This window comes from Mesorhizobium sp. WSM3860, from assembly GCF_002294995.1.
In the GTDB taxonomy this organism is placed as follows: Bacteria; Pseudomonadota; Alphaproteobacteria; order Rhizobiales; family Rhizobiaceae; genus Mesorhizobium.
In genome coordinates this window covers 1-55,139 of record NZ_NSGF01000026.1, presented here as the reverse complement: position 1 = coordinate 55,139, position 55,139 = coordinate 1, and the positions used below count along the sequence as shown (strand labels likewise).

At 65.6% G+C, this 55,139-nt stretch carries 56 protein-coding genes and 1 pseudogene (1 of these 57 running past the window's edge); 31 read left to right on the top strand and 26 right to left on the bottom strand.

What is annotated here, in order from left to right:
• A protein-coding gene (locus CK220_RS27940) for an MFS transporter (RefSeq protein WP_095814609.1) crosses the window boundary here: on the top strand, positions 1-693 show its end. Its footprint begins 738 nt before the window's first position; the window shows 693 of its 1,431 coding nt (coding positions 739-1,431); the start codon falls outside the window, past its left edge; it ends in the stop codon at positions 691-693.
• Between the two features lie 54 nt (positions 694-747).
• Here CK220_RS27940 and CK220_RS27935 read toward each other — a convergent pair whose 3' ends face one another.
• Entirely contained in the window at positions 748-2,160 is a 1,413-nt protein-coding gene (locus tag CK220_RS27935) for an FAD-binding oxidoreductase (protein WP_095814608.1), read from the bottom strand.
• Positions 2,161-2,271: 111 nt separating this feature from the next.
• Between CK220_RS27935 and CK220_RS27930 the strand changes: the two genes are divergently transcribed.
• Both CK220_RS27930 and CK220_RS32660 read left to right on the top strand, forming a co-directional pair.
• Entirely contained in the window at positions 2,272-2,970 is a 699-nt protein-coding gene (locus CK220_RS27930; protein WP_095814607.1) for a helix-turn-helix domain-containing protein, read from the top strand.
• 206 nt (positions 2,971-3,176) lie between these two features.
• Positions 3,177-4,754 carry an alpha/beta hydrolase gene (locus CK220_RS32660; protein ID WP_245429424.1) on the top strand — a complete coding sequence of 526 codons (1,578 nt, stop codon included), beginning with the start codon at positions 3,177-3,179 and terminating at the stop codon, positions 4,752-4,754.
• Between the two features lie 95 nt (positions 4,755-4,849).
• On the opposite strand, the gene CK220_RS27920 is transcribed toward CK220_RS32660, so the two are convergent.
• Positions 4,850-5,251: a low affinity iron permease family protein gene (locus tag CK220_RS27920; RefSeq protein WP_095814606.1), complete on the bottom strand. Its 402-nt coding sequence runs from the start codon at positions 5,249-5,251 to the stop codon at positions 4,850-4,852.
• A 295-nt stretch (positions 5,252-5,546) separates the two neighbouring features.
• Here CK220_RS27920 and CK220_RS27915 point away from each other — a divergent pair, with 295 nt between their 5' ends.
• Together CK220_RS27915 and CK220_RS27910 are read left to right on the top strand one after the other, a co-directional pair.
• Positions 5,547-5,738, top strand: coding sequence for a hypothetical protein (locus CK220_RS27915; RefSeq protein WP_095814605.1), 192 nt, complete (start codon positions 5,547-5,549; stop codon positions 5,736-5,738).
• Between the two features lie 102 nt (positions 5,739-5,840).
• Positions 5,841-6,152 (top strand): hypothetical protein, encoded by a 312-nt coding sequence (locus CK220_RS27910; protein WP_095814604.1) that lies wholly within the window; start codon positions 5,841-5,843, stop codon positions 6,150-6,152.
• 53 nt (positions 6,153-6,205) lie between these two features.
• Here the strand turns inward: CK220_RS27910 and CK220_RS32865 are convergent, their stop codons facing one another.
• The gene (locus CK220_RS32865) at positions 6,206-6,340 is read right to left on the bottom strand and encodes a hypothetical protein (RefSeq protein ID WP_280952763.1); all 135 of its coding nucleotides are present in this window, start codon (positions 6,338-6,340) and stop codon (positions 6,206-6,208) included.
• A 42-nt stretch (positions 6,341-6,382) separates the two neighbouring features.
• Between CK220_RS32865 and CK220_RS32150 the strand changes: the two genes are divergently transcribed.
• The gene (locus tag CK220_RS32150) at positions 6,383-6,556 is read left to right on the top strand and encodes a hypothetical protein (RefSeq protein ID WP_176479237.1); all 174 of its coding nucleotides are present in this window, start codon (positions 6,383-6,385) and stop codon (positions 6,554-6,556) included.
• Between the two features lie 91 nt (positions 6,557-6,647).
• On the opposite strand, the gene CK220_RS27900 is transcribed toward CK220_RS32150, so the two are convergent.
• A complete protein-coding gene (locus CK220_RS27900) occupies positions 6,648-7,616 on the bottom strand; it encodes an Lpg1974 family pore-forming outer membrane protein (RefSeq protein WP_141245245.1) in 969 nt (322 codons plus the stop codon).
• Positions 7,617-7,784: 168 nt separating this feature from the next.
• On the opposite strand from CK220_RS27900, the gene CK220_RS27895 reads away from it, so the two are divergent.
• Complete coding sequence (locus CK220_RS27895) at positions 7,785-8,636, top strand: sulfotransferase domain-containing protein (RefSeq protein WP_176479236.1); 852 nt, start codon at positions 7,785-7,787, stop codon at positions 8,634-8,636.
• Between the two features lie 11 nt (positions 8,637-8,647).
• On the opposite strand, the gene CK220_RS27890 is transcribed toward CK220_RS27895, so the two are convergent.
• From CK220_RS27890 to CK220_RS32145, 5 genes are all read right to left on the bottom strand, one after another.
• Entirely contained in the window at positions 8,648-9,103 is a 456-nt protein-coding gene (locus CK220_RS27890; protein WP_095814600.1) for a MaoC family dehydratase, read from the bottom strand.
• Positions 9,100-10,395: an NAD(P)/FAD-dependent oxidoreductase gene (locus CK220_RS27885; RefSeq protein ID WP_095814599.1), complete on the bottom strand. Its 1,296-nt coding sequence runs from the start codon at positions 10,393-10,395 to the stop codon at positions 9,100-9,102. Before CK220_RS27885 ends, CK220_RS27890 begins: the two co-directional genes overlap by 4 nt.
• Before the next feature lie 23 nt (positions 10,396-10,418).
• On the bottom strand, positions 10,419-11,645 hold the full coding sequence (locus CK220_RS27880) for an NAD(P)/FAD-dependent oxidoreductase (protein WP_095814598.1): 1,227 nt from the start codon (positions 11,643-11,645) through the stop codon (positions 10,419-10,421).
• Between the two features lie 65 nt (positions 11,646-11,710).
• Positions 11,711-12,289: an OsmC family protein gene (locus tag CK220_RS27875; RefSeq protein ID WP_095814597.1), complete on the bottom strand. Its 579-nt coding sequence runs from the start codon at positions 12,287-12,289 to the stop codon at positions 11,711-11,713.
• 263 nt (positions 12,290-12,552) lie between these two features.
• Positions 12,553-12,819, bottom strand: coding sequence for a DUF1127 domain-containing protein (locus CK220_RS32145; RefSeq protein WP_176479235.1), 267 nt, complete (start codon positions 12,817-12,819; stop codon positions 12,553-12,555).
• Between the two features lie 247 nt (positions 12,820-13,066).
• Here CK220_RS32145 and CK220_RS27865 point away from each other — a divergent pair, with 247 nt between their 5' ends.
• Both CK220_RS27865 and CK220_RS27860 read left to right on the top strand, forming a co-directional pair.
• Positions 13,067-14,449: a nodulation protein NfeD gene (locus CK220_RS27865; RefSeq protein ID WP_095814595.1), complete on the top strand. Its 1,383-nt coding sequence runs from the start codon at positions 13,067-13,069 to the stop codon at positions 14,447-14,449.
• Complete coding sequence (locus CK220_RS27860; RefSeq protein WP_095814594.1) at positions 14,446-15,210, top strand: slipin family protein; 765 nt, start codon at positions 14,446-14,448, stop codon at positions 15,208-15,210. The genes CK220_RS27865 and CK220_RS27860 overlap by 4 nt, the downstream gene beginning before the upstream one ends.
• Positions 15,211-15,381: 171 nt before the next feature.
• Here CK220_RS27860 and CK220_RS27855 read toward each other — a convergent pair whose 3' ends face one another.
• The 3 genes from CK220_RS27855 to CK220_RS27845 are packed head-to-tail and all read right to left on the bottom strand — an operon-like array spanning position 15,382 to position 19,108.
• Positions 15,382-17,670, bottom strand: a complete 2,289-nt coding sequence (locus CK220_RS27855; RefSeq protein WP_095814593.1) for a xanthine dehydrogenase family protein molybdopterin-binding subunit — start codon at positions 17,668-17,670, stop codon at positions 15,382-15,384.
• Entirely contained in the window at positions 17,667-18,650 is a 984-nt protein-coding gene (locus CK220_RS27850) for a xanthine dehydrogenase family protein subunit M (protein WP_095814592.1), read from the bottom strand. Before CK220_RS27850 ends, CK220_RS27855 begins: the two co-directional genes overlap by 4 nt.
• Positions 18,647-19,108 (bottom strand): (2Fe-2S)-binding protein, encoded by a 462-nt coding sequence (locus CK220_RS27845; RefSeq protein ID WP_348629681.1) that lies wholly within the window; start codon positions 19,106-19,108, stop codon positions 18,647-18,649. The genes CK220_RS27850 and CK220_RS27845 overlap by 4 nt, the downstream gene beginning before the upstream one ends.
• Positions 19,109-19,757: 649 nt before the next feature.
• Between CK220_RS27845 and CK220_RS27840 the strand changes: the two genes are divergently transcribed.
• Entirely contained in the window at positions 19,758-20,369 is a 612-nt protein-coding gene (locus tag CK220_RS27840) for a TetR/AcrR family transcriptional regulator (RefSeq protein WP_095814621.1), read from the top strand.
• Between the two features lie 78 nt (positions 20,370-20,447).
• Here the strand turns inward: CK220_RS27840 and CK220_RS27835 are convergent.
• Positions 20,448-20,811 (bottom strand): annotated as a pseudogene (locus CK220_RS27835) (endonuclease domain-containing protein).
• A 196-nt stretch (positions 20,812-21,007) separates the two neighbouring features.
• Between CK220_RS27835 and CK220_RS27830 the strand changes: the two are divergent.
• The 6 genes from CK220_RS27830 to CK220_RS27805 all read left to right on the top strand — a co-directional run bounded on the left by CK220_RS27830 (position 21,008) and on the right by CK220_RS27805 (position 26,602).
• Positions 21,008-21,838: an aldo/keto reductase gene (locus CK220_RS27830; RefSeq protein ID WP_095814590.1), complete on the top strand. Its 831-nt coding sequence runs from the start codon at positions 21,008-21,010 to the stop codon at positions 21,836-21,838.
• A gap of 288 nt (positions 21,839-22,126) precedes the next feature.
• Positions 22,127-23,131 (top strand): LacI family DNA-binding transcriptional regulator, encoded by a 1,005-nt coding sequence (locus CK220_RS27825; protein WP_176479238.1) that lies wholly within the window; start codon positions 22,127-22,129, stop codon positions 23,129-23,131.
• Positions 23,132-23,337: 206 nt separating this feature from the next.
• Positions 23,338-24,129, top strand: a complete 792-nt coding sequence (locus CK220_RS27820) for a 3-methyl-2-oxobutanoate hydroxymethyltransferase (protein ID WP_095814588.1) — start codon at positions 23,338-23,340, stop codon at positions 24,127-24,129.
• 8 nt (positions 24,130-24,137) lie between these two features.
• On the top strand, positions 24,138-25,145 hold the full coding sequence (locus CK220_RS27815; RefSeq protein WP_095814587.1) for a sterol desaturase family protein: 1,008 nt from the start codon (positions 24,138-24,140) through the stop codon (positions 25,143-25,145).
• A 114-nt stretch (positions 25,146-25,259) separates the two neighbouring features.
• A complete protein-coding gene (locus CK220_RS27810; protein ID WP_095814586.1) occupies positions 25,260-26,222 on the top strand; it encodes a substrate-binding domain-containing protein in 963 nt (320 codons plus the stop codon).
• A gap of 65 nt (positions 26,223-26,287) precedes the next feature.
• Entirely contained in the window at positions 26,288-26,602 is a 315-nt protein-coding gene (locus tag CK220_RS27805) for a MocE family 2Fe-2S type ferredoxin (protein WP_067322435.1), read from the top strand.
• A 207-nt stretch (positions 26,603-26,809) separates the two neighbouring features.
• Here the strand turns inward: CK220_RS27805 and CK220_RS27800 are convergent, their stop codons facing one another.
• Positions 26,810-27,109 carry a hypothetical protein gene (locus CK220_RS27800; protein WP_095783445.1) on the bottom strand — a complete coding sequence of 100 codons (300 nt, stop codon included), beginning with the start codon at positions 27,107-27,109 and terminating at the stop codon, positions 26,810-26,812.
• A gap of 130 nt (positions 27,110-27,239) precedes the next feature.
• On the opposite strand from CK220_RS27800, the gene CK220_RS27795 reads away from it, so the two are divergent.
• The 3 genes from CK220_RS27795 to CK220_RS27785 all read left to right on the top strand — a co-directional run bounded on the left by CK220_RS27795 (position 27,240) and on the right by CK220_RS27785 (position 30,368).
• On the top strand, positions 27,240-28,136 hold the full coding sequence (locus CK220_RS27795) for a VOC family protein (RefSeq protein ID WP_095814585.1): 897 nt from the start codon (positions 27,240-27,242) through the stop codon (positions 28,134-28,136).
• A gap of 47 nt (positions 28,137-28,183) precedes the next feature.
• The gene (locus CK220_RS27790) at positions 28,184-28,786 is read left to right on the top strand and encodes a sulfotransferase family protein (protein ID WP_095814584.1); all 603 of its coding nucleotides are present in this window, start codon (positions 28,184-28,186) and stop codon (positions 28,784-28,786) included.
• A 205-nt stretch (positions 28,787-28,991) separates the two neighbouring features.
• Positions 28,992-30,368 (top strand): amidase family protein, encoded by a 1,377-nt coding sequence (locus tag CK220_RS27785; RefSeq protein WP_095814583.1) that lies wholly within the window; start codon positions 28,992-28,994, stop codon positions 30,366-30,368.
• 50 nt (positions 30,369-30,418) lie between these two features.
• Here CK220_RS27785 and CK220_RS27780 read toward each other — a convergent pair whose 3' ends face one another.
• Together CK220_RS27780 and CK220_RS27775 are read right to left on the bottom strand one after the other, a co-directional pair.
• Complete coding sequence (locus CK220_RS27780) at positions 30,419-31,150, bottom strand: DUF2270 domain-containing protein (RefSeq protein WP_095814582.1); 732 nt, start codon at positions 31,148-31,150, stop codon at positions 30,419-30,421.
• Positions 31,151-31,257: 107 nt separating this feature from the next.
• Positions 31,258-31,464, bottom strand: coding sequence for a hypothetical protein (locus CK220_RS27775; protein WP_095814620.1), 207 nt, complete (start codon positions 31,462-31,464; stop codon positions 31,258-31,260).
• A 434-nt stretch (positions 31,465-31,898) separates the two neighbouring features.
• Here CK220_RS27775 and CK220_RS27770 point away from each other — a divergent pair, with 434 nt between their 5' ends.
• Positions 31,899-34,190 carry a cation:proton antiporter gene (locus CK220_RS27770; RefSeq protein WP_095814581.1) on the top strand — a complete coding sequence of 764 codons (2,292 nt, stop codon included), beginning with the start codon at positions 31,899-31,901 and terminating at the stop codon, positions 34,188-34,190.
• Between the two features lie 290 nt (positions 34,191-34,480).
• The gene (locus CK220_RS27765) at positions 34,481-35,095 is read left to right on the top strand and encodes a LysE family translocator (RefSeq protein WP_095814580.1); all 615 of its coding nucleotides are present in this window, start codon (positions 34,481-34,483) and stop codon (positions 35,093-35,095) included.
• A gap of 111 nt (positions 35,096-35,206) precedes the next feature.
• Here the strand turns inward: CK220_RS27765 and CK220_RS27760 are convergent, their stop codons facing one another.
• Entirely contained in the window at positions 35,207-35,842 is a 636-nt protein-coding gene (locus CK220_RS27760) for an ankyrin repeat domain-containing protein (RefSeq protein ID WP_095814619.1), read from the bottom strand.
• A 225-nt stretch (positions 35,843-36,067) separates the two neighbouring features.
• On the opposite strand from CK220_RS27760, the gene CK220_RS27755 reads away from it, so the two are divergent.
• Positions 36,068-37,129, top strand: a complete 1,062-nt coding sequence (locus CK220_RS27755) for an ISAs1 family transposase (protein ID WP_095814579.1) — start codon at positions 36,068-36,070, stop codon at positions 37,127-37,129.
• A gap of 29 nt (positions 37,130-37,158) precedes the next feature.
• Here the strand turns inward: CK220_RS27755 and CK220_RS27750 are convergent, their stop codons facing one another.
• A complete protein-coding gene (locus CK220_RS27750; protein ID WP_095814578.1) occupies positions 37,159-38,370 on the bottom strand; it encodes an MFS transporter in 1,212 nt (403 codons plus the stop codon).
• Between the two features lie 501 nt (positions 38,371-38,871).
• On the opposite strand from CK220_RS27750, the gene CK220_RS27745 reads away from it, so the two are divergent.
• Together CK220_RS27745 and CK220_RS27740 are read left to right on the top strand one after the other, a co-directional pair.
• Positions 38,872-39,291 (top strand): VOC family protein, encoded by a 420-nt coding sequence (locus tag CK220_RS27745; RefSeq protein WP_095814577.1) that lies wholly within the window; start codon positions 38,872-38,874, stop codon positions 39,289-39,291.
• A gap of 108 nt (positions 39,292-39,399) precedes the next feature.
• Positions 39,400-39,783, top strand: coding sequence for an endonuclease domain-containing protein (locus tag CK220_RS27740; RefSeq protein WP_095814576.1), 384 nt, complete (start codon positions 39,400-39,402; stop codon positions 39,781-39,783).
• Positions 39,784-39,885: 102 nt separating this feature from the next.
• Here CK220_RS27740 and CK220_RS27735 read toward each other — a convergent pair whose 3' ends face one another.
• A complete protein-coding gene (locus tag CK220_RS27735; RefSeq protein WP_141245243.1) occupies positions 39,886-40,167 on the bottom strand; it encodes a hypothetical protein in 282 nt (93 codons plus the stop codon).
• Between the two features lie 191 nt (positions 40,168-40,358).
• On the opposite strand from CK220_RS27735, the gene CK220_RS27730 reads away from it, so the two are divergent.
• Positions 40,359-41,777 (top strand): LuxR C-terminal-related transcriptional regulator, encoded by a 1,419-nt coding sequence (locus tag CK220_RS27730; protein WP_095814574.1) that lies wholly within the window; start codon positions 40,359-40,361, stop codon positions 41,775-41,777.
• 53 nt (positions 41,778-41,830) lie between these two features.
• Here CK220_RS27730 and CK220_RS27725 read toward each other — a convergent pair whose 3' ends face one another.
• The 5 genes from CK220_RS27725 to CK220_RS27705 all read right to left on the bottom strand — a co-directional run bounded on the left by CK220_RS27725 (position 41,831) and on the right by CK220_RS27705 (position 47,280).
• A complete protein-coding gene (locus CK220_RS27725; RefSeq protein ID WP_067001185.1) occupies positions 41,831-42,724 on the bottom strand; it encodes a carbohydrate ABC transporter permease in 894 nt (297 codons plus the stop codon).
• A 1-nt stretch (position 42,725) separates the two neighbouring features.
• Entirely contained in the window at positions 42,726-43,664 is a 939-nt protein-coding gene (locus CK220_RS27720; RefSeq protein WP_095814573.1) for a sugar ABC transporter permease, read from the bottom strand.
• Between the two features lie 102 nt (positions 43,665-43,766).
• Positions 43,767-45,092, bottom strand: coding sequence for an ABC transporter substrate-binding protein (locus CK220_RS27715; RefSeq protein WP_095814572.1), 1,326 nt, complete (start codon positions 45,090-45,092; stop codon positions 43,767-43,769).
• 36 nt (positions 45,093-45,128) lie between these two features.
• The gene (ugpC, locus tag CK220_RS27710; RefSeq protein ID WP_095814571.1) at positions 45,129-46,208 is read right to left on the bottom strand and encodes a sn-glycerol-3-phosphate ABC transporter ATP-binding protein UgpC; all 1,080 of its coding nucleotides are present in this window, start codon (positions 46,206-46,208) and stop codon (positions 45,129-45,131) included.
• Between the two features lie 472 nt (positions 46,209-46,680).
• A complete protein-coding gene (locus CK220_RS27705; protein ID WP_095814570.1) occupies positions 46,681-47,280 on the bottom strand; it encodes a DUF922 domain-containing protein in 600 nt (199 codons plus the stop codon).
• Positions 47,281-47,450: 170 nt separating this feature from the next.
• Here CK220_RS27705 and CK220_RS27700 point away from each other — a divergent pair, with 170 nt between their 5' ends.
• The 4 genes from CK220_RS27700 to CK220_RS27685 all read left to right on the top strand — a co-directional run bounded on the left by CK220_RS27700 (position 47,451) and on the right by CK220_RS27685 (position 50,160).
• On the top strand, positions 47,451-47,684 hold the full coding sequence (locus CK220_RS27700) for a hypothetical protein (RefSeq protein WP_095814569.1): 234 nt from the start codon (positions 47,451-47,453) through the stop codon (positions 47,682-47,684).
• A 297-nt stretch (positions 47,685-47,981) separates the two neighbouring features.
• Positions 47,982-49,076: an NAD(P)/FAD-dependent oxidoreductase gene (locus CK220_RS27695; protein ID WP_095814568.1), complete on the top strand. Its 1,095-nt coding sequence runs from the start codon at positions 47,982-47,984 to the stop codon at positions 49,074-49,076.
• 109 nt (positions 49,077-49,185) lie between these two features.
• On the top strand, positions 49,186-49,815 hold the full coding sequence (locus tag CK220_RS27690) for a glutathione S-transferase family protein (protein ID WP_095814567.1): 630 nt from the start codon (positions 49,186-49,188) through the stop codon (positions 49,813-49,815).
• Positions 49,816-49,932: 117 nt separating this feature from the next.
• A complete protein-coding gene (locus CK220_RS27685; protein WP_095814566.1) occupies positions 49,933-50,160 on the top strand; it encodes a hypothetical protein in 228 nt (75 codons plus the stop codon).
• Positions 50,161-50,283: 123 nt separating this feature from the next.
• On the opposite strand, the gene CK220_RS27680 is transcribed toward CK220_RS27685, so the two are convergent.
• Both CK220_RS27680 and CK220_RS27675 read right to left on the bottom strand, forming a co-directional pair.
• Positions 50,284-51,291, bottom strand: a complete 1,008-nt coding sequence (locus CK220_RS27680; RefSeq protein WP_095814565.1) for an aldo/keto reductase — start codon at positions 51,289-51,291, stop codon at positions 50,284-50,286.
• A gap of 37 nt (positions 51,292-51,328) precedes the next feature.
• Positions 51,329-51,859: a GNAT family N-acetyltransferase gene (locus tag CK220_RS27675; protein WP_245429423.1), complete on the bottom strand. Its 531-nt coding sequence runs from the start codon at positions 51,857-51,859 to the stop codon at positions 51,329-51,331.
• 165 nt (positions 51,860-52,024) lie between these two features.
• Here CK220_RS27675 and CK220_RS27670 point away from each other — a divergent pair, with 165 nt between their 5' ends.
• Positions 52,025-52,249, top strand: coding sequence for a hypothetical protein (locus CK220_RS27670; RefSeq protein WP_095814564.1), 225 nt, complete (start codon positions 52,025-52,027; stop codon positions 52,247-52,249).
• A 247-nt stretch (positions 52,250-52,496) separates the two neighbouring features.
• The gene (gene ligD / locus CK220_RS27660) at positions 52,497-54,983 is read left to right on the top strand and encodes a DNA ligase D (protein ID WP_095814563.1); all 2,487 of its coding nucleotides are present in this window, start codon (positions 52,497-52,499) and stop codon (positions 54,981-54,983) included.
• Positions 54,984-55,139 lie beyond the last annotated feature (156 nt).

Sequence of the window (55,139 nt, the reverse complement as noted above, 5' to 3'; positions counted from 1 at the left end):
CTTGGCATGGCCGTTCTCGGCGCCGGCCTGTTCCTCTATGCGCAGCGGAGAGCGGCGTCGCCTCTGGTCAAACCAGCGCTGTTCAGCGATCCGGTGCTGGCGCCGAGCCTTGCCATGAATGTGCTGGTCTCCACCGTGATGATGGCGACGCTTGGCGTCGGGCCCTTCTTCCTGTCGCGCGCGCTGGGCCTCGGCGAAGCGCGGGTCGGCGCCGTGCTGTCGATCGGCCCGGTCGTCTCGGCGCTGTGCGGCGTAATTGCCGGCCGCATCGTCGATCGCCTCGGCGCGTCGGCCATGGTCGTCGCCGGGCTGGCGCTAATGATCGTCGGCTGCGTCGGGCTCGCTCTGCTGCCGGCACTGTTCGGTGTTGCCGGCTACGCTGCGGCGATCATGCTGCTGACGCCCGGCTACCAGCTCTTCCAGGCGGCGAACAACACCGCCGTCATGGCAGACGTCGATAAGAATGAGCGCGGCGTGATCTCGGGCATGCTGAGCCTCTCGCGCAATCTCGGCCTGATCACCGGCACGGCGGTTATGGGCGCGGTGTTTGCCTTCGCGGTCGGCACTGGCGAGGTCGGCGCCGCGGCGCCTGAAGCGGTCGCCGACGGGATGCGGGTTGCGTTCGCGGTGGCGGCTGGGCTGGTGCTGGTGGCGGTTGCGATTGCGGTCGCCGGAGTTTGCCGAAGCCGTTGAAGCGCGCAATCTCCCCCTTGCGGGGGGAGATGCCTGTGCAGCTCCGAAGGTCACTCAATTCGGGCGGATGTTCTGGTTGTGGTGAAAGACGTTGTCGGGGTCGTACGTAGTCTTCACGTCCACCAGCCGGTCGTAGACGGAGTTGCCATACGCCTCGCGGACCCGGTTCGCGTCTTCGTCGCCGCCGAGGAAGTTGACGTAAACGCCTTCGCGGAAGCGTCCGAGGGCGGCGAAGAACTCCCTCGTCCAGGCACTGTCTCGGTCGCGATAGTCCTCGCCGGGTCGCCACACAGCGTCCAGGGTGATCGCGTGCGACGCGTGGCGGTTCCCGAACGCCGTGTCGCCCTCGGCCACCCGGCTTACCGCCCCCTTCAGATGGAACAGCGCCACATATGACCGCGGCGAGGAAGCGGAGAACGCGTGCCCGGCGATCACGTCGATGAGATCGTCGCGGAGCTCGGGAAGGTGGGTGGACTTCCAGTAATAGTTCCATCCGTGGGGGACGGTCGAATCCAGCGCGCTCTGGAATCCGGCATACGGCGCAGGCCCGACCAGGTCGAGGAGCGGAGGCCGGAATGCGCGGAGTGGGCGCAGTGCCTTCTCACCATCCGCGATCGGCCCGGCATAGCAGCTACCCATGATCATCACCGGGCGCCAATGGAGCTCCTCGGGGATGACGGGCAGCGGCGGCGCGGTACCGAACCTCACGACCGTGCCGAGTTCGTCGGGAGCATGGCGGACGAAGTCGCGGTAGAAGCGGAGGACGTCCCCGGCGTCGTTCGCGTCCCAGAGGATGGGCCCGGCCAGAAGGACGGGCCCGACGGGGTGGAGACGGAACTCGAACGAGGTGACCACGCCGAAGTTCCCGCCGCCGCCTCGCAATGCCCAGAACAGGTCGGAATGCTCGTCCTCGGACGCCCGCAGCACAGCACCGTCGGCTGTTACCACCTCGACGGCGAGCAGGTTGTCGACTGTGAGCCCGTGCTTGCGCATCAGCCAGCCGACGCCACCGCCCAGGGTGAGTCCGGCGACTCCAGTGTGGCTCACGATTCCGCCTGTGGTGGCCAGGCCGTGCGCCTGGGTCTCGCGGTCGACGTCGCCCCAAAGCGCGCCGCCCTGCACCCAGGCGCTGCGTTCGGCGGGATCGACTCGCACGCCACGCATCGCTGAGAGGTCGATGACGATCCCATCGCCGCAGACGGCCGTGCCCGCCACGTTATGGCCTCCGCCCCGTATGGCGATCTCCAGATCGTTGTCGCGGGCGAAACGCACGGCCGCGACCACGTCGGCGGTCCCCATGCATCGGGCGATCAGGCGCGGGCGCCGGTCGATAGCGCCGTTCCAGACTGCCCGGGCTATGTCGTAGTCGGCATGGTCGGCACTGATCAGCGGGCCTTGGAATCCGTCGATCTCGACGGCGGTCGGCATCTCACTCCCGTGGCCGACTTTCGCGATCACAGTTGTCATTGTCGAGTGCTCCTCTCTCGAAGGGAGGCTAGATCGGACCACCGCGGACCGCCGTCGTATAGTCAAGAATCTGGACTTCACAGCCTACGGCGGGCGTGGAACACTGCCGGTGTGAGAACGTACGGCCAGTACTGCCCCATTGCCCGCGGCGCGGAGATTTTCGCCGAGCGCTGGACACCGCTGATCATCCGCAACTTGTATCTTGGCTGCGGAACCTTCGGTGAGATCCTGGAGGGCGCGCCCGGACTCTCCCGTACGCTGCTCTCGGAGCGGCTAAGGCAGCTCGAATGGGTTGGCGTCATCGAATCGGTACCCAAGCCCGACGGGCGCGGGCACCACTACGAGCTCACGTCCGCGGGGCGCGACCTGTTCACGGTCTGCCAATCGCTCGGCGAGTGGGGTGCGCGCTGGCTTGAGATCGCCCCCCATCACCTCGACCCCTTTGTGGCCCTGTGGTCGATGTGCAATGCGCTCCGCCGGGACCGGCTCCCGGATCGACGCGTCGTCATCCGTTTCGACTTCACCGGCCGCCCGCGCCGCGAGCGCTACTGGCTGCTTATCGAGCTTGGAGACACCGAGATCTGCAAGACGAATCCCGGCCTTGACGAGGACCTTTACGTCACGGCGGAAGCCGAAGCCTTCGTCAAATGGCACGCCGGACAGCTCAGTTGGGCCCAGGCCACCCGCGAGGACCGCATCCAACTCGACGGCGACCTGTCGCTCGCGAGAGCCTTCCCAAGCTGGAACGCCCGCAGCATGTTCGCCCACATCAGGCCGGTCTCCCGCACCGCCACGAGTTCCGCAGGCTGAAATCCTGGGTCCGGCCCTCCGTTGCACCGTGCCAGCGGATAGCAGACTCCCGTTTCACCGCCGCGGCCAATGTAACCCATTGCACATTCCCAACGTCCTTCTTGCCGTATCGGCTTCCGTAAATTAGCCGATTTTGATATTCCGGTGCGGTCTTCTTGCGCCGCATCGACGAGGAGCCAGATGGCAGTGGAAGGGTGCCCGGCCGCATGACCGACGCTCCGCATAAGGGGCTGCTCGACCTGTGCGTGCTCGGCGACTTCCAGGTGGTTCGCGACGGCGCGCTGCTCGACCTGCCGCCGTCGCGCAAGACCAGAGCCTTGCTTGCCTATCTCGCCGTCACCGGCAAGGCCCACCAGCGCGAGCGGCTCTGCGAAATCTTCTGGGACATTCCCGACGATCCGCGCGGCGCCTTGCGCTGGAGCCTGTCCAAGATCCGCCAGGTGCTGGGCGACAAAGAATCCGCTCTTGTCGCCGACCGCAACACTGTCTCGCTGAAACTCGGCACGGACTATGCCCGGCTGCTGCCGCTGGTGAAAGGCGATCTTTCCTTGCCATCGACGGAAGAGCTGGAGGCCGTGGCCGGTTCGATCCGCGGCGATTTCCTCGCCGATCTTTCGCTCGAGCGCTGCTTCGAATACGAGGCATGGCGCGCGGGCGTCGCCAGCGAGGTCGAGATCGCCGAACTCGGCATATTGCGCGAGCTGATCGAGCGCCTGGCCGGCGAGCCGAGGCGGGCGCTGCCGCTTGCGCGGCGCCTGCGCCGGCTGCTGCCGGAGGATATCGGCCTGGCGGAAGAGATCGCCGCGCTGGAGGAGAAGGTGAGGGCGGCTGCCGCCCAGCCGACGGGACGCTCCGTGCAACCCGGCGCCAGGGACGTGGCCCAGATGCAATCACTGTCGCCTTCGCTCGCCAAGAGCGCGACGCCCGCGCAGGATCCCGGCCGCGCCGTCCATTTCTGCCGGGCTCGCGACGGCACAAGGCTTGCTTTTGCCAAGACCGGCAGCGGCCCGCCCATCCTGCGCGCCGCGCATTGGATGTCGCATCTGACCTTCGACTGGGACAGTCCGATCTGGCGGCACTGGATGCGGGAACTGTCGCGCCGGAACCAGCTGGTGCGCTACGACGAGCGCTGCAACGGCCTGTCGCAACGTCATGTGGCCGACGTCTCGTTCGACACCATGGTGTCGGACCTCGAATGCGTGGTCGAGGCGGCGGGGCTCGACCGCTTCACGCTTCTTGGCCTCTCGCAAAGCTGCGCCGTTTCGATCGCCTATGCCATACGCCACCCCGAGAAAGTGTCGGGCATGATCCTTTACGGCGGCTACGTCAAAGGCTGGCGGGCGCGCGGCGACGCCGGCGAGATCGCCACGCGCGAAGCCGTGGCGACGCTGATGCGCGAGAGCTGGGGCAAGTCGAACCCGATGTTCCGCCAGGCCTTCTGCTCCATGTTCATCCCCGGCGCCACGCACGAACATTTCGCCTGGATGGACGATCTGATGCTGCGCACCGTTTTGCCGGACGACGCCTGGCGCCTGCAGGCCGCCTTCTCCGTGATCGATGTCAGCGACCTGCTTGAAAAAGTGCGGGTGCCGACCCTGGTGCTGCACGCGCGGGAAGACAACGTTGCCCCGGTCGAGTCCGGCCGCACCATGGCGGCGGGCATTCCCGGCGCCAGCTTCTTCGAGCTGGAAAGCCAAAACCACATCCTGCTCGAGGGCGAGCCGGCCTTCGACGAGTTCGTCGCCCACGTCCGGGCCTTCGTCGCCGAGACAGCAGGATCGTAGGAAATCTCCTACCGCGATCGCGTAATTTCGTCTTGGCGTAGGAAGCCTATCTTTGGGTGGCGGCGGTTGCCCATTCCGCCCCTTCGGCCGGTGCTTCAGCTACCCCAACGCCCCCCGCCCGCTGCGGCACCGGCCTCATTCGTCTCGTTCTGCGATGCCGTGTTGGCCGCGCCGGCTTCCGCTTCGCGCTCCAGCTCGACCAGTTTCGACTTGATCTCCTGCGTGTCCGCATGCTCGAGCCCAACCACGTCGTTCCGCGTCTGCCGCAGGGCGATCACGATCTCGTCGAGTTTCGCGTGGATGGCCGCCGTGTCCCGGTAACCCTGGATAAGCACGATTCCCGTGATGATGATGGCCGCTGCCGACAGTGCATAGGTCACCGTGTTGGTAAGTCCGAAAGGTACGAGCAAGGTGCACGCAACCATCGCGACAACCATCGCATAGAAGCCGGGCGGCCGGGACAGAAAATCGGCGACAATGAAGAGGAGCCGATTCATGGGCGACCTATGAAAGCAGGATGCCGGCTATCAGCACGGTAAGGACCATCGAGGCCGGCACGGCAAGCAGCCAGCGAGCCTCCAGGACACTGTTGCGAGGGTCTTCCATACCTAACCTCCCATCGGCGAATTGCATGCCGGCAAACGGCGACCAAGAGCGTTCGTTCCACCCATCGGCCCACCGTCCGAAGCGGCGTCGGACTGAAGTCCGGAAAGCAAAGAAGAGGGATCGGCCGCCGCAACCGAAGGTCGTGCTTCCGCATTGCTACCGCGCCAATGCATCGGGAGGCGATATATGACCGACAGACTCGCGGACGATCTGGAAGACGAGCCCTATGATACAGCGTCGTTCGCCAGCAAATACGGGCTCTCCGACCAACTCGCCAAGGCCATGTTGATCGCGAACGGCCCGTCGCGACGCGCCTGCGACGCCGCGGCGAGCACTTACCTCAGATATGTTGCGCTGCGGCGCGAGCGCCCAAAATGACCTTCGCTGCGTTGCTGCCGGGCAGCCCAATCCAGGCCGGAACCAAACAGCCCGGCAGGGTTTCTCCGGCGAAGGGACGCTCCAGCAGCCAGGAATATCGCAATGAAAACAGTGCTTCTCGCAGCGTTGGCGCTCTGTGCCGCGGCACCCGTCGTCGCATCCGCCACCGAGGCCGATGTAGTCATCGGCACGCATCACAGGCACCACTACCACCACCGTCCGGCCCTCGTCATCAATGAGGAAGGCCACCGCCTTCATCACCGCCATCACGGCACCGTCGCCTTCTATGACAACGGACGCCGAGCCTGGCATCGCCATCACCGCGCGGACACCGTCGTCGTCACGAGCTCCATCGAGCGTCATCACCGCTACCACCGTCGTCCGGTCACCATCGAAAGCGACACCGATTATTGACGGCTGTCGGCCCGGCTCGGGAACCGACAGCCGGGCCGAACCGATTGCCGCGATCATTTGTCCGCCTCGCCTCCGCCGAGCGGCACGGTGAACACCGTCGCGGTGCCGGTGAGGCAAAGCTCGCCGCCTAGATGGACGGTGATGCTGCGCACCGTTTGCCGGGCGATGCCTGGGCGCCTGCGGAGCACATTTTCAATGATGATGTCCGCGACTTGCGGAGAAAGGTGCGCGTGCCGACGCTGGTGCTGCATGCGCGGACGACAAGGTCGCACCCGTCGAATCCGGTCGCCATGGCCGCCGGCATTCCCGGCGCGCGGTTCATCGAGCTCGAGAGCCAGAACCAAATCCTCCTCGAAGGCGAATTCCACGTCCGCGCCTTCATCGCCGAGACCGCGGGCCGGTAACAGCGGCTTGCCGAGACGGCGCCACATCTCACCCGATACAAAAAAGCCCGCCGAAGGCGCGGCGGGCTTTTCCTCATATTGTCTGAGATGATCAGAAGGCGGTCGTCAGCCTCAGGAACGCCCCGTGATAGACGCGAGTCGTATCTGCCCCTCCGCCCACTTTCGTGAAGTCGATCCCGGGCAGGGCGTCGAAATAGGCGTCGGCCCGGTAGCCCACCGCCACCTTCGTCGCCGGCGTGAAATTATAGGTCAGCGCGAGCGACGCATCGAGGTTGAACACACCCTTCTTGTCCGACTGCGTAATCATATCCCCGCCCTCGACTGCGAATGTCCGGTCTCGTTTAAGAGCGAACAGATAGGCGGCGCCCGCGCCATAATCGACGCCCCACTGGCCGGATATGGGCATGCTGCCTTCGACAGCCACGCGGGGGCCAAGGCCCTGGAACCGACTCTTCAGATAGGCGTCGCTGGTGGAAGTCAGCGATGTCAGGTCGGAGCCGATGTAAGCCGCACCGGGGCCGCTGATCTTCTCACTCAGATCCGCATAGCGAAGCCCGAGCTTGACCTGCGCCTCCCCGGATCCGATGCCCATGTCGCGGCCCACCGCGAAATCTGCAACCAGGTGCGACGAGCGCACATGAACGGTACCTGCCTGGGCACCGGTGGTATCGAATGAACGGTTAGGCCCAGACGTTCCATCGCCCGGCGGCCGCGCGAAAGTTACAGTTTCGCTCGAGTCGTGATGTTTGTTGCGCTTGCTCCACCCATAGCGGAAGCTTGCACTGGCATGCCACGTGTCGTTGAAGCGGTAATCGAGACCAGCCGCAACTTCGCCGCCGGCTCCCGCGAAGGGGGAGAAGAAGTCAGGCAGCGGCGTGTTCGGATAGAGGCGATCGCCGCTCGCCCAGTTCACGCCCCCTTCGATGAACGCAGTGAGCGCCGGCAACGAAGCCGCAACCGGCACTGAGGTATCTGCGAGGTCAGCCGCGCGCGCGGCCGGTGCCAGGGCCGCCAACGCAATGGATGAAACGCCCAAAAGCAGTAGTCTTTTCAGATGCATGATATTTCCCAAGCCCAAATCATTCCGCCACGTCACATGCCCGCCCGATGGTGGAGATTTCAATTCACACCCATGTGATGGAATTGGATTGCACGCATATGTTGCAAAAATGTCGAATGCGGTATCAGCGGCGGCGAGGCCGGCAACAGGGCCGGCCGAGGAGGTACATTGTCCCATCAATCCGGAATAGTTTGGCTGGCGTCGTACCCGAAGTCGGGCAACACCTGGACGCGGCACTTCCTTCACAGCCTGCTCAAGGTTCTGCATGGAGAAGCCGGCGCGCAGTCTATCAACAACATGGGACGGTTCTCCAGCGGCGAGGCTGGCAGGTGGCGGTATTCCGCCATGGTCGGCAGGGAGATCACAAAGGACGATAACGAGCTTATCCCCACACTGCGTCCCAAGGTCCAGGTCAAGCTGGCTGATGAGGCGGGCGGCGTCGCCTTCATCAAGACGCACAATGCCTTGCTGATGGACGAGGGCCAGCCGGTCATCAATCCCGCCGCAACGGCGGGCGCCGTCTACATTGTGAGAAATCCGCTCGACGTCGTCATTTCATTGTCGCACCATCGCGGCAAGCCCATCGACGACACGATCGATTTCATGGCCTGCGAGGGCATGCGTACGGTGATCGGCGAAAAGCAGGTGTATGAAATCTGGGGTTCATGGAGCGAGCATGTGCACAGCTGGACGCGTTCGCCGCATCCGGCAATCTACGTCATGCGCTACGAAGACATGCTGGCCGAGCCGAGCAAGACCTTCGGCGGTCTTGCCCGGCACCTCAAGATGAACCCGTCGGCGGCCGAACTCGACAGCGCGCTTGAGATGTCGTCATTCGACAGCCTCCAGGCCCAGGAGAAGGAGGGTGGATTCCGCGAACGGCCCGAGGCCGCCACGGCGAATTTCTTCCGATCTGGTAAGGCCGACCAATGGCGCGACGTGCTGACAGCGAGCCAGATCGACCAGATCGCCTCCAGTCACGAGGCACAAATGCAGCGGTTCGGCTATTTGCCTAACTGATGCGGTTTGCGTCAGTCCCCGCCGAGCGGCACGGTGAACACCGTTGCGGTGCCGGTGAGGCAAAGCTCGCCGGCCTCGTTGCGCACCGATGTCTCAAGTTTCGTGATCGGCTTGTCGGCGCGCACGTCCTTGACCTCGACGCGGCCGGTGATCAGTTCGCCGACGCCGACCGCCTTGACGAATTTCCATGACACTTCGAGGAACACCGAGCCTGGACCGGGAAGGTCCTCCGCGACCACCGCGTTCAGGATGCCGGAGGTGACACCGCCCTGCACGATGAGCTTGCCGAACACCGAAGCCTCCGCCAATGCCTTGTCGTAGTGCAGCGGGTTGCGGTCGCCGGTCATCTCCGCGAAGGCGTCGATATCCTGCGGTTGCGTGCGCCGCGAACGCTCGGCGACGGCGCCTACCTGCGGCCGCCCCTTGACGACGCCGATCCAGCCGTCCTTCATCAAATGTACAGTCATGGTCTTGCTCCCGTTCGGTTGCGATAGAGGCTCGAGCCTGCCATTGCCGGCGGTTCGTCCTCTTTTGCCGGCGCTCGATAAGCCGTCAGCCCGCTCATGGCGGACAAGGCGCGGCGAACCGGCATTGGGTGTGCGGCGAGCGCCTGGACCTCGGCCTTCATCACGGCGCTGAAGCGGCGATGCCGCTCGCCGATATCGGCCAGCGACCAGTCGAAGTCGGCAATCGCGTCAGTGGTGTCGAGGACCTGGTGGGCGAAGAGGTCACGCTCCTGCTGCCAGGTCGCGAAGGCTGCTTCCGATCCGGCCAGAATGGCCCGCGCCAGGCTCTCGGCATCGCGCAGCGCGTCGGCAATGCCGTGCGAGGTGATCGGGTCGCGGAAGAAGCCGGCATCGCCGACCAGCGCCCAGCCCGGGCCGTGGGCGTGGCGGATATAGCCCGGCACGCCGCGGAAAGCCTGCAGGCGGGCATCCTTCGGCGCCCGGCTCGCCTTCTCGGCCAGTGCCGGCGAAAGCGCCTCCAGCACCTCCATGCGGGCGCGGCCATGGCCGAGGCGGAAGCGCTCGTCGAACAGCTTGGTCGGCACCGAAGCGACGATGCAGGCCAGCCCTTCATTGGTGGGGATGAGGGAGCCGGCGATGCCGTCGCGGAAATACCAGTGGTAGCCGGCGCCGGGTTCGACCGGCGCGTAGCCATAGACATGGGCTGCCGAGACCGTGCCGCTTCTGAGCACCTGCGCGTCGCAGCATTTGGCCACCAGCGAGCCGATGCCGTCGGCGCCGATCACGACATCGGCGCTTACCCGCAGGGGCGCGCGGCCGGCACCGCGGGTCTCGACACCGCGCACGCGTCCGCGCGTGTCGGCAAAGAGGTCGCCGACGGCCACGTCGTGCAGGAACTCGGCGCCGGCCTTGCGCGCGGCATCGACGAGCATGCGGTCGAGCACTGTCCGCCTGGGCGCGATCAGCCCGGGAAGGCCAGGCCCGCCATTGAGCGGAATGGTGATCTCCTCGTCGCCATAGTGGAACGTCGTTGTCTCGATCAGCGGCGTGCCGGTCTTGAGCAGCGGTTTGAGCAGGCCCCAGCGCGACAGCTGCAGCACGGCGGGCCGCATCAGCGCGTGCGTCGACAGCGTGTCGGAGCCATAGGGCCGGCGCTCGATCGCCAGCACCCTTAGGCCGGCGCGGGCAAGCAGCAGCGCCGTCGAGGCGCCGGCGCAGCGCGCACCGACGATGATGGCGTCGTAATGGGCGCGCTTGGGCGTGGGCGGAAGGGAGATCGCGGTCGTCGGCATCTTCGGTCTCCTCGGGCGGCCCCTCAGGCGGCTTGGCGGTCCTTGCGGTCGAGATAGCTGGAAACCTCGGCGGCGATCGCTTGCGCGTCGACGCCGGCGCCGCCGATGAAGTTGGAGTCGCGCTTGCGCAGGAAGCGGAAGCCGAGCGCGTAGAGGCCGGGAACGCTGGTGACACCGTCGCGGTGCGCCAGTTCGCCATCCGGCCCAACGGCCGACGGCTCTAGCCAGTCGAACGAGCGGGCATAGCCCGTCGCCCAGATCACCGTGCCGGTCGACCCGTCCGTCAGCGAAAGCCGCTGGCGGCGCGGCGAAGGCACCCGCACCGGCTCGCGCCGGCCGGCTCGTGCGTTGCCGGCGAAGCGGTCGATCTCGGCAAGCAGGCGCGCCTGCTTCGTGTCCGCCGCCGCGATCTGCGCGGCAAGATCGTCGGCGAAGGCGATCTCGCGATTGGCTATGCCGCGCACGCGGCCGGTGAGCTCGACGCCGATCGCCTGCAGCGTGGCAAGGTCGACATCGGCCTTGTCCGGTCGCCCGGAGAGTTGCAGCGAGGGCTGGCGCCTGGCGCTCTCGGGGTTGGCGAGCCCGTCGAGCGGCTGGGCCATCACGCCCATCTGGCAGAGCCAGAAGAAGATGTCCTTGCCGCGCCACAGTCTCGGCAGGCGCGTATGCTTGCCGACCGACAGCGTCACGCGCCGGCCGGCGCGCGCAAGCTCGTCGGCGATCTGCACCCCGGAAGATGACGCGCCGACGATCAGCACCCCGCCGGGCGCCAGTTCGCCAGGGGAACGATATTGTGAAGCGTGGAGGGAGAGCGGGCCGCCCCGGGTCTCCCACGCGAAAGGAATCATTGGTCGGTCGCAATGCCCGGTGGCCACCACCACGGCCTTGGCCGACCAGTCGCCGGCGCCGGTGGCGAGCGCGAAGCCGCCGCCGGTCCGCCTGCAGGAGGTGACCTCGAGGCCGCATTCGACCGGCACCTGCCAGCGGCTTGCATAGGTTTCGAGATCATGGACGAAGACGTCCTTCGTCCTGAAGCCGTCGGGGTCCGGGCCGTCATAAGGCGAGCCGGGCAGGCCGTTCAGCCAGTTCGGCGTCAAGAGGCGAAGCGATCGCCAGCTCTGCGTGCGCCAGCGTTCGCCGATGCGGCCGCGCTCCAGCACGACGTGGTCGATGCCGGCGCGACCAAGGCAATGGCTGAGCGCAAGCCCGGCCTGCCCGCCACCGATGATGACGACCTCAGCGTGTTTCATGGCTTTGTTCCGAACCCTGGGGTGAGACGGTCCGGATTTCTCCGGACCGTCGTTTCAGCCCTGCGTCACTGGATGGTCTTGATCCCGACCGTGACCGGCACGCCGTTGGTCAGCACGTCGAACACGGCCGAGCGTGCGCGGGCTTGCTCGACCAGCTGCTCGAGCTTCTCGGCCGGCGCGTCGCCCTCGACCTCGAACGACACCTGGATGTTCTGGAAGCCGTTGCGTACCTCGTCTGAGATGCCGAGGATGCCGCGCAGGTCGATGTCGCCGTCGACCGAGCACTTCACAGTGGTGAGCTTGATGCCGCGCGCGGCGGCGATGTTGGCGAGCCCCGCCATCAGGCAGCTCGCCAGCCCATGCAGCAGCCATTCGACAGGGGTCGGGGCGTTGTCGGCGCCGCACAGGATCGCTGGATGGTCGCTGTCGGCATAGAAGGGCTTTTCATGCTTCTGCTCCTGGCCGGCGCCGTGGAAGCCATGCATGACGCTCTTGCTGTGGGTGCCTTCGATCCATTCGTTGTGGGCACGGAACTGGAACTTCGCGAGCTCCGGCTGACCGGCGACGAAATTGATGGTCGCCAAGAGGTTCGGCGTGTCGACGCCGTTGAGCGGAACGCGGGCAGGTTTGGTGTTGGGTTGCATGTGACTACTCCGAAGGTTGCTTTGCGGCTGGGTTGCCGTGACGGCTTCCTTTTTGACGCCGCTGCGTTTGAACGAGAGTGGATGGGAGCGTGGAATTTCTGATACGCCCACCGTGGAAATTGCATCGCCCGTTTCATTTGGACGGGCAGCCCGCGGGGCTGGCTCCAATGCCGGCAGCGCTTCGCGCCGGAACGCGAAAACCCCGGCGAGCCGGGGTTTTCACCAGCCTTGCGGCCGGCCGCCGATGCAGTCGTTCATCCGCTTCAGGCATCCGTCCTGCCGGCTGCGACGAGCGCGGCGCGCGTGGACGTGTAGTGCTCGATCTGCGAGCGGCTGATGCCCATGTCTTTGAGCAAATAGTCGGGCATGGCGCGCAGCGCGGCGCGATCGCTGCGCATCCGCATGGCGTGATAGGCCAGCCGCAGCCCGCGGCGGGCAGAGCCGAACAGGCTGAAGCCTTTGCGGCCGGTTTCGTGCTGCAAACGATCCATCGTCGTCATTGTCGTCTCCATTGTTGCGAGCGCGTTCATTCGCGCCGTCGATGGGGACAATGACGCACGGGCGAGGGAGCCAGCGTTGGAGGCGACGTCGAAATTGCCGTGGAATCGTGAGGAGGGTCCGACTCGGCTCGGCTGCTGCGGCAGATGAGGTTGGCGCTCCATGCGCGGCGATCCCTCTGTCGCCAGTGGCGACATCTCCCCCTGAAGGGCCCTCAAGGGGACCCTCATTGGACTTGCCCCGGCACAACCCCATATTGAACCCAAGGAGCTTTGAGGCGTGAAACTCGCGCGGGTGGCCCTTCTGGCAGCGGCCTTCATGGCCGCCGCGGCGCTTTTTCCCTTCTCCTCGGCCGAAACGGCGGGGGAGAGGATTGCCTTGAGCATCGCGATAGACGGCGCCATCGGTCCGGCAAGTTCGCGCCAGCTCAAGGAAGCGCTCAAGGCCGCGGACGAGCGCAACGCCGGGGCTCTCATCCTTCAGCTCGACACGCCGGGCGGCCTGGTCACCTCGATGCGCGAGATGATCGCCGATATCCTGGCTTCCCCCGTTCCCGTCATCGGCTATGTCGCGCCGGCCGGCGGCCATGCGGCGAGCGCCGGAACCTATATCCTTTACTCGACCCATGTCGCGGCGATGGCGCCCGGCACCAATCTGGGCGCCGCGACGCCGGTCGAGATCGGCGGGCTGCCTTCGCTTCCCGGCGGCGAGAAGGACGAGAAGGGTACCGGGAAGCCAGCCGGCGACCCAATGACGGCCAAGGCGACCAACGACGCGGTGGCGCTGATCCGCTCGCTCGCTGAACTGCGCGGGCGCAATGGCGACTGGGGCGAGAAGGCGGTGCGCGAGGCGGCGAGCCTCTCGGCAAGCGCGGCGCTGCAGCAACATGTCATCGACTTCGTCGCCCGCGACACGACGGAGCTGCTGCAACTCGCCGACGGCCGCACCGTCGACCTGGCCGGCAAGAAAGAGGTGCTGGCGACGAAGGGCCTGGCCGTCGAGATCCTGGATCCCGGCTGGTTCATCCGGCTTCTCGCGGTCATCACCGATCCGAACGTTGCCGTCCTCCTGATGCTGATCGGCTTCTACGGCATCGTCTTCGAGGTCACGAGCCCAGGCGCGGTGGCGCCCGGCGTCATCGGCGCCATCTGCCTCGTGCTTGCCCTCTACGCGCTCGATCTCTTGCCGATCAACTATACCGGGCTCGCCCTGATGCTGCTCGGCATCGCCTTCCTCATCGTCGAGGCCTTCAATCCGACAGTGGTGCTGGGTGCCGGCGGCGCGGCCGCCTTCCTGCTCGGCGCGACCATGCTGCTCAAGGTCGAGGGGCCGGGCTTCGCCATATCCTGGGCGGTCATCGGCCCAGCCGCGGCGCTGACGTTGGGCCTCGCGCTGCTTGCCGGCAGCTATCTCTGGGCAGCGCGCCGCAATCCGCCGCGCGTCGGCGGCGGGGCCATGCGCGGTCTCTCGGTGGACGTTCTCGACTGGGAAGGCGGAGAAGGTCATGTGCTGGCGCTCGGCGAGCGCTGGCGCGCCAAGGCCGACGAGCCGATCGCGCCCGGAGATCGCGCGGAGGTGACCGCCGTCAGCGATCTCGTGCTGACGGTGCGGCGGCGTGGTGCAGGTTACAACGCGGCGGGAAACGACGGAGCGAAACAATGACGGTCGGTTATGTCGCCTATCTGATCCTCGCACTGCTGGTGATCATGTTCCTGTCGGCGGCCATCCGCATCCTGAGGGAATATGAGCGCGGCGTGGTGTTCACGCTCGGCCGTTTCACCGGGGTAAAGGGGCCTGGGCTCATCCTGCTCGTTCCCTTCATCCAGCAGATGGTGCGCGTGGACCTGCGCGTTGTGGTGCAGGATGTGCCGCCGCAGGACGTCATCTCGCGCGACAACGTCTCGGTGAAGGTCAACGCCGTGCTCTATTTCCGGATCGTCGACGCCGAGCGGGCAATCATCCAGGTCGAGGATTTCATGACCGCCACCAATCAGCTGGCGCAGACCACGCTGCGCTCGGTGCTCGGCAAGCACGAGCTGGACGAGATGCTGGCCGAGCGCGATAAGCTCAACAGCGACATCCAGGAGATCCTCGACCAGCGCACCGACGCCTGGGGCATCAAAGTCTCGAATGTCGAGATCAAGCATGTCGACCTGAATGAGAGCATGGTCCGCGCCATCGCCAAGCAGGCCGAGGCCGAGCGGCTGCGGCGCGCCAAGGTCATCAACGCCGACGGCGAGCAGCAGGCGGCGGCCAAGCTGGTCGAGGCCGGCCGCATGCTGGCGGCCGAGCCGCAGGCCATGCAGCTTCGCTATTTCGAGGCCCTGCATGACATCGCCGGCGAGCGTTCCTCCACGGTGGTGTTCCCGCTGCCGGTGGATTTGCTCCGGCAGTTTTTGAAGGGCCAGGGCGAGGGCAGGTGATCTCCCCCCTCGAGGGGGAGATGCCCGGCAGGGCAGAGGGGGGCGGTCCGACTGGACTCGGCCTATTGCGGCACATGGAAGCTGGCGCTCCACGCGCGGCGACCCCCTCTGTCGCGTTTCGGCGACATCTCCCCCTCAAGGGGACCTCAAGGGGGGAGACAAGACCGGCGCCTAGATCAACTTCTCCAGCGTGATCGGCAGATCCCGCACCCGCTTCCCAGTCGCGTGAAATACCGCATTCGCAATCGCCGGCGCCACGCCGACGATACCGAGCTCGCCGACGCCCTTGCCGCCGAGGGCGGAGGAATGCGGGTCAGGGATGCCGACCGAGATCGTCTGGATATCCGGGATGTCGGCATTGGTCGGCAGCATGTAGTCGGCGAGGTTGCCGTTGACGATGCGGCCATGGCGGCGGTCGACGATGCCTTCTTCCAGAAGCGCCTGGCCGATGCCCATGACGATGCCGCCCTTCCACTGGCTCTCCGCGAGCTTGGGGTTGTAGAGCCGGCCGGAATCCAGCGCCGAAACGACGCGCGACACGCGCACCGTGCCAAAATCCTCGTCGACACGCACCTCGACGAAATGCGCGCACCAGGAGTGGCGCGAATGCTCGCCCTCGGTGTGCGGCAGCGCCATGGCGATGGTGGTGTAGTTGTTATAGCGCTGCTCCGGCGTGAAGCTGGCCGGAACAGTGTCGCCCTTGGCCTCGATCTTTTCGCGACCGAGGGTGCTCATCAGCTCGGCGATAGAGAACTCCGGGCCGTCACCACGCGGCGCGGCGATGCGGCCGCCCTTCACTTGAAGCGTGTTCGCCTGCAGCCCATGGAAGGGCGAGCGCGGATCGGAGAGCGCCAGTCCGATCAGCTCGTCCAGCGCCTGGCCCGCCGCCTTGTACACCGCGCCGGTCATGACACCGGCGAGCCGCGAGCCGCCGGTGACGCCGGCGCGGGCGAAGTGGGAATCCCCCAGCCTCACCGACACCTTCTCCACCGGCACGCCAAGCGTCTCGGCCGCGGTCTGCGCCAGGATCGTGTAGGTGCCCTGGCCCATGTCGATGGAGGAGCTTTCGACCTCGACCGAGCCGTCGGCCAGCAGCTTCACCACCGCCTCGCCATAAGCGCGCCGCACCGGATAGGTGCCGGCCGCCACGCCCCAGCCGATGAGCTGATGCCCGTCGCGCATCGAGCGCGGCTCGCGCGAACGCCTAGCCCAGCCGAAGGCTTCCGCGCCGGCGGCAAAGGCCTCGCGCAGCTGCCTTGTCGACCACGCCTTCTTCGCGTGGGGATCCTGCTCGGCATAATTGATCAGCCGCATCTCCAGCGGGTCGATACCGAGCTCATAAGCGAGCTCGTCGATGGCGCATTCGATGCCGAAGGCGCTCGGGTTCTCGCCCGGCGCGCGCTTTGCCCCCGGCACCACCGTGTTCACCCGCACCACATTCTGCTTCGAGGAGAAATTGGGCGTGGCATACATGATCGAGGTGACGGAGCCGAGCGGCTCGACCCACATGCCGTCGACGGCCGTTTCGTTGACCCCGCGATGCACGATCGACTGGATGCGGCCCGCCTTGTCGGCGCCGATCGCTACCGTCTGGCGCGTCGCGGCACGGCCGCCATAGGAGGTGAAATTCTGCGGGCGGTTGAGCACCAGCTTCACCGGGCGTCCCAGCATCTTTGCCGCTGCCGCCGCCACCGCGCTGTGCGCGAGCGCCAACGCCTTGGAGCCGAAGCCGCCGCCGATATAGGGCGAGACCAGCCGCACATTCTCGAACGGCACGCCGAACCATTCGGCATAGGTGCGCGCCATGCCGTCGAGCCACTGGCTCGGCTCCCAGATGGTGAGCTCGTCGCCCTCCCAGCGCGCGATCAGCCCGTGCGGCTCCATAGCCGCCTGGAATTCCCGCGGCGTGTTGTAGGAGGCGCAGACGCGCACCGGCGCCTCGGCGAAGGCGGCTTCGGCGTCGCCCCATTCCTTGGTCATGGCGTCGACCGGAATGCCGTCGCTGCCGTCGCTCAGGTCGACGATTGCCGGCGTCTCGTCATAGCCGACCTTGACCAGCGCCGCAGCGGCGACGGCCTGCTCCAAGGTCTCGGCCACGACGGCAGCAATGTGCTGGCCGGAAAAGGTGACCTCGCGGACGAGCGGGCAATAGGTTTCTTCGGACGGCTGTCTGCCGAACCAGTCCGATGCCGAATTCAGTTCCATGATGGTGTCGGGCGTCAGCACGGCGAGCACGCCCGGCGCGGTTTCAGCCGCGCGTGTGTCGATGCCGGTGACCTTGCCGGCGGCAATCGTCGTGCCGACCAGCACCGCATGGGTCAGCCCTTCGAGCTGCTGTTCGAACGCGTAGCGCGCCGCGCCGGTGATCTTGGCCGGGCCATCGACGCGCGACAGGCGCCCGCCCACCGCCTCGAGGCGCGCGCTGTCGGAGCCTGCGTGTTTCATGTCATGAGCGGTCATGCCGTCTCTCCCAATTGGAGGATGGCGCGCGCGATCACGCGCGGCGCCAATGCGATCTTGTAGTGGTTGGCGCCATGGTCGACGGCGCTCTCCATGGCGAGCTCGCTCGCCTTGCGAACGGTCGCTTCGTCGAGCGGCTTGCCCTTCAGCGCGTCTTCGACTTCACGCGCCCGCCACGGCTTGGTGGCGACGCCGCCGACCGCGACGCGGATGTCGCGTATGGTGCGGCCGTCGCCTTCGAGCTCCAGTCCGACGGCAGCGCTCGCCGCCGCGAATTCATAGGACTGGCGGTCGCGGACCTTCAGATAGGTCGAGCGTCTGGCTGCGGCCGAACCCGGGATCTCGATGGCCGTGATCACTTCGCCCGGACGGATGTCGTGCTCGCGCTCGGCCGTGGCGCCAGGGGCGAGGAAGAAGTCCTCGACCTTCAGCTTCCGCTCGCCGAGATCGACCTCGGCGTCGAAGGCGACCAGCGCGATGGCGAGGTCGCCCGGATAGGTGGCGATGCAGGCTTCGCTGGTGCCGAGCACCGCATGGCCGCGCGTGACGCCGCCGATCGCCGAGCAGCCGCTGCCCGGCTCGCGCTTGTTGCAGGCCGGGAAGTTCTGCGGATCGCGGAAATAGGGACAGCGCGTGCGCTGCATCAGGTTGCCGCCGATGGTCGCCATGTTGCGCAGCTGCGCCGAGGCCGCCTGCCACAACGCTTCCGAAACCGCCGGGAAGTGGCTTTTCACCTCGGCGTTGTCGGCGACATGGCTCATCTTGGCCAGCGCGCCGATGACGGCGCGGTCGGCGGTTACATCGATGGCGTTCAGTCCCTCGATATAGCTGATGTCGATGACGGTGGCCGGTTCGGCGACGCCGCATTTGGCGAGATCGATGAGCGTCGTGCCGCCGGCAAGCAGCATGGCGCCGGGAAGCGCGGCCGCGTTGCGCGCGGCCTCGACGCTGTCGACGCGAAGATAGGAAAAGTCTCTCATGAGCGGAGTCCCTCGGCTGCCTGGCGGACGGCGGCGACGATGTGCGGATAGGCGCCGCAGCGGCACAGATTGCCGGCCATGTATTCGCGGATCTCCTCGTCGGAGCCGGCATGGCCCTCGCGGATGCAGGCCACCGCCGACATGATCTGGCCCGGCGTGCAATAGCCGCACTGGAAGGCGTCCTGTTCGAGGAAGGCGGCCTGCACGGCATGCAGCGTGCCGTCTTCGTCGGCGAGCCCTTCTATTGTTGTGATCGAGCGGCCTTCGACCTGGGCGGCTAAAGTCAGGCAGGCGAGCACCCGCTCACCGTCGACATGGACGGTGCAGGCGCCGCACTGGCCGTGGTCGCAGCCTTTCTTGGTGCCGGTGAGGTGGAGCCGCTCGCGCAGCGCGTCGAGCAGGGTAACCCGCGGCTCGATGTCGAGCGCGTGGTCACGGCCGTTGATGGTGAGGTGGATGGATAAGGTGGTGGGGCTGGGGGCCGAGCCGTTGCTGGCCTGGCCGTTCCTGAAATGGCCGTCTTCGGGAGGATCGATGATTGTCTGGCTGGTCATGAGGCGTCGGGCTCCGATTGCTGGACGCTAGGGGGAGGGAGATGGGGCTTGGGAGGAGAGGGGCAAGGGTGGCGTCTGAGGAAGGTCGCCGGCGGCGGAGAGCCTGATCTCCCCCTTTGCGGGGGAGATGCTCGGCAGGGCAGAGGGGGGTGCTGTCCCGCCGGCCTCTCTATTCGTCATCCTCGGGCTTGACCGGCTTGACTCGAGGATCCATGCCGTGACGCTCGCCGAGGAACGCGGCGGGCCAGAATCCTGCACCGTAGTTGCGCTCGCAGGTACCGGCATGGATCCTAGGGTCTGCGCCGCGTCGCTTCGCTCCTTGCTCCGCCCTAGGATGACGAAGTCACAAGCGAACTCGTCAACCGCAGACGTCGCAGAAAGCGCCGCCGTTCTCCGCCGGCCAGAAACAGCTTTCCGTCCTTCGACACGTGACATACCGCTTCCCCTGATTATATGATGAGAGCACTCCACTAAAACGGAGGCGCCTCCGTTTATTTACGTGGGGGCTGACCCGCATGGGTTCAAGCCCCATATTGCGAGAGTGGAGAAAAAACTGACTGAACAGCCCCCGCAGCCTGCGGAAAAGCCTGAAATACCGGCGCCAAAGCCGCTGCGCGCCGATGCCCAGCGCAACCGCGACAAGCTTGTCGTGGCGGCGGCGCAGGCGTTTGCGGCCGAGGGTGTCGATGCCTCGCTGGAGGAGATCGCCAAGCGGGCAGGAGTCGGCATTGGCACGCTCTACCGGCATTTCCCGACGCGCGAGCATCTGGTCGAGGTTGTCTACCGCCGCGAGGTGGAAGGGCTCTGCCATGCGGCCGAGGAACTTGCCGGGCAGCATCGGGCCGATGTCGCGCTGGAGCTGTGGATGCAGCGCTTCGTCGACTACATCGCCACCAAGCGGGGCCTGGCGACCAGCCTGCGGCTATTGCTCACCGCCAACTCGACGCTGTTCTCAGATACTTCAGGCCGCGTATCCGGCGCGCTGAAGCGGCTGGTCGATCAGGCCGCAGCTGCGGGGAAGATCCGCGCCGACGTCGATGCGTCGGACGTGCTGCATGCGCTGGGCGGCATCTACTCCGCCCCCAACACGCCCGACTGGCGGGACCGCTCGGGGCGGCTGGTGAAGCTCTTGATGGACGGGCTGCGGTTCGGGGCGAGGGGTTGAAACTGCTGATCTCCCCCCTCGTGGGGGAGATGTCCGGCAGGACAGAGGGGGCGCTGTCCCGCCAGCATCTCAAGTCCGTTAGGCCAGTCCCGCCGCAATAACAACGTGCTGACAGACATTGTCGATGTCGCGGATGACGTCGTCATTCCAGAAACGCAAAATGATCCAGCCGTCAGATTCCAAACGCCTGGTTCGGGCCTCATCACTGCGCGCGCCATCGCCGTCGCCATGCTGTGACCCGTCCACTTCCACGATCAGCTTTTTCTGCGGGCAGGCAAAAATCAACGATGTAACCTGCGATCGGAAACTGCCGGCGGAAGCCGAGCCCCATCAGCCGGTGACCACGAAGTTCGTTGCACAGCTTCAACTCCGCGCCGGTCATGGCCTTGCGCATCGATTTTGCGTTCGCGCGATGTCGGGGCGGCAGGGGTGTATGCGGCATGGTCAGAACTTGGAATGAGGTTTGTCTCGCCGACGTTTCTACTCTACGGCGCCCCCCTCTGTCCTGCCGGACATCTCCCCCACGAGGGGGGAGATTGGCAGCTTTGGCGCCGGCACTATCTTAATCCTCGACTGGCATTCCCCGAACCGCGGCCTAGATAGACCGGGCCAACCCTCCCCGCCAAAAGGATCCCCCCATGCCAGCACAGCTCGTCTTGAACGACGGCTCGACCATCCCACAGATCGGCCTCGGCGTGTGGCAGGTCGATCCGGATATCACCGCCAAGGTCGTCCGTTGGGGGATCGAGGCCGGCTACCGGCTGATCGACACTGCCGAGGGCTACCGCAACGAGGAAGGCGTCGGCGAGGCGATGCGTTCGGCCGGCGTGCCGAGGAACGAGCTGTTCATCACCTCGAAGCTGCGCAATGGCGGCCACCAGCGCGACGCGGCGTTGCGCTCCTTCGACGACACCATGCAAAAGCTTGGCATCGACCAGATCGATCTCTTCCTGATCCACTGGCCGGTGCCCAGCCAGAACAAATATGTCGAGGCCTGGAAGGCTCTGGTCGAGCTGAAGCAGGCTGGCCGCATCAAGTCGGTCGGCGTGTCGAACTTCAACCAGGACCATCTGGAGCGCATCATCGGCGAGACCGGTGTAACGCCCGCCGTCAACCAGATCGAGCTGCATCCGCGCTTCCAGCAGCGCGACAAACGCGAGTTCCACAAGAGACACAACATCCGCATCGAAAGCTGGAGCCCGCTCGGCAGCGGCCGGCTGCTTGCCGACCCGACGCTTCAGGGCGTCGCCAAGAAGCACGGCAAGTCGGTGGCGCAGGTCATCATCCGCTGGCACCTGCAGGAAGGGTTAATCGTCATTCCGAAGTCGAACCACCAGGACCGCATCGCCGGTAATTTCGCCGTCTTCGATTTCGAGCTGGATGACGAGGAGATGCAGACTGTCCGCCGCATGGACTCCGCCGACGGCCGCACCGGCCCCGATCCGGCGACGGCGGCGTTTATGTTTTGAGGCACCTGATCTCCCCCTTGATGCGCCGAAGGCGACAGAGGGGGTCGTCTCACATGGATCGCCAACCTCGTCTGGCGTCGTAGGGACGCCGGCGCTTCACGCACGGCGACCCCCATCTGACCGCTTCGCGGCCATCTCCTCCTCGTGGGGGGAGATTGGCAGCTTCGCCGAAGGCGCCATCTCCTGATGACCGGCAGGGCAGAGCGGGCGCTACCCTTTCCTTGGAAATCGATTGGCGCCTGGATATTTTGTTTCCTTACCAAATCAGCGTCCCCAGGAGCCCCGCCCATTCCGAAGCCCACCTTCCTCGAAATCGCCCGCCGCGCCGGCGTTGGCACGGCGACGGTGGAGCGCGTCTTGAACGGCAGGGGCGGGGTGCGCCCCGAGACGGTCGAGAAGGTGGTCGCCGCGGCGCGCTCGCTCGATTATCCGCGCCGGCTCCCCGAAGCGCATCGCGGCGTCATCCGCATCGAGGTGATCCTTGTCAGGCCCGACGCCACCTTCTTCGCGCGCCTCTCCCGCGCCTTCGAACGCATCGCGGCGACGCTCGACCGCTCGATCGCCGTCCACCGCACCTTTCTCGACGAGGCCAACCCGGCGGCGATCGCCAAACGCATCCTCGAACCGGAGATGCGGCGCGCCGCGCTTGTCCTCGCCGTGCCCGACCATCCGCTGGTGAGCGCCGCGCTCAGCAAACTCGAGGCGGAAAACATCCCGACGGTGCAGATCGTCACCCAGATCTCCGGCACCAAGAGCACCTATGTCGGAATCGACAACTACGCCGCGGGCCGCATGGCGGGGCTGCTGATGGCGAAGATGCAGCGGCGGCCGGGCAAGGTGGTCGCGATCTGTCACAGCCAGATCTATCGCGTCCACCGCGACCGCGTGCGCGGCTTCTCCGACTATCTGATCGATGAGGGGCGGGATTTCGAGCCCGTCGCCACCCTGTTCGGTTTCGACAATGGCGACCGCAATGCCGAGCAGCTGCATGAGGCGTTTGTGCGCTGGCCCGATCTTGCCGGCCTGTACAATGCCGGCGGCGCCAACACGGCGCTGAACGAAGTGCTGCGCCGGCACCCACGCGGTCGCGACGTCTTCTTCGTCGGCCATGAACTGACCGAGCGCAGCACCCGCGGCCTGCGTGACGGCACGATGGATGTCGTGCTCGACCAGGCGCCGGAGGCGCAGGCGCGCCGCGCCATCGACCTGGTGCTGGCGGCGCTCAACCTGCACGACCTTCCCGTCGACAACCCGCCGATCCGCTTCATCACCTTCACCGCCGAGAACCTTTGATCTGATTTGATCAAGGTAGCACGAGCCTTGGCTGGCCTCGCGGTGCTAACTCCCCCTGAACGGGAGACGACAGGCCTCTCCCCCTCATCCGGCCGCGGCGCAGCACCGGCGCAGGCGGGTCCCTCTGCCCAAGGGGAGAGGTTGCAACCCGGGTGAGGGGGATTTTTCCAGACCTGATCGAACGCCCGCGAACGGGAGGATCACCGGTGGCGAGACGGCTGACGGCCTACGACCTGCAAAGCGCCAAGGGCAGCAGGAAATGGCTGCAGCTGCATATCGACACGCCGGCCGAGGCGGCGGCCGCGGTCGCCTGCGACATCGTCATCCTTTCCTGCGAGCCCGACCACAATCTCGAATCGATCCGCCAGGCGGCGCCTCACGCGTTCCTCTCCGTCGGCATGCCGCATGGCGCGGTCGCGTCGCCCTCGGAGGCGGTGCGGCTGGGCTTCGCCATGATGAAGCGCGGCGCCGACGCGGTCTATTCATCGCACTCGCCGCGCTTCATCGAGGCGATGGCGGCGGAAGGCATTCCCGTCACCGGCCATGTCGGCTTGGTGCCGAACCGCGCCACATGGACGAATTTCCGCGCCGTCGGCCGCACGGCGGAAGAAGCCTTCAAGGTGCTGCGCGCGGCGAAGGACCTGGAGAATGCGGGTGCGGCCTGCATCGAGGTCGAGGTGGTGCCGGTCAGGCTCGCCGATCACATCACCCGCTCGACGCCGCTGATCACGATGGGCATGGGCTGCGGCACTGCTTGCGACACGCAGTATCTCTTCTCCTGCGATGTGCTCGGCACCCACACCGGCCACTATCCGCGCCATGCCAAGCGCTATGCCGACTTCGTCACGCTGGAGGCCGAGCTGCAGGAAAAGCGCATCAGTGCTTTCCGCGCCTTCGGCCGCGATGTCGCCGAAGGCGGCTACCCGGAAGCGAAGCACCAGGTGGACATGGACGATGCCGCCTACGACCGCTTCCTCACCCTTGCTCAATCGCTGTGAGACCAGCCATGGACGACCTGCAATACGGCACGCGCAACAAGAGGGGCGATTGGGCCCCGAACGAACCGGCCGGCACCGCGCCGCTCTTCGCCTTTCCGCCGCGCCCGCTGGCGCTGCTGAAGTGGCTGCCGCATTATTTCCTGCCCTACAACCTGCTCTTCGCCCTCTCGGCAGTGGTGTGGTGGCGCTACGTGCTGCCTGACGTCGAGACGATGAAGACCCTCGCCGTCGGCTGGATCCTGCGCCTGTTCATCGTCAACTGCGCAGCACTGCTTATCTTCTTCGGCGCCTTCGAGCTTCGACTCTACGCTTTGAGAGCCCAGGGCAACCGCTTCAAATACAACGGCAAATGGCCCTCGGAGCAGAAGAGCAAAGCCTTCTTCTTCGAGAACCAGAACATCGACAACATGCTGCGCACCTTCGGCACCGGCATGCCGATCTGGACCGCGATCGAGGTGGCGATCCTCTATGCCTACGCCAACGGCTATGCGCCGTGGCTGAGCTTCGCCGAGCACCCCGTCTACCTGTTCTGCCTGGCGCTGGTGGTGCCGATCATCCACGAGACGCATTTCTTCCTGCTGCACCGGACGATCCACTGGGGGCCGCTCTACAAATGGGTGCATTCGGTGCACCACAATTCGGTCAACCCGTCGCCCTGGTCGTCGCTGTCGATGCATCCGGTGGAGCAGCTCGGCTATCTCGGCGTCGCCTTCTGGCACCTGATCATTCCGTCCAACCCGCTGCTGGCGCTCTACCAGCTCCACTATGCCGGCTTCGGCGCGATCCCGGGCCATGTCGGCTTCGACAAGGTGGAACTGAGCGAGGACAGATCGGTCGATAGCCACGCCTATATCCACTACCTGCACCACAAATATTTCGAGGTGAACTACGGCGACGGCCTGATCCCGTTCGACCGCTGGTTCGGCACTTTCCACGACGGCAGCAAGGACGGCGAGGCCCGCATGCAGGCCCGCTACGAGAAGAAGAAGGCGCGCGCCAACGCCGCTGCGAAATGACGGCCGCAGAGAAAGCCATGTGGCCGGCCTGAGCCGCCGACTTCAACGATCCCGAAAGGGCCGGCGAACAAGACAGGAGTGAGCCGGCACTCCAGATCCAGAGGGAGGAAACCCGTGAAGAAACTTCTCATCTCGACGGCGCTCGCCGCTTTGATGACGACCGCGTTCGCGACTGTCTCGACCGGCGCCTTTGCCGCCAAGCTAGGCGTCTCGATCGTCAACTTCGACAACAATTTCCAGACGCTGCTGATGCATGGCATGCAGGCCCGCGCCAAGGAGAAGGGCGCCGACATCCAGGTCGAGGACGCGCAGAACGACGTCGCCAAGCAGCTCGACCAGGTCAAGAATTTCATCGCCAGCGGCGTCGACGCCATCATCGTCACGCTGGTCGACACCAATGCCTCGAAGACCATCAGCGAGGAAGCCGCCAAGGCCGGCATTCCGCTGGTCTTCGTCAACCTCGAGCCGTCGGACATGAAGAACCTGCCGGAGAAACAGGTCTATGTCGGCTCGAACGAGGTCGAGTCCGGCACGCTGGAAGCTTTCGAGGTCTGCAAGATGCTGCGCGCCAAGGGCAAGTCGGCCGGCGCCACGGCCTACATCATCATGGGAAGCCTCGTGCATCAGGCGGCGCTCCAGCGCACCAAGGATGTCGAGCAGATCTTTTCGACCGACATGTGCAATTTCATCAAGGTCACCGACAAGCAGTCGTCCGAATGGTCGCGCGACAATGCGCAGAACCTGATGACCAACTGGCTGACCGCCGGCCCGGCACCCGACGCCGTCATCGCCAACAACGACGAATCCGCCATCGGCGCCATCCTGGCGCTCAAGGCCAACGGGGTCGACCTGAAGAATGTCGTGGTCGGCGGCATCGATGCCACCCAGGACGGCCTGCAGGCGATGAAGGCCGGCGAGCTCTCGGTCACGGTGTTCCAGAACGCCAAGGGCCAGGGCGGAGGCGGTGTCGATGCGGCGCTCGCGCTCGCCAAAGGCGAGAAGGTCGACCGCGTGGTCTATGTGCCTTTCGAGCTGGTGACGCCGGAAAATGCGGCGGAATACCTCGACAAGAACTAGACCCGGATCATCGGGCGGCCGGCTTCGCCGCCCGATGGGTTCGCCGCGATGTGAAGGGAAGAAAAATGACCGGTTGGATCAGGGCCTGCGGGCTCGACGACATCGAACAGGAAGGCGCCCGCCGCTTCGACCATGGCGGCAAGACCTATGCCGTCTTCCGCTCGCCCGACGACGAGGTGTTCTGCACCGACGGGCTCTGCACGCATGAGGCGGTGCACATCGCCGACGGCCTGGTCATGGACTACGAGGTCGAATGCCCAAAGCACGCCGGCGCCTTCGACTACCGCACCGGAGCGGCAAAACGCCTGCCGCCCTGCATCAACCTGCGGACCTATCCGGCGAAGGTGGAGGCGGGAGCGGTGATGGTGGCGGTGGGGTAGGGCGCGTTGCTAATCTCCCCCCTTGAGGGGGAGATGTCGCCGAAGGCGGCAGAGGGGGTCGTCTAACGTCGAGCGCCAGCGTCCTTCCCACGTCGGCGATCTACGTGGGACGACCCCCCTCTGTCCTGCCGGACATCTCCCCCGCAAGGGGCCCGCAAGGGGGGAGATCGGCTGTCACGGCCGCTTCGCCAATCGCCGAAGAGAGACCTAAATCCCCTCGCCATCCACCAGCGGCACGTCGTCGCCTTCCCAGGGGCTGGGCAACGAACCTCGCCCCGCCGTGGGCAGCGGCATCCAGCATCTCAGCTCCGGCTCGGCATATTCGACAATGCGGCCCGGCGAGGAGTCGGACGCCCGCCAGCCTTCCTCGCCGAACTGGTCGGCGCGCGACCAGTAGGCCATGTCGACCTCGGCCGGTCCCTGTTCGGACGAGCGCACCGTCACCAGGATGCGACTGCCGTCCCGCGGCGCGCTCGCCATGTTGCGCCAGTGGTCGGTCTCGTCCATGTGATCTCCTCCCAAGAAGCTTCGGGGCAATAGTCGCCGCCCGCCGGGGAGGGGTCAACCCGAACTTGGCGCGAGACAGAAATATCGTTCACGGCTAATATGTTCGCCGACCGCAATCGGACGGACGACGATGGACGAAGGGTTGCCTCAAGCCACCCGTCTCGGGCCGGTCCATCTCAGGGTGACCGACATCCCGGCTGCCTTGATCGTCTGGCGCGATACGCTCGGATTGGCGGTCCTCGGCGAGGATCCCGCCACGGCGGAGCTCGGCGCCGGCGGGCGGAAGCTGATCGTGCTCCACGCCGGAGCGCACGTCGCCCTGCCGCAGAAATCGCGCGATCTCTTCCATGTCGCCATCCATGTGACGAGCCGCCGCGACCTCGCCCACACCGCCGCCCGGCTTAAGGCGTCCGGGTTGCGCTACAGCGCCCAGGATCACCTGGTTTCGGAATCGCTCTATGTTTCCGACCCGTCCGGCAACGGCATCGAGATCTGCTTCGACACGCCGGAACGCCTTCTGCGCCGAGAGGTATCGGCCGATGGCCGCGTGGCGCTGATCGGCACCGACAGCAGCACGCATTCCGGGCTCAAGCCGCTGGATGTCCCAGGCCTGCTGCGCGACCTCGGCAATTCCGGCCATGTCGAGCAGAGGATGGCCGCGAACGCAGTCATCGGCCACATCCATATGCGCGCCCGCGCGCCGGAGGAACTGATGGAATTCTATGTCGGCGTGCTCGGCTTCCGCCCGCACATCCAGTCGAGGAGCTTCGGCATGTTCGACTGCGGCACCGGGCGCCGGCCGCATATGGTCGCCTTCAACATCTGGGCGCGCGACGAGCTGCGCGAGCCGCCACCGGGTTCCGCCGGCCTCGGTCATTTCACGGTTGAGCTTGCATCGATCGAGGAGCTGGCTGCGCTGGAACGAAGGCTCGATGCCGCCAACCTGCCGCCGAAAAAGATCGGCGGTGCCGTGGAAACGGCGGATCCGGAAGGCAATCGGCTGCGGTTCGTGCTTCAGGAAGGTTGATCGCTCCGCAGCGGACCATCGGGGAAGACAAGTGGGAGGAGGGGAGAATGACCATCAGGGTGATAGGAACCGGCTTCGGCCGTACCGGCACGGATTCAATGCGCGAGGCGCTGACCATGCTCGGCTTCGGCCCGTGCCATCACATGTCGGAGGTCATGGCGCATGCGGAGCAGAAGCGGCTCTGGCGAGCGCTCGCCAGGGGCGCCGCGCCGGATTGGGATCGGCTCTTTGCCGGTTATAAATCCTGCGTCGACTGGCCTTCCGTGCATTACTGGCGCGAGCTGATCGAGGCCTACCCCGAGGCGCGCGTCATCCTCACCTGGCGCTCGCCCGAAAGCTGGTGGGAGAGTTTCGCAAAAACCATCCTGCCGGCCGTCATCGACAGCCAGGATCAGGAGTCGTTGGGCGTCGCCCTTATCACGAAGCAGGTCTTCGGCGGCCGTCCGCAGGACCGCGCGCATGCGATTGCCGTCTATGAGGCCAATGTCGAAGCGGTGCTGAAGACGGTGCCGGCCGAGCGCCTGCTGATCCACAAGCTCGGTGACGGCTGGGAGCCGCTCTGCGCCCATCTCGGCGTTCCGGTGCCGCACGAGCCCTATCCGAACCGCAACACCACGAAGGAGTTCCGGACGGCGCTTTCGTTGAATTGAAGGGAAGGAAGTAGTGAATAGTGAATAGTAAATAGTGAATGGTAAATGGTTAATAGTGAATGGTGAGTAGCGGTATCGAAGATCAGAATGGCTTAAGATCCGCCTTTTTACTCCTACTCACTACTCACTACTCACTACTCACCACTCACCACTCACCACTCACCATTCACCATTCACTCACTCCCCCTCAGGGAGAAACCTGCACATGATCCACTCCGACACAGCCTTCCTGACCGCCTCGCAACTGGCGGCGGCGATCCGCGAGAAGAAGGTCAGCGCTGTCGAGGCGATGGAGGCGCAGCTTGCCCGGATCGCTGTCGTCAATCCGCTTCTCAACGCCATCGTCACCCTCGACGAGGAGGCGGCCCGCGCCGGAGCGAAGGCCGCGGATATGGCGGTCGCGCGCGGCGAGGCCGTCGGTCCGCTCAACGGTGTGCCGGTCACGCTGAAGGACGGCCATGCCACAGCCGGCATGCGCACCACCGTCGGTTTGGAAGCCTTTGCCGATCATGTCCCCGCGACGGACAGCACGATTGCCGCGCGGCTGCGCAAGGCCGGCGCCGTCATCATCGGCAAGACCAACGTGCCGCCCAGGCTGCGCGACCTGCAGACCGACAACGCGATATTCGGCCGCACCGTCAATCCGTGGGACGTCACCCGCACGCCCGGCGGCTCCAGCGGCGGCGCGGCGGCCGCGGTCGCCGCCGGGCTGGTGCCGCTCGAGATCGGCAGCGATGCCGGCGGCTCGATCCGCGTGCCGGCACATCTGTGCGGTGTCTATGGCTTCAAGCCGACGCAGGCGACGGTGCCGATCACCGGCAGCTACGCCGATCCGCCCGACATGCCGCGCAGCTTCCGCCTGCTGTTCGACATCGGGCCTTTGGCCCGCGACGTCGACGACCTCATCCTGGCGCACCGCATCATCGCCGGCGCCGACGGCCTCGATACCGAAGTGCCGCCGGTAGCGACGGACGAGGCGCCGGAGCCGCCGCTGAGGAAGCTCAGGGTTGCCTTCGCGCCTGAATTCCCCGGAGTGCCGACCGCGCTCGACATCGCCGGCGCGATCGCAGGCTTGGCAGGCGCCATCGAGGTCGGCGGCGCGCGGGTGGCGCAGGCGCTGCCGCAGCACGATTTTTCGGCCGAGCGGGCGCTGTTTTCCGATCTCATCACCTGGTATTCGCAGGTCTTCCGGCAGCCGCGCGAAACCTCGCCCTCGCTGGCTGCCTATCTCGAGGCGCTCAACCGGCGCGACGAATTCATCGCTGCCTGGGAGCGCTTCTTCGACGATTGGGACGTGCTGGTCTGCCCGGCGATGATGTGCACGGCCTTCCGCCACCGCGAAATGGGTGCGCCGATCCCCGTCGATGGCATCGAGACGCCCTACTGGAGCGCGCTCAGCCACGCCTGCCGCTTCAATCTGACCGGGCATCCGGCCGCCGTCATTCCGATCGGTGTCGACCGGGAGGGCCTGCCGATCGGCGCCCAGCTCGTCGGCCGCCGCCATTCGGACATGAAGCTGCTGGCGGCGGCCAAGGCGCTGGCGCGTCTCACCGACGGTTTCGTCAGGCCGCCGGGATTGTGAGCGCGTGGAAATGGAGGGCTGCCTGAAGACCAAGGGCCGCCGGCCCAGGCTCAAACATGCACGTCGCCGAATGACAGTTCGCCGTCGTCGGCGCGCATCAGGAAGGCGGCGGCAACCATCGCGAGATAGAACACGACGACGCCGCAGACCACCACGACGCCAGGGATCGGACCGAGTGTCGCCACGCGGAAGGTGTCAAGCAGCGAGGCGCTGAAGCCGATCGGCGAGCCTTCGCGCGAGAGGCTGGGCGTGGTGATCTTCAAGACCCAGGCAAGCATCAGGATCGTGTACATGAAGACGTAGTTTCGGCGCAGCCGCCGGACCAGCGCCGCGCGCTGCGAGATGAGGAAGCGCGGCGAGCGCAGGCCTTCGCCGAGGATCGCCAGCCAGTTCGAGGCGAAGTCCGGCTGCGGCGAAAAAATCTGTGCGAAGTAATAGCGCTCGAACTGACGCACCCGCGCCCGATAGACGTCGAAGAACCGGTAGCGCCGCGCCTCGATCCACAAAAGCAGCGTGATGAGCAGCATGGCGAAGAGCAGCACGCCGTGATGCGCCGAAGGCGTCGACAGCGATACGGACAGCATCGCCGCCACCACAGTGATCGCCCAATTGCTGGTGCGGTCGAGCCGGTCGCGCCATCCCGCCATGCGGGCGATCTCGGCGCGGTGGAAATGCGACATGGTGGTTGCGAATTCCGAGGACGTGAGCTTCAGCGCGAATGCATCGGAGCCCCTTGGCGGCGCCGCTGCTTCGGCTGGCTTTACGGTCTGGACCTGCGACATCCCCTTGCCACGTGCCTCCCGCCGTGGCCGGCCGAAATGAGCCGGCCACACCCCATATAGCACAATGTGGGGCGGGCAGAAATGTTCCTGCCTTTCAGGCGGATAAGTCAGGATGCGATGGGCGGCAGCGCCCGCTTTGAAGCCGCCGGAAACGGCACCACTTCGGCCTCGGGCCGGGCATAGAGGGCGGTCGCGACCGCCTCGATCACAAGGTCGAGCGCCGCAAGCGCCGTGCGGCTGGTCTCATCGTCGCCGCGCAGGTAGTGGCAGGCCCTGTCGAGGTGCAGGTGGGCGGCGGCAAAGTCGCTTTTCATTAGCTTCTCCTTATTGCCCCGCCGTGCCGCGACCATGCGTGAGTCGCTTTACCGACAAGCAAAAATCGGCAGTGGCATTTGAATCGAATTGTATGGGGACGCCGAAGTTGCTTGAGAGAGAGGGAGGGCAGCGCCGGAGTTGCCAATCTCCCCGATTGTGGCCCGGTTGTGGGGAGATGTCCGGCAGGGCGGGCGGCAGGGCGGAGGGGGCGCTGTCCCGCTCGCATCCCAGCCCTTGCAGGCACGTCCATGACGGTTAAAACTGGCCTGCTTGCAGATAGGTTGAATCGAAGTTGGCCCTCTACGGCGCCCCCTCCGTCCTACCGGACATCACCCCCACAACGGGAGAGAGTGGCAGTTCCACCGCCGTGCAACCGATGCATGTGCGAAACCGTTATGGCGAGGCTAATCGAGGGGTGCGGAAATTGTCCTTCATGCCCAACCGGCGCCGGCCGGTTTCTCTCGTGCTTGCGGCGGCGGCGCTTGCATCGATGCCGGCCGCCGCCTTCGCCGCCGAAAAAACCGGCATGTCCAGCGAAGGCATCTTCGTTCTCGAAGTCATTTTGCTGCTCGTCGTCGGCCGAGGCATCGGCGAATTGCTGGAGCGCATCGGCCAGCCGGCGGTCATGGGACAGCTGATCGGCGGCATCCTGCTCGGACCCTCGCTGCTCGGCTGGCTGTGGCCTGAGGCCGAGCGGCTGGTCTTTGCCGGCGATGCCGCGCAGAAGTCGATGATCAACGCCATCGCCCAGCTCGGCGTGCTGATGCTTCTGCTGCTGACCGGCATGGAGACCGACCTGAGGCTGGTGCGCCGCGTCGGCCGCGCCTGCTTTTCCATCTCCGCCACCGGCGTTGCCGTGCCCTTCGCGCTCGGCTTCGTGGCCGCGCAGTTCATGCCGGCCTCGCTGCTCGCCACCGGCAGCGAGCGCATCGTCTCCGGCCTGTTCCTGGGCACGGCGCTTTCGATCTCCTCGGTCAAGATCGTCGCCATGGTGGTGCGCGAGATGAACTTCATGCGCCGCGACCTCGGCCAGATCATCGTCTCCTCGGCCATCATCGAGGACACGATCGGCTGGGTGATCATCGCCATCACCATCGGCATCGCCACGCATGGCCGCATCGAGCTCGCCGGCCTTGCCTTCACGCTCGCCGGCGTTGCCGCCTTCATGGTCTTTTCCTTCACGCTCGGCCGCCGCATCGTCTTCGACGCCATCCGTTGGACCAACGACACCTTCCGCTCGGAATACGCGGTGGTCACCGTCATTCTCGCCATCATGGGCGGCATGGCGCTGATCACCGACCTGATCGGCGTGCATACGGTGCTTGGCGCCTTCGTCGCCGGCATATTGGTCGGCGAGTCGCCGATCCTGTCGCGTCACATCGAGGGGCAATTGCGCGGCGTGATCACGGCACTCTTCATGCCGGTGTTCTTCGGCGTCGCCGGTCTCTCGGCCGACCTCACGGTGCTCGTCGATCCCGAGCTTGCACTGCTCACCGTGGCGCTGGTGGCGATCGCCAGTCTCGGCAAGTTCGGCGGCGCCTTCATCGGCGCCGAGGCCGCGGGCATGAGCCGCAGCGAGGGCATCGCCGTCGGCTGCGGCATGAATGCGCGGGGCTCGACCGAGGTCATCGTCGCCTCGATCGGTCTGTCGATCGGCGTGCTCTCGCACACGCTTTTCACCATGATCGTCACCATGGCCGTCATCACCACCTTGGCCATGCCGCCGACATTGCGCTGGGCGCTGGGGCGGCTGCCGATGGGGGAGGCGGAAAAGAAAAGGCTGGAGCGCGAGGAGGTCGACCAGCGCGGCTTCATCACCAATCTGGAGCGGCTGCTGGTGGTGGTCGATGAGGGCGTCGTCGGCCGCTTCGCCGCCTACCTCGCCGGTGTCATCGGCGCCGGCAAGCCGACGACCGTGCTTCGTACAAGCGGCGAAAGCGAAGCCGACCCCGGCGAAGCGGCGCATCTGGACGAGATCGAGAAGGGCGCTGAGCAGGGTCGCGAGGCGGCGAAGGAAGCCGACGAGGAGCCCGCGCATGAGGAGCCCCTCACGCGCCGTCCCCATGATGCTCCGCTCTCCGCCCAGGCGGTCGCCAAGGAGGCGCGCAAGGGCTACGGCATGCTGCTCATCGGTCTCGGCCGGGCAGTGACCGCGAAGGGCGGCTTCTCGCGCCGGCTGAACGAGGTCGCGGGCGCCTTCGAAGGCCCGCTCTGCCTGGTGCTGAAGCCGGCCGGCGCCGGCCGGCAGATGCCGCGCCTTGGGCCGGGATCCGGCAGGATCCTGGTGCCGGTCAACGGCACGGCGAATGCGCGCCGCGGCGCGGAACTCGCGCTTGCCGTCGCCTCCGTCACCGGCGCACCGGTCAAGGTCCTCTATGTCGCGCGCCCCGGTCGCGACGAACCGCGCGACACCGTCTCGCATCGCCGCAGAGAGGCTGTGCTGAAGGACATTGTCGCCCTTGCCGACCGCTATGGCGTCGAGACCGAGACGGCCATCCGCTCGAGGGCCGCCGCCGCCGATGCCATCACCCGTCAGGCGGGCAGGAGCGTGGCGCTGATCGTCATGGGCGTGGCCCGGCGGCCGGGCGAGGAGCTCATCTTCGGCGAGACGACGAGCGGCGTGCTGCAGCGCTGCCCGTGCCCGGTGATGCTGGTCTCCGACGCGCGGCTGCGCCGCGACGACGAGGGCAGGGAGGCGCTGAGGTCAGGTACGGGCACGGGGTGAGGCGATTGGCCAATCTGGCCCCTTGTAGGGGAGATTGGCAGCTTCGGCGACCGACCGCGAAAAAGCCCGGCTATCTGGTGATAGTACTGCGCATAGGTGAGGTCCGCCTCCGGCGGCATGCGTACCGAACTCGCTTCGCTGCGCAAGATTCTCGCGTTCCGGAATATCAGCTTGGTGGCGGCGCCTGCGAGGAAGTCCGAGAGCGCCTCGGAAACATCGGGACCGCTGTTGACACCATCGCCACGCGCTCCGATTGTCCTCGGCACCTCGCATCGAAGGACACATCACCAATGACATTGTCGGGCTTTGCCGCCTATTCCGGCGCGCTGGCGATCGCCGCTATCATTCCGGGACCGCAGATCGTCGCCATCGTGGCGCAGGCACTGAAGAGCGGCTACCGGCAGGCGGCCTGGATGACGGCCGGGATGGTGCTGGGCGACGTGCTCTACCTCGCCGCGGTGCTGGCCGGCCTCGCCTTCATCGCCGAGACCTTCAGCTTTCTGTTGATCGCCATCAAATGGGCGGGCGTCGCCTATCTCTGCTGGCTCGCCGTCCAGTTCTGGAGGGCGGGCGAGACCGTCGAGGCGTCAGACGCCGGCGCGGCCAGGAGCGGCGGCAACGCCTTCGTCTCCGGCGTTCTGGTGACGCTCGGCAATCCGAAATCGGTGCTGTTCTACATTTCCATCCTGCCGACAGTGGTCGACATAGGCGCCCTGTCGGCGCTCGATGTGCCGATCCTTCTGGTCATCACCGCGGTCATCCTGGCGGCCGTGCAGTTCCCCTTTGCCATCGCTGGCGCCGGCACGCGCCGCACCCTTCAGTCGCCGCGCGCCGCGCGCCTGTTCAACCGTGGCGCCGCGGTCTGCGTGGGCGGCGCCGCGGCGACTATTGCGCTGAGGAACTGAGCGACCGCATCGCGCCCCGTTTTGCCGGTCCGCTTCCGCTGCGCCCGCACCCGCATACAGCTCTCGAAGGGGTGCCGCCGGCCTGACGGTTCAAGAGCCGACCGCTGCCCTTCAACTGCCTTCGAAAAAGCTATGGATCGCGGCGTCCAGCTTGCCGATGAGCTCGGCGTTGCGCGTGCTGCCGGCCCAGATCAGCGCATTGAGCCGCATGTCCTTGTTGAGGAAGTTCACCTTGCGGGATTCCAGCAGATATTGCGCGACTTCGAAGTGGCGTCCCTTGATCGCTTCGATGAGCGCGCTGTTGCGTCCCGTCTTGTCGGCGAGATTGACGTCGGCGCCATGCTCGACCAGCAGCTTGACGATATCGAGATGCCCGTTCCTTGCGGCTTCGATGAGCGGCGTCCTGCCGTAATAGTCGGCGCGGGCGTCGATATCGATCTGCGGATGCTTCATCAGCGCCTGGATACAGGCGAAGTGACCCCTCGCCGCAGCCAGGCTCAATGGCGTGCTCTTCCATTTGTTCCTGGAGTTCACGTCGATCGCCGGGTGGCCGATCAAGGTTTCGAGCACGGCGGTGCGGCCGTTATGCGCCGCGAGGTGCAAGCTTGACCAGCCGTCTTCATCGGTCTGGTTGATATCCGCGCCCGCCGCGAGCTCCGCGCGCGAGGCTTCGGCATCGCCGCTCTCGGCCGCGACCAGCAGGCGGGACCAATTCCTTGCTTCGGCGGCTTCCAGGCCTGTGTCCACTGCAATATCCCCGACCACGAATGGCGCCGGCCTGGCCGGCATTCAGATGCAGCGTCTTCTCGCGCGGAGAGTTCCACACTCGCCGTCGTCGGGCAACGGATTTCGCGTCGGTGGTGCGGGCAATCTCCCCCTCGAGGGCAGGTGAATCGCATATGGCTTTTTGGGACTTGAAGTTGGCCTGAGAAGGGATTCTTTGGCCAGGCAGTCGAACGAAGGAGGACTGCCATTTCCAGCCTTGAGAGCTATTTCGGCGCGGTACCCGATCCGCGCGCTGGCAACGCCACGCACCGGCTTGGCGACTTGATCGTGATGATGATCGCCGCGAGCCTGTGCGGAGCGAGCAACGCGACGGAGTTCTCGTTGTTCGCGCAACAGCGCAAACAGGCGCTGTCGCGGTTGATCGAGTATGAGGTGGCGCCCAGCCACGACACCTTCTCGCGGCTGTTGCGACTGCTCGATCCGGAGGCGTTCGGTCGGGCCTTCGCGGCCTTTGCCGCAGGCTTTGCGCGCGCCTGCCAAGAGGTCATCTCGCTCGACGGCAAGGCGCTGCGGCGAGCCTATGAGAAGGGTCTTGCGGCCAGCCCGCCCTTGACGGTGTCGGCCTTTGCCGCCGAGACGCGGCTGTGCCTGGCGGCGGTCTCGCCGAGCGCCGGAGAGAACGAGGTCGAGGCGGCCCTCAAGGTCGTCGAACTCATTGATCTCACTGGCAGAATGGTCACGGCCGATGCGCTTCACTGTCACAAGCGCATGGCCCAGGCGATCACCGAACGCGGCGGCGACTACCTGCTCGCGCTCAAGGGAAACCGCCGTCATTGGGTTGGCTATGCCAAACAACAGCTGGCCGAAATCACCCCCTCAGTGGCGGAGCGGACCGAAACCAGCCATGGCCGCAATGAATGGCGGCAGGCCGAGATCGTCGCCGCAACCGAGCCACTGATGGCCGGCCACAAAGCCTTCATCCGCATCACCAGTCAGCGCGATCAGGCCAAGCCGCTGACGCGCCTGTTCATGGCTTCGACGCTGCCCTCACCGCAGCAGGCGCTCGAGCTCACAAGGGCTCATTGGCAGATCGAGAACGCCCTGCACTGGATGCTCGACGTCCATCTCGACGAGGATCAATCCCGCGCCCGCAAGGACAATGCTCCGGCCAACACCGCGCTCCTCAACCGCATCGCCAGAAACATCCTTCAGGCTGCCGATGTCGACAAAGTCCCCATCAGCCACCGCATCAAGAAATGCGCCTGGAATGACGACTATCTAATCCAGGCGCTGACCCATATGCGATAGCCCTGCCCTCGAGGGGGAGATTGCTTGCTCTATGCCATCTGCAGCCGCTGCCGGCTTGGCTGCGGCGGGAAGGCGATCGCGATGCCGGCGGCGCCCAGGCCGACCAGCGCCGAGCCGATGAACAGCCAGGAATAGCTGGCATAGGCGTCGTAGATCATGCCGCCGGCGAGTGGGCCGAAGGACATGCCGAGGCTGGAGAGCATGGTGGCGGCGCCGAACACCGTGCCGATGATGCGCGGCCCGAAATATTCGCGCGCCAGCACCGCATAGAGCGGCATGACGCCGCCATAGGTGGCGCCGAAGATGACGGCCAGGACGTAGAACTGCTCGAGCCGGCCGACCGCGAGATAGGCGGCGATCACGGCGGCCTGGATGGCGAGGCCGGTGATCAGCACCGGCTTGACCCCCAGCCGGTCGCCGAGCACGCCGTAGAGCAGGCGTCCGCCAAGACCGGCAAGGCCCTCGACGCTGTAGATCGAGACGGCCGCCATCGGCGCCACGCCGCAGGCCATCGCATAGCTCACCATGTGGAAGATCGGCCCCGAATGCGCCGCGCAGCAGGCAAAGAAGGTCATGCCCAGCACCAGGAACTGCGGCGAGCGCAGCGCCTGGCCGACGCTCATGCCGGGCTCGTCGGCGGCGGGCGCCGGCGTGCCGCTGTCGGCCGCCGCGCCGGGCACCGGCGGCTGGCGTACCAGGAAGACGGCGGGCAGCAGGAGCACCCAGGCCATGACGCCGATGTCGAACATGGCGGTGCGCCAGTCATAGGCCGAGATCAGCCAGCGCGCGAAGGGCGAGATGGTCATCGGCGCCACCCCCATGCCGGCCGAAACCAGCGACACGGCAAGGCTGCGGTTGGTGTCGAACCAGGCGGTGGTGAGCGCGATCATCGGCGCGAAGAACGCGCTGGCCGCCAGCCCGACGATGACGCCGTAGCTGAGCTGGAAGATCAGCAGCGAGTTGGCGCGGCTCGCCACCACAAGCGCCAGCCCGAGCAGCACCGCGCCGGCAAGCACGACGGGACGGGCGCCGACGCGGTCATAGATCGAGCCCCAGGCGAAGCCGCCGACGCCCATCACCAGGAAATTCAGCGTCATGGCGCTGGAAATGCCGGCGCGCGACCAGCCGGTGTCGATCGACATCGGCTCGAGAAAGATCGCCAGCGAGAACATCGCGCCGATCGCCACACAGGTCATCAGCGCGCCGGCCGCGACGATGACCCAACGATAGGAAAGGTCCATGGTTTTCTCCCATGCCGTAAGGCATCCTGTTTGATGCGGCACGGTTTTTCCAGGTCGATCGTGCCGCTTGCGTCCGAAGGACGTTGGGGCAGACACCGATCCTACAATCTGGTTGCATTTTTTATCCGGATTTTTTTTGGGGCGCCCGATCTCCCCCCTTGAGGGGGAGATGTCGCCGAAGGCGACAAAGGCGGGGGCGCCGCGCGTAGAGCGCCGGCTTCCTCGTTGCGTCGGTGCTCCACGCGAGAGGACCCCGCTCTGTCCTGCCGGACATCTCCCCCACGAGGGGGGAGATTGCTGTTCCCGCGCAGGCGCTTCTTCCTGCGACGTTGGAGATTGGCGAAAGCCGGCGTGACATCCGATCTCCCCCCAAGTGGGGCCGGCAGGCCAGAGGGGGGCGCTGTCCCGCCGACGTCTCAAAGTGTCAGCAGCCTGCGACACGCCACATTGACCGCACACCGGCCCCACCTAGATTGAACCCCTCAAACCAGGGAGCACCCCATGCAACTCTATCGCGGCCGGCTCATCGACCACCTTCATTTGGTAGTGCGCGACGTCAAGGCGAGCCGGCGTTTCTACGGCGCGGTGCTCGAGGTGCTGGGCGTCCCGATCGGCGGCGAGGCCGAGGATTATTTCTGGGCGGACGAACTGTTCGTCTCCAGCGCCGATAGCCGCGCGGCCCAGGGCGTGCTCACCGGCCGTCACCATCTCGCCTTCCAGGCCAAGGACCGCGCCATGGTCGACGCCTTCTACCAAGCGGGCCTCGCCGCCGGCGGCAAGGACAACGGCGCGCCCGGCGAGCGCCCCTACCACCCCGGCTACTACGCCGCCTTTCTGCTCGACCCCGACGGCAGCAACATCGAGGCGGTGTTTCATGGCGAGGCGAAGCGGAGCACCACGGCGGTGGAGATCAGTTTCTAGGGCGCGGCGGGGGCGCCTTTATCTCCCCCCTCGTGGGGGAGAAAGCGATTTCAACATCTTAGCGAAGCTAAGTGTTAGAAATCGCAAGAGAGGGGATTTTCACGCACCATGCGCCAACAGGTTCCGCCACAGCACCGTACTTTCGCAAGAGCAATGCGTTCGGACTCTACAAAGGCCGAGAACATTCTCTGGCAGGCGCTGCGCAACAGGCAGCTCGAAGGTCTGAAATTTAAACGACAGGTGCCCCTCGATGGCTACATTCTGGACTTCGCCTGTTTCGAGGCGAAGCTGATCCTGGAGGTTGATGGCGGCCAACATTCGGAGTCGCAGCGAGATGCCGAGCGTGATCGGCATTTCGCGATGAAAGGGTTCCGGACGGTGCGCTTCTGGAACGATGAGGTGGTGCGAAATATCGATGGTTGCTGCTTGACGATTCTCGCCGAGATCCGAAAAGGGAGCTCCCAAGCAAATCCCCCCTCTTGCGATTTCTAACACTTAGCTTCGCTAAGATGTTGAAATCGCTTTCTCCCCCACAAGGGGGGAGATAAAGGCGGCACTGTCCGAACCGGATAGATAGGTAACAGAATGGACCGATTAGATGGGTGACAGTTTTCTCGCCACCTCGTCGGAGCATCGCGGCTGGGCATCGGCAGGCATGACTTCGAATCCGGCGGCGATGAGTTGCAGCCTGGTTTCCTCGAAATGCCGCTTGGCGCCGCTGTCGATCGCGGCCGGTGCGTAGTTCCAGCCGTTGCGGGCCGCGCTGGCGAGGATGTCCGCATACTGCCGCAAGCTGTCGATCTTGACGTTCGATTCCATGAGCTGGCGGCATTCGTCGGCCAATGAAGCCCTCCCGGCGGCGGGCAGGGTCAGCATGGCACAGGCCATCGCTATCGAGATACGGCGCATGGAAACCTCCTTCGGCTGATTGGGACTTTGCTGAGGGAAAGTTTTGCGCCGAGCCGTCGCCGCGTGAATCGGCCACATGCGGTGTTTTGGGTCCTGCATTTGTAGTATTTTGCATCCGCCACGGTTGAAAGCACTCACGTCCGCTGGCAGGGACGGCCATGAACCGCATCGTGACGACCTTGGAGGCGTTGTCGGAACGCGAGCGCGCGGTGGCGGAGAAGTTCGCTGCCGGCATGACCTATCGTGAAATCGGCGAGGCGCTGTTCATTGCGCCGTCCACGGTGCGCACCCATCTCGCGGCGATCTATGAAAAGCTCGGCGTGCGCAACAAGGTCGCGCTTGCCAGGCATATCAACGGCGGCGGGGCGGGACCGGCTCCAGGTCTGCCCGATTCCTCGCCGGTGCTTGCCCTGTTCCCGATCGAATGCCTCAGCGCCGACGAACGCTGGCGCCGCTTTACCAACGGCCTGTCGTCGGACATCACCGTCGATCTCGCCCGCTACGCCGGCATCCCGGTCATCGCCTTCCACACCATGAAGTCGCTTGGCAGCAAGCGCCGCGACTTCGCCGCCGACGGCAACGCGCTGGGCGCTGCCTACATCGTGTCGGGCCAACTGCGCGCCGACGAGACGCGCATACGCCTGACTGTCGAACTCGCCGACGCGGCCTCCGGCCTCAGCCTGTGGAGCGAGCGTTTCGACCGCCCGGTCGAGAACCTATTCGCGCTGCAGGACAGCCTGACCGAAACCGTCGTCAACGCGCTCGCCGGCTGTTTCGGAGCGATCGCCACGGTCGGCCGCAACGCCATCCGGCGCAAGCCGCCGGCCAGCCTGCGCGCCTACGACCTTTATCTGCTCGGCGTGGAACAGCACAACACGTTCAGCCGCGACGGCAATGCGGAAGCCATCCGCCTCTTTACCCGCGCGCTGGAGCTGGATCCGACGCTGGCCAAGGCCTGGACCGAACTTGGCTACGCCTACTCGATCCAGTCCTGCAACGGGTTTGCCGGCGATCCCCGGGCGGCGGCCGGGAAATGGCGCATGGCGGCCGAGAATGCACTCCAGCTCGACCCGATGGACAGCACCGTGCACGTCTGTCTCGGCGACGCCTTGGGGTGCTTGGGCGATCTGGAAGGCGCGGAGCGCTGTTATCGCCGAGCTTTCGACCACGGTTCCAACCAGGCGGACACGCTGGCGCTCCTTGCCGGCAGCAGGGCGCTGGTTGCCGGCGATCCGGCAGAGGCGATCCCGCTGATGGAGCGCGCCATGCGCCTCAACCCGCTCGCTCCGCCGTGGTATTTCGGCATGCAGGGCCGCGTTCTGTTTGCGAACGGCAGACACCGGGAAGCCATCGCCGCGCTGCGCCGAAGCACACCGGATTCGCCCAACGTGCTGATGTTCCTGGTGCTCGCCCATGCCGCGGCCGGCGAGGGTGCCGAGGCGGCTGGATACATTGCCCGCCTGGATGCCGAATTCCCCGACTTCTCGGTCGAGCGTTTCATATCGGGCTATCCCGTCACCAATCCGGACGCCATCCGCGCCATCCGCGAGGCGGCCACTTTGGTGCCGATCCGCTAAAATCGATCGATTGGCGGGTGCCTCGTGCAATGGCCATGACCGCCAAGCGGACGCTATTCCTTCACCGCGCCCGTCATCGATGAGACGTAGTGCTCGACGAAGAACGAATAAAGCACCACCACCGGCAGCGAGCCGATCAGCGCGCCCGCCATCAGCGCTCCCCATTCATAGACGTCTGAGCGGACGAGCTCGGTGAGCACGCCGACCGGCACCGTCTTCTTCTCCGACGACTGGATGAAGGTCAGCGCGTAGATGAATTCGTTCCAGGATAGCGTGAAGGCGAATATGCCGGCCGAGATCAGGCCCGGCACCGAAAGCGGCAGCACGATCTTGGTCAGGATCTGCCAGCGGGTCGCGCCGTCGATCAGTGCGCATTCCTCCAATTCGAAGGGGATCGAACGGAAGTAGCCCATCAACAGCCAAGTGCAGAACGGGATCAGGAAGGTCGGGTAGGTGAGGATCAGCGCAAAAGGCGTGTCGTAAAGACCGAGATTGAACACCATCACCGAGAGCGGGATGAACAGGATCGAGGGCGGCACCAGATAGGCGAGGAAGACGGCAAGGCCGACCTGACGGGCGCCGGAGAACCGCAGTCTTTCGATCGCATAGGCCGCAAGCACGGCAGCCGCCAGCGACAGGAAGGTGGCCGCCGTCGATATGATCACCGTGTTGAGCAGCCAGCCGGGATAGGAGGTCTCCAGGAGCAAATAGCGTATGTGCTCCAGCGTCGGATGCACGACCCAGAACGGATTGTAGTTCACATAATCCGTCATCTCGACATTGGGCTTAACCGCCGTGATCGTCATCCAATAGAATGGAAACAGGAGCACGATCAGAAACACCAGCAGCGGCAGATAGACCGTCACCACCCGGCGCGGCAGGCTCTGCAGGTAGCCCATGCCGCCTTCGTCGGTGTCCAGGCGCTCGACTTCTCTGATCGCGGCCATGTCAGTCTCCGCCGCCTTGCTGCCACCTGCGCCGTTGCAGGCCGAAATAGCTGAACAGGATCGCCGCCAGCAGGAAGGGGATCATGGCGACCGCGATTGCCGCGCCTTCGCCGAGCTGGCCGCCGGCAATGCCGCGCTGGAACGACAATGTCGCCATCAGGTGGGTGGCGTTCACCGGCCCGCCGCGGGTCAGCACATAGATCAGCTGGAAGTCGGTGAAGGTGAACAGCACCGAGAACGTCATGGTGATGGCGATGATCGGCGTCAAAAGCGGCAGCGTCACATGGCGGAACAGCTGCCAGCGGCTGGCGCCGTCGAGCGTGGCCGCTTCATAGAGCGACTGCGGGATGGTCTGCAGGCCGGCCAGCAGCGTGATCGCGACGAACGGGATGCCGCGCCAGACATTGGCCGCGATGACGGAAGCGCGCGCGTTGGTCGGATCGCCGAGGAAGTTGATGCGATGGTCGATCAGTCCCATCTGCTGCAGCGCCCAGGACAGGATCGAGAACTGCGAATCGTAGATCCACCAGAAGGCGATGGCCGACAGCACCGTCGGCACCACCCAGGGCAGCAGCACCACCGCGCGGAAGAACGACTTGAAGGGCAGCTTCTCGTTGAGGATCAGAGCCAGCCAGAGCCCGAGCACGAATTTCAGGATCGAAGCGCTGACCGTGTAGAGCACGGTGTTGAAGACCGACAGCCAGAACACGCTGTCGCTCCAGAGATATTGATAGTTCTCGACGCCGATATAGATGCCGGGCCGGCCGATGCGTGTGTCGGTGAAGCCGAGCCAGACGCCGAGTCCCAGCGGATAGGTGAGAAAGACCAGGAGCAGCGCCGCCGCCGGCAGCATGAAGCCGAGACCAAGCGTGTTCCGGCTCTCGGCAAGTCGCGAAAGCATCGACGGACGCGGCTGAACGGCAACGGATGGCACGGCCATGGGCGCGGATTCCTCGCAGGATGCGGTAGAGGGGTGGCCGCGTGGTCCTTCCGTGCCCGGAAGATCTCGACGCGGCCACCCTGCTTAAGGTGCCCGGCAGGATCAGACGCGATAATAGCGGTTGGCGCGCTTTTCGGCCTCTTCCATCGCCTCCTGCGGCGTCGCCTGTCCCGTCACCGCCTTGGCGAACATGTCGACCAGCACATAATCGGCCATGGTCGCCGCCGAGGCATAGCCGAGCGGCCCGGCATAGCCGTTGGGTCGCAGCGTCGCCGAGGCTTTCGCGTAAGCGGCATTGTTCGGGTCGGCCTTCCACACCGGATTGTTGTCGAAGGCCTTCAGCGTCTGGCAGCAATAGCCGGCCGACGACGTGATCCAGTCCGACATCTGCGGGTCCTCGAACATGAACTGCAGATAGGCTTTGGCCGCGTTGGGGTAGGGCGTGTAGTTGAAGATGACGGCCGTTGTTACCTGGTACAGCTCGACGGATTCCCCGACTGGACCGATCGGCATGTTGGTCGTGCGCATGTCCTTGGCGATCTCGGTCAATTTCGGATCGTTGTCCTTGTTGACCTTGGCTGTGTTGTAGACGGAGATTCCGTTGGCGATCACGCTCACTTCGCCGGCCAGGAAGGCGCGATTGTTGTTGACGTCGAGCCAGCTTTCAGTGCCCGGAATGAAGGTCTTGTAGAGCTCCTGCGCATACTCGATCGCCTTGAGCGTCTCGGGGCTGTTTATCGTCACCTTGCCGCTTTCGTCGACCATCTGACCGCCATGGCTCCATAGCAGCCAATGCGCGTAGTTGTTGCCGTCGCCGACGCCGTGGCCATGGGTGAAGCCGGCCGGATGGCCTTTCGCCTTGAGGGCCTTGCAGAGTTCGAGGAAACCAGCCGTGTCCTTCGGGAATTCGGAGAAGCCGGCCTCCTTCACCCAGCTTTCGCGATAGACGATGGCGTTGCCGATGGTGGCGAGCGGCAGGCCGAGGAACTTGCCCTCGCGCGTCGCATACTGTTTCGGGCCGTCATACCAGCCGCCATACTTCTTGCCGAGATAGTCGCCGAGTTCGGTCACCTCGAGCAACTTGTCGGGGTACTGGTGCGGGTCGTCGAACCAGACGAACATCAGATCGGGGCCGGAGCCGACATTGGCGGCGACGGCCGCCTTGGGCCGGATGTCTTCCCAGCTCTCCTTGTCGACGCGCACCTCCACGCCCGTCGCCTCGGTGAACCGCTTGGTATTCTTCAGCCATTGGTCCTCGTCGCCCTGCACGAAGGGCGACCAGCGCAGCAGCCGGAGCTTGGCGCCTTCCTCCGGCTTGTAGGTGAGGCCCTCCTGGGCGAAGGCGCTCGAGCCGACGAAGCGGCTGCCCAAGGCTCCGGCTGCCGCGCCGGCGGTCGTGCGGATCACGTCGCGTCTGGTGAACTTCATGCTCGTCTCCTCCTGGGTGTATCCTCGTTGCGTGGTCTATGGCGCCGCTTCGATCCGCTGGCCCGTTTCGCCGTGAAACAGATGGATGGGGCCGGGTTCGACCGAGAGCCGGATGGTTTCTCCCGGCGCGAAGGAATGGCGTTCGCGGAAATTGGCGACGATATCCTCTCCGCCCGCCGTCCGGCCGATGATCTGCACTTCCGAGCCGGTCGGCTCGATCACCACCACGGTGACCGGAATGCCGTCCTCGGCCAGCCGCAGATGCTCCGGCCGAACGCCGAGCACGACGGCTTCGCCGTTGCCGATCGCGGGTGGTTTCGACAGAGGCACGGAGATGCCACCCGCGCCCCGGAACGACGACGGCGCGCCGTCATTGGCGAATGTGCCCTTGAGCAGGTTCATGGCCGGCGAGCCGATGAAGCTCGCGACAAAGAGGTTGTTCGGCCGGTCGTAGAGTTCGAGCGGCGGCCCGATCTGCTCGACGATGCCGTCATGCATGACGACGATCTTGTCGGCCATCGTCATGGCCTCGATTTGATCGTGCGTGACATAGATCGTCGTCGTCTTCAGCCGCTGGTGCAGCTCCTTGATCTCGGCGCGCATCTGCACCCTCAGCTTGGCGTCAAGATTGCTGAGCGGCTCGTCGAACAGGAACACCTGCGGGTTGCGCACGATCGCCCGGCCCATGGCGACGCGCTGCCGCTGGCCGCCCGAAAGCTGGCGCGGATAACGCGACAGAAGCGGCACCAGCCCGAGGATCTCGGCCGCCCGCTTCACCCCGGCATCGCTTTCCGCCCTGGCCACTCCCTTCAGCATGAGCGAGAAGGCCATGTTCTCGGCAACGGTCATGTGCGGGTAGAGCGCGTAGTTCTGGAAGACCATGGCCACGTCGCGCTCCTTCGGCGCAACATTGTTGACGACACGGCTGCCGATCGAAATATGGCCGCGGGAGATTTTTTCCAGCCCGGCAATCATCCGCAGAAGCGTCGATTTTCCGCATCCCGAAGGCCCGACCAGCGTGACGAACTCGCCGTCCTCTATGTCGACGCTGACGCCGTGCAGGATCTGGGTGGCTCCGAACGACTTGTAGACATCGCCAATCGCGACAGACGCCATCGAACTCCTCCCGATGGTCCCTGCGAGGTCTCGCGGGGAGCCGTTTCCAATCAAGGTGTGGCTGAAACGGATGCCGGCAAGCATCCACCACTGGCGTCGGCGACGTTTCCCCAGCTCCCCCCGGGTCACGCGACTGTGAAACGGTAGCGCTACCAAACCCGCCTGTAAAGCTGCGGTGCATGCCCTTATACTTTCGTCGCGAAGGACATATGAGCCAAGCCTGCCGTACGCGAAGTCAATCCGGGCCACCCCGCGTTGCCGCCAATCAGGTCGGCAAAGAGCGCTGAATGCACATCAGCAAGTACTAGTATAGATTTCAACCTAGCCGAGAAAGAGCTGACTGACAGTGCCCGTTTCCGCGCAAACGGGATTGGCAAGCTATCCCATTCGAGATCCGGTAATGCTGACGGCGGGGCTTCCGGTGTGGCCCTGTCGGCCACCGTGGGAAGGGTGCAGCCGCCCTTGCCCGTGTTCACCCGCCGATCAAAAACGCCGCGATCAGCTTCTGCAAATTCCCGCCCGGTCCGAACTCGACCTTGTCGAAGTCGCGGCTGGCCTGGCGCTGCGCCTTGGAAAGCCGGTCGAGATAGTTCGTCAGCTCCGCCCTGATCTTGGTGCAGCCGGGGTCGTCGGCGACGGTGAGGCCGGTGCTGAAGGCGACGATCTTGTCCACCATGTCGACGATGCCGGCGCCGTGGACCTTCTCGTGTGCGGCGAGCCCGGCGGCAAACGCATCCCACCGCGCCTGCACGGCGGGGGCAAGTTTTGCGGCGGGCCTGGGCAGCGTGTAGGTGATGATGAGCTTCGGGCGAGCGGTCTTCAGCACGCAGGCGCCGCCTTCAGTCTGATAATCCCGCTGCCAGGTCAGCTTGAAGTTGGTCTGCGCGATCGCCCGCCGCCCGTTGCCGGCCGAGTCCTTGCCGATCACAGGGCCTTTCTCGCCGATCGAGACATAGAGCGCCTCCACGCTTTGTCCCGAGATCGCATAGGTCTCGACTTTCTCGCTCGGCTTCCATTGAGCGAGGGCAGGTGAGGAGAGGAGCAGGGCGGAAAGCAGTAAGGCGGATTTCATGAGGACTCGGCAGAATTCCGGGCGACGGTTCGTGCATAGCGGTTGTCGGGGCGAGAGCAAAGACGGCGCGGCGCTTTCTCCCACAAGCGGAGACAACGCGCCGGCGCCGTCGGAACCCGCTTCACCCGTCCGCCGTTTCCTTGCATCCTTCCGACCCAGGGGAGACAAGGATGACCCGCAACGAGATCATTTCCGTTCTTGGCCCTGTCGACGAGGCCGTGATCGCCGACGTCGCTCTCACCGGCGCCAGCCTCGAGGAATTGCGCGAGGCCTTCGCCTGGATCGGCGCCGACGAGGCGCTGATGAACGAGGGTCGCGCGATGCCGGGCGCCAGGGTAGCGCGGCTGATCGAGATTCTCGAGCCGCCCGAGGACGAGCCCGAAGCGCCGAGCGGGACGGAGTAGAGCGCGGTGCTGATCCCCCCGAGATGGCCGCGAAGCGGCCAGAGCGGGGTCGTCTCACGCAGATCGTCGAGGTTGTATTCCTCCGCGCGACGCGCTGGGCACTTCCTGCGCAAGCGATCCCTCTGCCGCCTTCGGCGACATTTCCCCATAAGGAGGGAGATAAGACGCCGGCGCCTCGCTCGTCCATTCATCCGTTTTCGCTCGGTCCACCTTCCCCCGCAGGCTAGGTGATTTCGCCTACTTGCTCCTCCGACACCTCGGGCATAGCTTCTTCCCGCCTTGGGGGAGGAGGCTACCTTGGATACCACTGTCGTCATTGTCGGCGCGGGACCGGCGGGTCTTGCCGTCGGCGCCTGCCTGAAGCGGGCCGGAGTCGATTTCACCATCCTCGAAAAGGCGGGCGAGGTGGCGCCGGCCTGGCGGCGGCATTACCGGCGGCTGCACCTGCACACGGTGAAGTCCTTCTCGTCACTGCCTTTCGTGCCATTCCCGAAAAGTCACCCCCGCTACGTTCCGCGTGAAAAAGTGGTCGCCTATATGGATGCCTATGCCGCGCGTTTCGGCCTCGAGCCGCGCTTCGGCGTCACGGTGAAATCGATCCGCCGGGCGGGCGAAAAATTCGTGGTCGAGACCGATGCCGGTCCTTTCAACGGCCGCAAGATTGTGATCGCCACCGGCAACAATGCCGAGCCGATAACGCCGGCCTTTGCCGGCATCGAAACCTTCAAGGGAGAGGTGCTGCACAGCGCCGCCTACAGCGAGGCGGCGCCCTATACGGCCAAGAACGTGCTGGTCGTCGGCATGGGCAACACCGGCGCCGAGATCGCGCTCGACCTTGCCCAAAGCGGCGCGCGCCCGACGATCTCGGTGCGCAAGGGCGTCCATATCGTGCCGCGCCAGCTCTTCGGCGTGCCGATCCAGATGGTGGGCATCGCCAGCCGGCCGATGCCGCAGGCGCTGAACGACTGGGTGTTCCCGAAAATCCTCGACCTGGCGCTGGGCAGGCTGGAGAGATACGGCATCACCCGGCCGAAACAAGGAATCCTCAAGCAGATCGACGCCGGTCGCATTCCGGTCATCGATGTCGGCACTGTAGCAGCGATCAAGGCGGGCAGGATCGGCATTCTACCCGATATCGTCCGCTTCACCGAGGACGGCGCAAAATTCGCCGGCGGGCAGGAGAAAAATTTCGACGCGGCAATCTTCGCCACCGGCTACCGTCCTGGCTATGACGGCATTCTGCCGGCGGAGCTGCGACCGGGGAAGAGTGGAGTGAATCCGCGCGCGACGGCTCTCGGTGTCTACCTCGTCGGTTTCTACAATCCGGTCACCGGCCTGCTGCGCGAGATCGGCATCGAGGCGCAGGCGGTGGCGAGGGATATTGCAGGCTGAGGCGTGGCGGAACTGCCGTCTTCCCCTCAAGAGGGGAGATCAAGGCGCCTAAATCGGGTGGCGCCCGCGCACGCCCCATGCGAAGCCAGCCTGGCCAAGGAGGGACGCCATGCTCACGCTCTATGATTATCTGCCGTCGCAAAATGCCTGGAAGGTTCGCGTCCTGCTCGGCCTGCTCGGCATCGCTTATGAAACCCGCATCGTCTCGATCTTCGAGGGCGAGAGCCGCACGGAAGCCTTCCTCATGCTCAATCCGGCCGGCGCCGTTCCCGTGCTCGGCGTGGAGAATGGGGCGGCGATCGCCGAGTCAAACGCCATCCTCACCTGTGTCGCGGAGGGGACGCCCTACCTGCCGGCCGACCGGCTCGCGCGCGCCAAGGTCATGCAGTGGCTGTTCTTCGAGCAGTATTATGTCGAGCCGGTCATCGGCTCGCTGCGCTTCTGGACGCTGACCGGGCGGCTGGAGCGCAATCAGGCGATGGTGGCCGGCAAGCGCGAGGCGGGCGCCCGCGCGCTTGGCGCTCTCGAGCGCAGCCTGCAGGACACGCCGTTCCTTGTCGGCGGCTCGCTCACCATCGCCGACATCGCCGTCTATGCCTACGGCCATCGCGCCGAGGATTGCGGCTTTTCGCTTGCCGACTATCCGGCGTTCAGCGCCTGGATCGATCGGGTGAGCGGGACGATCGGCCCAGGCTATCCCGTCCATCCTTACAGCATCGACCCGCATTCGGGCGGCTGAGCGCCGGAACAGAAGGGCCGGGGAGGGCGTTTGCCCAAGGCAGTGTGCTGGCTCCGTTTACGAACGGCGCCGGCGGGCTCCGGCCTGTTTTCCAGCAACCGACAATGGAGACCAGGAATGGTTCGCACCGTCGCAATCGCAATCCTCGTTACCGGCATTGGCAGCTTGCCTGCTTTCGCGGCCGAGGAGTGGTGGGTCGCCAGGGACGTCGTTTCGAAACAGTGCGAGATCGTGCCAAAGAAGCCCGACGGAACGCTTGTCGTGGATCTGGGCAAGAAGAGATACGCCAGCGAGGGGGAGGCCAAGCAGGCAATGGAGGCGTTGCCGGATTGCAAGAAGCAGTAGGAGGGGGCGGTCCGGCTGGGCTCGGCGTATTGCGACAGATGGAGGTTGGCGCTCCACGCGAGACGACCCCCTCTGTCGCCTTTGGCGACATCTCCCCCTCGAGGGGGGAGATTGGCTGACGCCTTACCGATCCACCATCGACATCGTCCGCTCGTTATACCGCAGCCCCGATACCTTCTCAGGCGTCAGCGCCATGTCGAGCCCCAGCATCTCGGTGGCGTCGAGCTCGATGTCGGCGGCGGCGACATTCTCCTCCAGATAGGTCCGTCGCTTTGTGCCGGGGATCGGCACCATGTCGATGCCGAATTCCGGCCCCTTGGCCAGCAGCCAGGCGATCGCCACCTGGCCGGGCTTGACCCCCTTGGCGACGGCAATCTCGCGGACCGTAGCGGCCGCGGCGACATTGGCGTCGAAATTTTCGCCCTGGTAGCGCGGGTCGCCGCGCCGGAAATCGCCTTCGGGATAGTCTTCCGCCCGCTTGACGTCGCCGGCGAGAAAACCGCGGCCGAGCGGCGCGAACGGCACCAGGCCGATGCCCAATTCCGCAAGCGCCGGGATGATCTCGGGCTCGAGGTTGCGCTCCCACAGCGAATATTCGCTCTGCACCGCCGAGACCGGGTGCACGGCATGGGCGCGGCGAATGTTGGAGAGTCCCGCCTCCGACAGGCCGAAGAAGCGCACCTTGCCCTCCGCCACCAGCTCGCCGACCGCGCCCGCGACATCCTCCATCGGCACATCAGGGTCGACGCGGTGCTGGTAGAGCAGGTCGATGCGGTCGGTGGCGAGCCGCGTGAGCGAAGCCTCGACCACCTCGCGGATATGCTCCGGCCGGCTGTCGCGCTCGGTGCCGACCTGCTTGCCGTCGACAATGCGGAAGCCGAATTTTGTCGCTATCGTCACCTCATCGCGCCGCCCCTTCAGCGCGCGTCCAAGCAGTTCCTCATTGATGAAAGGGCCGTAGACCTCGGCCGTGTCGAGAAAGGTGCAGCCGAGCTCGATCGCCCGGTGGATCGTCGCGATCGACTCCGCCTCGTCGGCCGGGCCGTAGGCTTGGCTCATGCCCATGCAGCCGAGGCCGATGGCCGAGACGACGAGCCCCTGGCTGCCAAGTTTTCGTGTGCCCAGGCTCATCTGTCTGTCTCCGGTGAAAAATTTAGCACCCGCGAAACTATAATGCCGGGAGGCGATGCGTCCAGCGCCTCAAGCCATCGGCAGCAGTCGGCGCATGATCAGCGAGGCATGGCCGCCGACGCCATGCGCGGCCGGCCGGCGCTCGACCACCTCGAAGCCGTCGCTTGCGGTAGAAGGCGATCGCCCGCTCATTGCCCTCGATCACCTCCAGCGCGATGCTTGGAATGCCGGCATGGGCGGCAAGCACGGCATGCAAAAGATCGATGGCCAGACCGCTGCCGAACTCTTCCGGCTCGATATGCAGCCGGTCGAGCATGACATCGCCCTTCTCGTCCATCGCCGCCATTGCATAGCCTGCGATCGAGCCGTCGGTCCGCTCGGCCACGAACGACATCTTGTTGTCGTCGGCGAGCTCTTCGGCGAGCTTCTCGGGCGCATGCTTTTCGTCGGAGAGCCGGGCCACGGTTTCCTCACCCATGATCGGCGAATAGGTCCGCCGCCAGGATCCTCCCAGCAGCCGGGAGACGGCTGGCAGATCGTTCTTCGTCATCGCCCGGATGTGGGACATGTTCCTCTCCTTGCACCGTCGGAAATAGGGCGCGACGCCGATGACGGCCAATCTCCCCAAGTGGGGGCAGATCGAACTCCCCCGCCCCGCGAAATTGACTCCCCCGCCTCTCTCCGCCATCCTTGCACCACCGCCCTTCGAAGGGCAGCGCGTTCAGAGTGAGCCATGGCCAGTCCCGTCGCCAGAGAAAAGTCCCGCCGCGCCGCGGTGAAGAAGGCGCTTGACCGCCACAAGGTCTATGTCACGGCGCAGAGCTTTTCCGGCGGCACCTACAGCGCCCGCGTACTAGTCAACGGCGAGGCCTACTGGGTCGACGAGTTCCGGCTGAGCCAGCTGCGGCAAGGGTTGACGCCGGCCGAGCTGGAATTGACGCCGGCGACCGACGATTGAGCAATCGAGCATGACGACGGCAAGGCTGGCGGGACAGCGCCCCCCTCTGGCCTGCCGGCCATCTCCCCCACGAGGGGGGAGATTAGATGTCACGCCGGCTTTCGCCAATCTCCGACGCTGTAGGAATCCGCGAGGCGCCCAGGCTGCCAATCTCCCCCCTTGTGGGGGAGATGTCCGGCAGGACAGAGGGGGGCGTGACGGAACGCGACGTTTTCCATTGTCCGCTTCACTCTTCAGCACCTAACCCATGCCATCCTCCAACCTCAAATCCTACCGCGCCAAGCGCGAATTCTCCCGCACCCCGGAGCCGGCGGGGGGCACGGCAGGCGAAGGCGGCAATCGCTTCGTCATCCACAAGCACCACGCCACCGCCGACCATTACGACCTGCGCCTCGAAGTCGGCGGCGTGCTGAAGAGCTGGGCCGTGCCGCGCGGCCCCTCGCTCAACCCGGCCGACAAGCGCCTGGCGGTCGAGACCGAGGACCATCCGATCGAATATATCGACTTCGAGGGCGTCATCCCCGAGGGCGAGTATGGCGGCGGGCCGATGATCGTGTGGGACACCGGAACCTGGGCGCCGATGGAGGATGTCGAAAAGAGCCTGCGCACCGGGGCCTTCAAGTTCCGGCTCGCCGGTGAGAAGCTCAATGGCGGCTGGATGCTCACCCGGCTGAAGCCCAAGCCCGGCGAGGAGGAGAACAAGAAGAACTGGCTGCTGTTCAAGGAGCGCGATCTCGCTTCCGACACCAAGCTCGACATTCTCGAAGCGCGGCCGGAAAGCGTGAAGTCGGGCCGGCGCATCGAGGAACTGGCAGCGCCGACGAAAAAGCCGCGGCGCCTGCCGCCGAAACCTGGCTCGCTGACACCCGGCGCGCTGCCCGGCGCGGTCAAGGCAGACCCGCCAAGCCGCATCGAGCCGCAGCTCGCCGCGCAAGTGAGCGAGCCGCCCGGAGGCGAGGACACGGGCACGCTCTGGCTGCACGAGATCAAATTCGACGGCTACCGCACCATGGCGCATGTCGTGGACGGGAACGTGCGGCTGATCACCCGCGGCGGCCTCGACTGGACCAAGCGCTATGGCGATCTCCCGCAAGCCTTTTCGCGCCTGCCGGTCAGCCAGGCGATCATCGACGGCGAGATCATGGTGCTCGACGACAAGGGCATCTCGCGCTTTGCGCTGCTGCAGGACGCGCTGGCCCAGGGCGCCGGCTCGAAGCTGCATTTCTACGCCTTCGATCTCCTGCATCTCGATGGCTGGGACTTGCGCAGGGCGCCGCTGCAGAAGCGTAAGGCGCTGCTTGCCGAACTGCTCGCCGGCCAGGCCGCCAACGCCGCCATCCAGTACAGCGACCATGTCGAGGGCGATGGCCGCGGGCTTTACGACCAGGCCTCGGACCTTGGGCTGGAAGGCGTCGTCTCCAAGCGCGCCGATGCCATCTACATGAGCGGCCGCACCAAGAGCTGGACCAAGGTGAAGGCGCAAAAGACCGATGATTTCGTCATCGCCGGCTACACCGTCTCCGACCGGGCGGAAGGGCTTGCGGCGCTGGGCATGGCCGAGTTCGTCGACGGCGAATTGCACTATCGCGGCAAGGTCGGCACCGGCTTCGACCGCGACATGGCGACCGACCTGCTTACCCGGCTGGAGCGGCTGACCGTCGGCGCCACGCCGCCCGAAGGCGTGCCGCGCGAGATCATGCGTGAGATGCATTGGGTGAAGCCGCTGCTGTCGGCACGCGTGCGTTATTCGAACCGCACCGCCGACAATGCGATCCGCCACGGCGTCTTCCGCGGCCTGCGCGATGTCGGCGGCCTGACCACGCCGGTTCCGGTCAAGCGCAAGCGGCTGATCGCCGAGTCCGACCTCGCCACCATCTGGGTCACCAATCCGGAGCGGCGGCTGTTCGGCAAGACCGGCCCGACCAAGCTCGACATTGCCGTCTATTACGCGCTGGTCGGCGATTTCATGCTGCCGCACATCATCGGCCGCCCGGTGTCGCTGGTGCGCTGCCCGACCGGGCGGCCGCAGGACTGCTTCTTCCAGCGCCACGCCTTCACCGGCATGCCGCCCTCGGTGGCGGTGTTCGAGAGCATCAGTTCGGAAGGCGAGACCAAGACCTATCTCTCGGTCGAGGACGCCAAGGGATACCTGGCGCTGGCGCAGTTCGGCGTCGTCGAGTTCCACACCTGGGGCACGCACCGCACCAAGCTCGACAAACCCGACCAGATCGTCTTCGACCTCGACCCGGGCGAGGGGATTTCCTGGCGCGAGGTGGTCGAGGCGGCCGTCCACATCAAGGGCGGGCTGGAGAGCCTCGGCCTGGTGCCGTTTGCAAAGACCTCCGGCGGCAAGGGCATCCACATCACCGTGCCTGTGACGCGCAAGCAGAACTGGAAGAAACTGCACCAGGCCTCGAGCACCATTTCCACTTTGCTCGCGGCAAGCGCGCCCGACACTTTCGTCACCGTCATGGGCAAGGAAAACCGCAAGAAGCGCATCTTCATCGACTTCCACCGCAACGCCCGCGGCCACACCTCCGCCGCTCCCTATTCGCTGCGCGCCCGCACCAACCTGCCGGCCTCGACCCCGATGAGCTGGACGGATCTGGAGGCCATCGACGCGCCCGAGGATCTGAACTACGCCTCGCTGCCGGGACTGTTGGAGACCTCGGGCGATCCGTGGGCGGAGATCGATGAGATGGCGAGGGATCTGCCGGTGATGGGGGAGAGGTAGTTGGAAGCGTAGCGTTCCGTCACACCGCCCTCTGTCCTGCCGGACATCTCCCCCGCAAGGGGGGAGACCGGATGTCGCATGTCCGAACCGGATAGATAGGTAACAGAATGGACCGATTAGATGGGTGACAGTTTTCTCGCCAGCCGGGAGGACCGG

Bases quoted from the DNA above. Each gene is read 5' to 3' on its own strand.
- CK220_RS27715 (WP_095814572.1), bottom strand. From the start codon at position 45,092: ATGAAGTTCACCAGACGCGACGTGATCCGCACGACCGCCGGCGCGGCA.
- CK220_RS27880 (WP_095814598.1), bottom strand. From the start codon at position 11,645: ATGAAACACGCTGAGGTCGTCATCATCGGTGGCGGGCAGGCCGGGCTT.
- CK220_RS27740 (WP_095814576.1), top strand. From the start codon at position 39,400: ATGCGCCAACAGGTTCCGCCACAGCACCGTACTTTCGCAAGAGCAATG.
- CK220_RS27885 (WP_095814599.1), bottom strand. From the start codon at position 10,395: ATGCCGACGACCGCGATCTCCCTTCCGCCCACGCCCAAGCGCGCCCAT.
- CK220_RS27900 (WP_141245245.1), bottom strand. From the start codon at position 7,616: ATGCATCTGAAAAGACTACTGCTTTTGGGCGTTTCATCCATTGCGTTG.
- CK220_RS27920 (WP_095814606.1), bottom strand. From the start codon at position 5,251: ATGAATCGGCTCCTCTTCATTGTCGCCGATTTTCTGTCCCGGCCGCCC.
- CK220_RS27795 (WP_095814585.1), top strand. From the start codon at position 27,240: ATGGACGAAGGGTTGCCTCAAGCCACCCGTCTCGGGCCGGTCCATCTC.
- CK220_RS27735 (WP_141245243.1), bottom strand. From the start codon at position 40,167: ATGCTGACCCTGCCCGCCGCCGGGAGGGCTTCATTGGCCGACGAATGC.
- ligD (WP_095814563.1), top strand. From the start codon at position 52,497: ATGCCATCCTCCAACCTCAAATCCTACCGCGCCAAGCGCGAATTCTCC.
- CK220_RS27750 (WP_095814578.1), bottom strand. From the start codon at position 38,370: ATGGACCTTTCCTATCGTTGGGTCATCGTCGCGGCCGGCGCGCTGATG.
- CK220_RS27815 (WP_095814587.1), top strand. From the start codon at position 24,138: ATGGACGACCTGCAATACGGCACGCGCAACAAGAGGGGCGATTGGGCC.
- CK220_RS27830 (WP_095814590.1), top strand. From the start codon at position 21,008: ATGCCAGCACAGCTCGTCTTGAACGACGGCTCGACCATCCCACAGATC.
- CK220_RS27725 (WP_067001185.1), bottom strand. From the start codon at position 42,724: ATGGCCGCGATCAGAGAAGTCGAGCGCCTGGACACCGACGAAGGCGGC.
- CK220_RS32145 (WP_176479235.1), bottom strand. From the start codon at position 12,819: ATGAACGCGCTCGCAACAATGGAGACGACAATGACGACGATGGATCGT.
- CK220_RS27915 (WP_095814605.1), top strand. From the start codon at position 5,547: ATGACCGACAGACTCGCGGACGATCTGGAAGACGAGCCCTATGATACA.
- CK220_RS27745 (WP_095814577.1), top strand. From the start codon at position 38,872: ATGCAACTCTATCGCGGCCGGCTCATCGACCACCTTCATTTGGTAGTG.
- CK220_RS27770 (WP_095814581.1), top strand. From the start codon at position 31,899: ATGCCCAACCGGCGCCGGCCGGTTTCTCTCGTGCTTGCGGCGGCGGCG.
- CK220_RS27690 (WP_095814567.1), top strand. From the start codon at position 49,186: ATGCTCACGCTCTATGATTATCTGCCGTCGCAAAATGCCTGGAAGGTT.
- CK220_RS27805 (WP_067322435.1), top strand. From the start codon at position 26,288: ATGACCGGTTGGATCAGGGCCTGCGGGCTCGACGACATCGAACAGGAA.
- CK220_RS27680 (WP_095814565.1), bottom strand. From the start codon at position 51,291: ATGAGCCTGGGCACACGAAAACTTGGCAGCCAGGGGCTCGTCGTCTCG.
- ugpC (WP_095814571.1), bottom strand. From the start codon at position 46,208: ATGGCGTCTGTCGCGATTGGCGATGTCTACAAGTCGTTCGGAGCCACC.
- CK220_RS27775 (WP_095814620.1), bottom strand. From the start codon at position 31,464: ATGAAAAGCGACTTTGCCGCCGCCCACCTGCACCTCGACAGGGCCTGC.
- CK220_RS27800 (WP_095783445.1), bottom strand. From the start codon at position 27,109: ATGGACGAGACCGACCACTGGCGCAACATGGCGAGCGCGCCGCGGGAC.
- CK220_RS27875 (WP_095814597.1), bottom strand. From the start codon at position 12,289: ATGCAACCCAACACCAAACCTGCCCGCGTTCCGCTCAACGGCGTCGAC.
- CK220_RS27785 (WP_095814583.1), top strand. From the start codon at position 28,992: ATGATCCACTCCGACACAGCCTTCCTGACCGCCTCGCAACTGGCGGCG.
- CK220_RS27790 (WP_095814584.1), top strand. From the start codon at position 28,184: ATGACCATCAGGGTGATAGGAACCGGCTTCGGCCGTACCGGCACGGAT.
- CK220_RS27730 (WP_095814574.1), top strand. From the start codon at position 40,359: ATGAACCGCATCGTGACGACCTTGGAGGCGTTGTCGGAACGCGAGCGC.
- CK220_RS27705 (WP_095814570.1), bottom strand. From the start codon at position 47,280: ATGAAATCCGCCTTACTGCTTTCCGCCCTGCTCCTCTCCTCACCTGCC.
- CK220_RS27910 (WP_095814604.1), top strand. From the start codon at position 5,841: ATGAAAACAGTGCTTCTCGCAGCGTTGGCGCTCTGTGCCGCGGCACCC.
- CK220_RS27670 (WP_095814564.1), top strand. From the start codon at position 52,025: ATGGCCAGTCCCGTCGCCAGAGAAAAGTCCCGCCGCGCCGCGGTGAAG.
- CK220_RS27890 (WP_095814600.1), bottom strand. From the start codon at position 9,103: ATGACTGTACATTTGATGAAGGACGGCTGGATCGGCGTCGTCAAGGGG.
- CK220_RS27855 (WP_095814593.1), bottom strand. From the start codon at position 17,670: ATGACCGCTCATGACATGAAACACGCAGGCTCCGACAGCGCGCGCCTC.
- CK220_RS27935 (WP_095814608.1), bottom strand. From the start codon at position 2,160: ATGACAACTGTGATCGCGAAAGTCGGCCACGGGAGTGAGATGCCGACC.
- CK220_RS32660 (WP_245429424.1), top strand. From the start codon at position 3,177: ATGACCGACGCTCCGCATAAGGGGCTGCTCGACCTGTGCGTGCTCGGC.
- CK220_RS27720 (WP_095814573.1), bottom strand. From the start codon at position 43,664: ATGGCCGTGCCATCCGTTGCCGTTCAGCCGCGTCCGTCGATGCTTTCG.
- CK220_RS27675 (WP_245429423.1), bottom strand. From the start codon at position 51,859: ATGTCCCACATCCGGGCGATGACGAAGAACGATCTGCCAGCCGTCTCC.
- CK220_RS27860 (WP_095814594.1), top strand. From the start codon at position 14,446: ATGACGGTCGGTTATGTCGCCTATCTGATCCTCGCACTGCTGGTGATC.
- CK220_RS27780 (WP_095814582.1), bottom strand. From the start codon at position 31,150: ATGTCGCAGGTCCAGACCGTAAAGCCAGCCGAAGCAGCGGCGCCGCCA.
- CK220_RS27765 (WP_095814580.1), top strand. From the start codon at position 34,481: ATGACATTGTCGGGCTTTGCCGCCTATTCCGGCGCGCTGGCGATCGCC.
- CK220_RS27685 (WP_095814566.1), top strand. From the start codon at position 49,933: ATGGTTCGCACCGTCGCAATCGCAATCCTCGTTACCGGCATTGGCAGC.
- CK220_RS27850 (WP_095814592.1), bottom strand. From the start codon at position 18,650: ATGAGAGACTTTTCCTATCTTCGCGTCGACAGCGTCGAGGCCGCGCGC.
- CK220_RS27700 (WP_095814569.1), top strand. From the start codon at position 47,451: ATGACCCGCAACGAGATCATTTCCGTTCTTGGCCCTGTCGACGAGGCC.